Source organism: Paraburkholderia fungorum, from assembly GCF_902833645.1.
Lineage (GTDB): Bacteria > Pseudomonadota > Gammaproteobacteria > Burkholderiales > Burkholderiaceae > Paraburkholderia > Paraburkholderia fungorum.
Genome location: NZ_CADFGE010000014.1, coordinates 1 through 57,671, shown reverse-complemented (window position 1 = coordinate 57,671; position 57,671 = coordinate 1). Strand labels below are relative to the sequence as shown.

Annotated in this window: 46 protein-coding genes (1 of these 46 running past the window's edge); 11 read left to right on the top strand and 35 right to left on the bottom strand. The window is 62.9% G+C overall.

The window, feature by feature from the left end:
* The 4 genes from HWX91_RS32890 to HWX91_RS32875 form a co-directional block, all read right to left on the bottom strand.
* Positions 1-928: the 5' portion of a long-chain-fatty-acid--CoA ligase gene (locus HWX91_RS32890; RefSeq protein WP_028198885.1), read on the bottom strand. Its footprint begins 725 nt before the window's first position; 928 of the gene's 1,653 nt are visible here — the first part of the coding sequence; it begins with the start codon at positions 926-928; its stop codon lies off the left edge, out of view.
* 71 nt (positions 929-999) lie between these two features.
* Complete coding sequence (locus HWX91_RS32885; RefSeq protein ID WP_052660804.1) at positions 1,000-2,820, bottom strand: alkyl sulfatase dimerization domain-containing protein; 1,821 nt, start codon at positions 2,818-2,820, stop codon at positions 1,000-1,002.
* Positions 2,821-2,929: 109 nt separating this feature from the next.
* Entirely contained in the window at positions 2,930-3,619 is a 690-nt protein-coding gene (locus HWX91_RS32880) for a TetR/AcrR family transcriptional regulator (RefSeq protein WP_052660805.1), read from the bottom strand.
* Positions 3,620-3,780: 161 nt separating this feature from the next.
* The gene (locus HWX91_RS32875) at positions 3,781-4,737 is read right to left on the bottom strand and encodes a LysR family transcriptional regulator (protein ID WP_042276263.1); all 957 of its coding nucleotides are present in this window, start codon (positions 4,735-4,737) and stop codon (positions 3,781-3,783) included.
* A gap of 102 nt (positions 4,738-4,839) precedes the next feature.
* On the opposite strand from HWX91_RS32875, the gene HWX91_RS32870 reads away from it, so the two are divergent.
* Positions 4,840-6,186: an MFS transporter gene (locus tag HWX91_RS32870; protein WP_052660806.1), complete on the top strand. Its 1,347-nt coding sequence runs from the start codon at positions 4,840-4,842 to the stop codon at positions 6,184-6,186.
* A 9-nt stretch (positions 6,187-6,195) separates the two neighbouring features.
* Here HWX91_RS32870 and HWX91_RS32865 read toward each other — a convergent pair whose 3' ends face one another.
* Positions 6,196-7,305, bottom strand: coding sequence for a porin (locus HWX91_RS32865; RefSeq protein WP_028198887.1), 1,110 nt, complete (start codon positions 7,303-7,305; stop codon positions 6,196-6,198).
* A gap of 355 nt (positions 7,306-7,660) precedes the next feature.
* On the opposite strand from HWX91_RS32865, the gene HWX91_RS32860 reads away from it, so the two are divergent.
* The gene (locus HWX91_RS32860; protein ID WP_028198888.1) at positions 7,661-8,596 is read left to right on the top strand and encodes a DMT family transporter; all 936 of its coding nucleotides are present in this window, start codon (positions 7,661-7,663) and stop codon (positions 8,594-8,596) included.
* Positions 8,597-8,677: 81 nt separating this feature from the next.
* Here HWX91_RS32860 and rsmA read toward each other — a convergent pair whose 3' ends face one another.
* From rsmA to HWX91_RS32840, 4 genes are all read right to left on the bottom strand, one after another.
* The gene (gene rsmA / locus HWX91_RS32855; protein WP_028198889.1) at positions 8,678-9,550 is read right to left on the bottom strand and encodes a 16S rRNA (adenine(1518)-N(6)/adenine(1519)-N(6))-dimethyltransferase RsmA; all 873 of its coding nucleotides are present in this window, start codon (positions 9,548-9,550) and stop codon (positions 8,678-8,680) included.
* Between the two features lie 162 nt (positions 9,551-9,712).
* Positions 9,713-10,723, bottom strand: a complete 1,011-nt coding sequence (pdxA, locus tag HWX91_RS32850) for a 4-hydroxythreonine-4-phosphate dehydrogenase PdxA (protein WP_028198890.1) — start codon at positions 10,721-10,723, stop codon at positions 9,713-9,715.
* 5 nt (positions 10,724-10,728) lie between these two features.
* Positions 10,729-12,093 (bottom strand): peptidylprolyl isomerase, encoded by a 1,365-nt coding sequence (locus HWX91_RS32845; RefSeq protein ID WP_028198891.1) that lies wholly within the window; start codon positions 12,091-12,093, stop codon positions 10,729-10,731.
* A 67-nt stretch (positions 12,094-12,160) separates the two neighbouring features.
* Positions 12,161-14,527 (bottom strand): LPS-assembly protein LptD, encoded by a 2,367-nt coding sequence (locus HWX91_RS32840; RefSeq protein ID WP_028198892.1) that lies wholly within the window; start codon positions 14,525-14,527, stop codon positions 12,161-12,163.
* 222 nt (positions 14,528-14,749) lie between these two features.
* Here HWX91_RS32840 and HWX91_RS32835 point away from each other — a divergent pair, with 222 nt between their 5' ends.
* Both HWX91_RS32835 and murU read left to right on the top strand, forming a co-directional pair.
* Positions 14,750-15,841, top strand: coding sequence for an aminoglycoside phosphotransferase family protein (locus HWX91_RS32835; protein ID WP_028198893.1), 1,092 nt, complete (start codon positions 14,750-14,752; stop codon positions 15,839-15,841).
* Between the two features lie 3 nt (positions 15,842-15,844).
* A complete protein-coding gene (gene murU / locus HWX91_RS32830) occupies positions 15,845-16,558 on the top strand; it encodes an N-acetylmuramate alpha-1-phosphate uridylyltransferase MurU (protein ID WP_028198894.1) in 714 nt (237 codons plus the stop codon).
* 100 nt (positions 16,559-16,658) lie between these two features.
* Here murU and HWX91_RS32825 read toward each other — a convergent pair whose 3' ends face one another.
* Complete coding sequence (locus HWX91_RS32825; protein ID WP_028198895.1) at positions 16,659-18,548, bottom strand: ABCB family ABC transporter ATP-binding protein/permease; 1,890 nt, start codon at positions 18,546-18,548, stop codon at positions 16,659-16,661.
* Positions 18,549-18,851: 303 nt separating this feature from the next.
* Between HWX91_RS32825 and HWX91_RS32820 the strand changes: the two genes are divergently transcribed.
* Positions 18,852-19,247, top strand: a complete 396-nt coding sequence (locus HWX91_RS32820; RefSeq protein ID WP_028198896.1) for an acyl-CoA thioesterase — start codon at positions 18,852-18,854, stop codon at positions 19,245-19,247.
* A gap of 157 nt (positions 19,248-19,404) precedes the next feature.
* On the opposite strand, the gene HWX91_RS32815 is transcribed toward HWX91_RS32820, so the two are convergent.
* Together HWX91_RS32815 and HWX91_RS32810 are read right to left on the bottom strand one after the other, a co-directional pair.
* A complete protein-coding gene (locus tag HWX91_RS32815; RefSeq protein ID WP_030102082.1) occupies positions 19,405-19,731 on the bottom strand; it encodes a DUF4148 domain-containing protein in 327 nt (108 codons plus the stop codon).
* 213 nt (positions 19,732-19,944) lie between these two features.
* Positions 19,945-20,850: a LysR substrate-binding domain-containing protein gene (locus HWX91_RS32810; RefSeq protein WP_028198898.1), complete on the bottom strand. Its 906-nt coding sequence runs from the start codon at positions 20,848-20,850 to the stop codon at positions 19,945-19,947.
* Positions 20,851-21,009: 159 nt separating this feature from the next.
* Here HWX91_RS32810 and HWX91_RS32805 point away from each other — a divergent pair, with 159 nt between their 5' ends.
* Positions 21,010-21,624, top strand: a complete 615-nt coding sequence (locus tag HWX91_RS32805) for a glutathione S-transferase family protein (RefSeq protein ID WP_028198899.1) — start codon at positions 21,010-21,012, stop codon at positions 21,622-21,624.
* Positions 21,625-21,702: 78 nt separating this feature from the next.
* Here HWX91_RS32805 and HWX91_RS32800 read toward each other — a convergent pair whose 3' ends face one another.
* A complete protein-coding gene (locus HWX91_RS32800) occupies positions 21,703-22,983 on the bottom strand; it encodes an MFS transporter (protein ID WP_208459053.1) in 1,281 nt (426 codons plus the stop codon).
* Positions 22,984-23,000: 17 nt separating this feature from the next.
* A complete protein-coding gene (locus HWX91_RS32795; RefSeq protein WP_028198900.1) occupies positions 23,001-24,212 on the bottom strand; it encodes a serine hydrolase domain-containing protein in 1,212 nt (403 codons plus the stop codon).
* A gap of 110 nt (positions 24,213-24,322) precedes the next feature.
* Here HWX91_RS32795 and HWX91_RS32790 point away from each other — a divergent pair, with 110 nt between their 5' ends.
* Complete coding sequence (locus tag HWX91_RS32790; RefSeq protein WP_028198901.1) at positions 24,323-25,219, top strand: LysR family transcriptional regulator; 897 nt, start codon at positions 24,323-24,325, stop codon at positions 25,217-25,219.
* Between the two features lie 45 nt (positions 25,220-25,264).
* Here the strand turns inward: HWX91_RS32790 and HWX91_RS32785 are convergent, their stop codons facing one another.
* Both HWX91_RS32785 and HWX91_RS32780 read right to left on the bottom strand, forming a co-directional pair.
* On the bottom strand, positions 25,265-28,375 hold the full coding sequence (locus HWX91_RS32785; RefSeq protein ID WP_028198902.1) for a sensor domain-containing protein: 3,111 nt from the start codon (positions 28,373-28,375) through the stop codon (positions 25,265-25,267).
* A 263-nt stretch (positions 28,376-28,638) separates the two neighbouring features.
* Complete coding sequence (locus HWX91_RS32780) at positions 28,639-29,115, bottom strand: nitrate reductase associated protein (protein WP_028198903.1); 477 nt, start codon at positions 29,113-29,115, stop codon at positions 28,639-28,641.
* Between the two features lie 158 nt (positions 29,116-29,273).
* Between HWX91_RS32780 and fdhD the strand changes: the two genes are divergently transcribed.
* Entirely contained in the window at positions 29,274-30,113 is an 840-nt protein-coding gene (gene fdhD, locus HWX91_RS32775) for a formate dehydrogenase accessory sulfurtransferase FdhD (RefSeq protein WP_028198904.1), read from the top strand.
* A gap of 48 nt (positions 30,114-30,161) precedes the next feature.
* Here the strand turns inward: fdhD and HWX91_RS32770 are convergent, their stop codons facing one another.
* The 19 genes from HWX91_RS32770 to HWX91_RS32685 form a co-directional block, all read right to left on the bottom strand.
* Positions 30,162-30,932, bottom strand: coding sequence for an enoyl-CoA hydratase (locus tag HWX91_RS32770; RefSeq protein WP_028198905.1), 771 nt, complete (start codon positions 30,930-30,932; stop codon positions 30,162-30,164).
* Between the two features lie 150 nt (positions 30,933-31,082).
* Positions 31,083-32,282 carry an acetyl-CoA C-acyltransferase gene (locus HWX91_RS32765; RefSeq protein ID WP_028198906.1) on the bottom strand — a complete coding sequence of 400 codons (1,200 nt, stop codon included), beginning with the start codon at positions 32,280-32,282 and terminating at the stop codon, positions 31,083-31,085.
* A 184-nt stretch (positions 32,283-32,466) separates the two neighbouring features.
* Positions 32,467-34,902 carry a 3-hydroxyacyl-CoA dehydrogenase/enoyl-CoA hydratase family protein gene (locus HWX91_RS32760; RefSeq protein WP_028198907.1) on the bottom strand — a complete coding sequence of 812 codons (2,436 nt, stop codon included), beginning with the start codon at positions 34,900-34,902 and terminating at the stop codon, positions 32,467-32,469.
* A 123-nt stretch (positions 34,903-35,025) separates the two neighbouring features.
* The gene (locus HWX91_RS32755; RefSeq protein WP_028198908.1) at positions 35,026-36,813 is read right to left on the bottom strand and encodes an acyl-CoA dehydrogenase C-terminal domain-containing protein; all 1,788 of its coding nucleotides are present in this window, start codon (positions 36,811-36,813) and stop codon (positions 35,026-35,028) included.
* A gap of 96 nt (positions 36,814-36,909) precedes the next feature.
* Complete coding sequence (locus HWX91_RS32750; protein WP_028198909.1) at positions 36,910-37,509, bottom strand: TetR/AcrR family transcriptional regulator; 600 nt, start codon at positions 37,507-37,509, stop codon at positions 36,910-36,912.
* A 323-nt stretch (positions 37,510-37,832) separates the two neighbouring features.
* Complete coding sequence (locus tag HWX91_RS41175) at positions 37,833-37,964, bottom strand: hypothetical protein (protein WP_255246809.1); 132 nt, start codon at positions 37,962-37,964, stop codon at positions 37,833-37,835.
* Between the two features lie 133 nt (positions 37,965-38,097).
* Complete coding sequence (clsB, locus tag HWX91_RS32745) at positions 38,098-39,357, bottom strand: cardiolipin synthase ClsB (RefSeq protein WP_028198910.1); 1,260 nt, start codon at positions 39,355-39,357, stop codon at positions 38,098-38,100.
* On the bottom strand, positions 39,354-39,854 hold the full coding sequence (gene nudB, locus HWX91_RS32740) for a dihydroneopterin triphosphate diphosphatase (RefSeq protein WP_028198911.1): 501 nt from the start codon (positions 39,852-39,854) through the stop codon (positions 39,354-39,356). Before nudB ends, clsB begins: the two co-directional genes overlap by 4 nt.
* 192 nt (positions 39,855-40,046) lie before the next feature.
* Complete coding sequence (aspS, locus tag HWX91_RS32735; RefSeq protein ID WP_028198912.1) at positions 40,047-41,846, bottom strand: aspartate--tRNA ligase; 1,800 nt, start codon at positions 41,844-41,846, stop codon at positions 40,047-40,049.
* Positions 41,847-41,923: 77 nt separating this feature from the next.
* Positions 41,924-42,577 (bottom strand): DUF502 domain-containing protein, encoded by a 654-nt coding sequence (locus tag HWX91_RS32730; RefSeq protein WP_028198913.1) that lies wholly within the window; start codon positions 42,575-42,577, stop codon positions 41,924-41,926.
* A gap of 75 nt (positions 42,578-42,652) precedes the next feature.
* Positions 42,653-43,057 carry an FmdB family zinc ribbon protein gene (locus tag HWX91_RS32725; protein WP_028198914.1) on the bottom strand — a complete coding sequence of 135 codons (405 nt, stop codon included), beginning with the start codon at positions 43,055-43,057 and terminating at the stop codon, positions 42,653-42,655.
* A 170-nt stretch (positions 43,058-43,227) separates the two neighbouring features.
* Entirely contained in the window at positions 43,228-43,851 is a 624-nt protein-coding gene (locus tag HWX91_RS32720; protein WP_028198915.1) for a class I SAM-dependent methyltransferase, read from the bottom strand.
* A 29-nt stretch (positions 43,852-43,880) separates the two neighbouring features.
* Positions 43,881-45,458 (bottom strand): ubiquinone biosynthesis regulatory protein kinase UbiB, encoded by a 1,578-nt coding sequence (gene ubiB / locus HWX91_RS32715; RefSeq protein WP_028198916.1) that lies wholly within the window; start codon positions 45,456-45,458, stop codon positions 43,881-43,883.
* A gap of 15 nt (positions 45,459-45,473) precedes the next feature.
* The gene (locus HWX91_RS32710; RefSeq protein ID WP_028198917.1) at positions 45,474-46,118 is read right to left on the bottom strand and encodes a ubiquinone biosynthesis accessory factor UbiJ; all 645 of its coding nucleotides are present in this window, start codon (positions 46,116-46,118) and stop codon (positions 45,474-45,476) included.
* A gap of 153 nt (positions 46,119-46,271) precedes the next feature.
* Entirely contained in the window at positions 46,272-47,264 is a 993-nt protein-coding gene (locus HWX91_RS32705) for a Tim44 domain-containing protein (RefSeq protein WP_028198918.1), read from the bottom strand.
* 38 nt (positions 47,265-47,302) lie between these two features.
* A complete protein-coding gene (gene ubiE / locus HWX91_RS32700) occupies positions 47,303-48,034 on the bottom strand; it encodes a bifunctional demethylmenaquinone methyltransferase/2-methoxy-6-polyprenyl-1,4-benzoquinol methylase UbiE (RefSeq protein ID WP_028198919.1) in 732 nt (243 codons plus the stop codon).
* 69 nt (positions 48,035-48,103) lie between these two features.
* Positions 48,104-48,517, bottom strand: a complete 414-nt coding sequence (locus HWX91_RS32695; RefSeq protein ID WP_028198920.1) for a gamma-butyrobetaine hydroxylase family protein — start codon at positions 48,515-48,517, stop codon at positions 48,104-48,106.
* A gap of 86 nt (positions 48,518-48,603) precedes the next feature.
* Positions 48,604-49,032 carry an HIT family protein gene (locus HWX91_RS32690; RefSeq protein WP_028198921.1) on the bottom strand — a complete coding sequence of 143 codons (429 nt, stop codon included), beginning with the start codon at positions 49,030-49,032 and terminating at the stop codon, positions 48,604-48,606.
* 34 nt (positions 49,033-49,066) lie between these two features.
* Positions 49,067-53,161: a DUF3683 domain-containing protein gene (locus HWX91_RS32685; RefSeq protein WP_028198922.1), complete on the bottom strand. Its 4,095-nt coding sequence runs from the start codon at positions 53,159-53,161 to the stop codon at positions 49,067-49,069.
* A gap of 513 nt (positions 53,162-53,674) precedes the next feature.
* On the opposite strand from HWX91_RS32685, the gene ilvA reads away from it, so the two are divergent.
* The 3 genes from ilvA to queF are packed head-to-tail and all read left to right on the top strand — an operon-like array spanning position 53,675 to position 56,945.
* Positions 53,675-55,198 carry a threonine ammonia-lyase, biosynthetic gene (gene ilvA, locus HWX91_RS32680; protein ID WP_028198923.1) on the top strand — a complete coding sequence of 508 codons (1,524 nt, stop codon included), beginning with the start codon at positions 53,675-53,677 and terminating at the stop codon, positions 55,196-55,198.
* A 23-nt stretch (positions 55,199-55,221) separates the two neighbouring features.
* On the top strand, positions 55,222-56,124 hold the full coding sequence (locus HWX91_RS32675) for a 5'-nucleotidase (protein ID WP_028198924.1): 903 nt from the start codon (positions 55,222-55,224) through the stop codon (positions 56,122-56,124).
* Positions 56,121-56,945 carry an NADPH-dependent 7-cyano-7-deazaguanine reductase QueF gene (gene queF, locus HWX91_RS32670; RefSeq protein ID WP_028198925.1) on the top strand — a complete coding sequence of 275 codons (825 nt, stop codon included), beginning with the start codon at positions 56,121-56,123 and terminating at the stop codon, positions 56,943-56,945. The genes HWX91_RS32675 and queF overlap by 4 nt, the downstream gene beginning before the upstream one ends.
* The last annotated feature ends 726 nt before the right edge of the window (positions 56,946-57,671 follow it).

The following is a 57,671-nucleotide window of genomic DNA, read 5'->3' as shown; positions in this document are numbered from 1 at the left end:
CAGGTTCGTTCAGCAGCGCGTTGTACATCGTGTTCACGCCGGGGAACGAGTTGAGCGCGAAGCCTTGCAAGGCTTTGATCATCCCGGGCAGATCGCGCGGATTCGGAATCAGGATGCCCAGGCCGCCGCAACGCATCGTCAGCAAACCGCAGATCGTCAGCCCGAAGATGTGATAAAGCGGCAGCGCGACGACCGTGATGTACTGCTTGATATCGCTGCGCTCGCGATAAACCGGCTCGCGCCACAACGCCGATTGCAGCACGTTGGCGATCAGATTGCCATGCAGCAACGTGGCGCCTTTCGAAACGCCGGTCGTGCCGCCGGTATATTGGAGCACGGCCACATCGTTTTGCGTGAGCGCGACCGGCGTGAAGCCCGCCTCCGCACCACGGGCAATTGCATCGTCCAGCGCGATACACGAAGCTGGCGGCACATCGCCCGCAATCACGGGGCTCCCCGCACCGAGCATCTCGCCGATCGAAGTCAGCACAACATGCCTGACCGACGTACGCGCCTGCACCGCCTCAAGCGTCTTCGCGAACGTATCGAGCAGCACGATTGCCTGCGCGCCGCTATCGATCAACTGATGCTCCAGCTCTCGCGGCGTATACAGCGGATTGACGTTCACCACCACGTAGCCCGCGCGCAGAATGGCTGCCATGGCCACCGGATACTGCAGCACGTTCGGCAGCATCACAGCGATACGCGCGCCCCGCGCAAGACCCAGCCGTTGAAACCACGCAGCAAGATCACGCGACTTCGCATCCAGTTCGCCGTAGGTCAGCTCGCGCCCCATGCAGACGAACGCGCGCGCGGCCGCGTGCGCCGCGAAACTCTGCTCCAGCATGTCGCCAACGGAGCTGAACTGTGTAGCGTCGATCTCCGCCGGGACGCCCGGCGGGTAGGACTTCAACCATATCTTTTCCAAGTCTCCTCCGTGTGTTTCGTATCGCGATGCGCCAATGCACGATGTGGCGCGACGCCGTTTCTATCCTGACTCTATCGCGTGGTCAGTGCGGGCATCCGCCGCGCCGGCCTATCGAAGCAGTCGAAAAACGCGTGCAACTGCGCAGCCGTGCCGCGCTCCAGGGTTACTGTGCCGCTCTCCAGACACTTCGGCAACTGCGCCGCCATGTCGCGAAGCGCACTGTACAAAGTGGCGGTTTGCAGCGCGAGTTGGACGTCGATCGCCGCAGGCGCGCACTCGTGAATCTGCAACACGCCACGCCGCAATTCGAGCGCGTAGGTTTCATCGCGATCCGTCACGCGGAATGCGAGCGTCATCTGCACATTGGCGCAACGTTGCGGATCGACGTTTACACTGAAGCGCTGGAACACATTGCGCAACGGTTGAGCGCGCAACACATCCGCCGAGGCGAAGCTCGAACTGCCGCCAAACGGCAATTCGTCGAAGGCGTGTTCGAGCTCGCGTGCTGCGCTCAGATACCAGTTGCGCCAGTTGGTGTTCACCGTGCGATAGCCCAATTCGCGCAGCGCGCTCGCCTTGAGCTTGCGCGCCTCGCTGTCGGTTTTGTCGAGACGCACCAGCAGCGTGGCCAGCTCCGCGGCCCAGCGCCAGTCCGAATCGTCCAACGCCGCGCGCACGGCGGCGCGCACCGCTTCTGCGCCGCCCATCATCTGCACCATGCGCCGCGAACGCTCAACACGCGGCAACGGATCGAGCGACGCCGGATCGCCGTCGAACCAGCCGAGTTGACCGCTATATACCTGTCGCACCGAATGCTTGACGGTGCCGTAGTACTCGCCGAGCCATGCATGTTCCGCGAGATGAGGCGGCAGCGCGGGAACCGCCTCGGCGAGTTCATCCGGACTCAGACCGAGGTTCATCTGGCGGATGGTCTGGTCGTGGATGAACTGGATAGCGTCGCGGTACACGCACAACACCTCGGCAACGTATTGCGCGCCCGATACCGGGCGGCCATGCGCAGGCACCATATGCGCCGCATTGAAACCGCGCATCATGTCGATCGTCTGATACCAGCGCACCGGATCGCGATAACGCGTGCCGCGCAGCGTATGCACGTTCGCGAGACACTCTCCCTGGATCACTTCCGCCGACAGCAGCACATCGAGATCCGGCAGCCACATGACGATTTCGTCGTCGGCTTCGGAAGGCGCATAGCGGAACTCGAAATGCACGCCTGCCAGCACGATGTCGAGCCTGTCGTCGAACACGCGGGTCGGCGCGAAGAAACTCGCCGGCTCGGCGATCAGAACCGGCCCAATGCCCGCGTTGACCTTGCCGGTCGCGCCCTCCGGCAGCAGGGTGCCGAAGCTGTACGCCGAACGCGTGGCAAGAATCGGCGCCACGAGATTCGCGTTGTTAATCACGGTTTCCATCAACGAGCGGTGCGCGATGATCTCGATGCTGCCGGCCTCGAGCGCGGTTTCGTCGACAAAAGCACGCACGCCGCCCGTATGATCCGTGTGGTTGTGCGTGTAGACCACGGCCTTGACCGGCAGCTTTGCGTGCCGCGGATCGATCGCGCAGAAATCCTCATAGATGCGTTTCGCTGCCGACACCGCTTCGGTCGTGTCGATGACCACGATGCCCTCGTCGCCCACCACGAAGATAATGTTCGCGATTGCATAGCCGACCGCGCAATACACGCGCTCGGCGACGCGATAGATCCGCTGCGCCATGCGTCGCGAGTGCTCGGTGAGGCGCGGCGGCACGGTCGGCGCAGCAATCGTGAATGCGAGATTCACGCCGGCGTCGAACGCGACATCGAGCGGTTCGCCGATATGCGGCGCATCGAAGGCGGGATTGCGGCCCCGTTCCGGGCAACATGAACTCATGCAGTGTCTCCTTGAAGGCTCGACGGCGCGCAGTGGAAATCGTGCGGCATCCGGATAGTTTTCTGGCGTACAGAACCGGAATTCCGATTCCGTTTTTTGGGCAAAAAAATCAGTGGTCCGGGAGGCCGAGGCAACGGCGCAGCCGGATCTGCAACCACGAGCGCAACTGGCGGCTGGACAGCGACAAAGGACCGGGATCGTTCAGCACGCTGTTGACCAGCATGCCAAGAATCATCTGCAAAGTGGCGCGCACTTCGAATTCGAGCGCCTGGGTGGTGTCGTGATCCGCCTTGATGCCGCGCGACCGCGCCAATGCGGTGACGAGACGCGGCACCATCATTGCCAGAACTTCGTGATTGGCCGACTTCACGACATCCCAACTGGCTTTGCGTTGCGACGCCCGCAGCAGCGACGCGTGATACAACCCGCGATTGCGCCGGAACGTCACGACGTAAAACGAAATGACCGCATCGGCAAGCGTGCCCGCATCGTTCGAACGCCAGGCAGGGTCACGCTCGACGGCCTCGCGTACGTGCTCGAGCCCCGCTTCCATCGCCGCATCCTGGAGGACATCGAAGAAGGCGTCCTTGTTGTCGAAGCGCCGATAGAACGCGCCGATCGACGTACCCGCGCGCTCGACGATGTCGTTGATCGACAGATCGTCGAGATTGCCGCTCGCTTCGATCAACTCGCGCCCGGCCTGCAGCATGCGAACGAGCCCCTGCTGACTGCGCGTCTGACGCGGCGCCGCGATGGCGCCTGGCTGCATTTCGCGGCCGCGCGGTGAAGTCGTCGTCATGCGCTGCTCAGTCTCGGTTCGCTGCTTCGAATAAAGGGAGATTCACGTAAAACCGGAATCTGGATTCCGGATCGTCCGCGATTGGAGCCGTTGTGTCAACCGCCTCCAGGGTAATCACCGGGACGCTCATCGAATCGCACCGCCGGCCATCCATCCGCCCGCTACGCCGTCGGCGCGCCGGAGTGCAGCAGGCCCTGCGCAGCGCGGTTGGCGTCCTCCATCACCTGCTCGGCAAGCCCCAACGCGGAATACGCGGCGGGCGAAGGCGTGCGTTCGGCCAGATACACGAGCGCGAATTCCAGTGCGAGACGCGGGGGATTGACGAGCGGAATGCGCGCGAGCCGCCGCATTTCCAGATCCCGCCGCACCGCTGACGCCGTGGAGAACAGCACCGCGTCCGTCTGCGCGGCGACGTCCTTCAGTACCGCCACGTCGTTGCATTCGATCTGCAATGGAATCTGCTCGTGAGCACGATACTTGAGCAGGCGATGCAAGGCGTCTTTCATGAACGCGGGCAAGCTCACCGAGACCAGCGGGAACTCGCGCAACGCCGCCAACTGCACGGTGCCGCGTGCAAACAGCGGATGGTCCGGCCGCGCGAACCAGCCGCCCTCGTGACGCGGCAGGCGCTGCAACGTGACATCGGGCGTGACGGGCGGCACCCGGCGGTCGGTGACCAGAAAATCGATCTGTTCGCCCCGCAGCTTGGCAAGCAGCCCATCGCCTTCGCCGAGTTCGATCGACACCTTGATCTTCGGAAAGCGCCGCGCGAACTCCACCAGCAAGTCCGGCAGTAGCACGACGGCCGCATAGGGACCGAGGCCGATACGCACTTCGCCGAGTTCGTGCGCCTTCAGCAGTTCGACGTCGCGGAACAGGCAACGCGTTTCGAACAGCACACGCCGGGCGCGCTCGACCAGCAGCCGCCCGGCCGCTGTCATCGCGACGCCGCGGGCGGCACGATCGAACAGCTTCATGCCGACTTCCTCTTCCAGCGCCTGGATGCTGCGGCTCAACGCCGGCTGGCTCAAATGAACCCGCTCGGCGGCGCGCGCAAAACTGCCTTCCTCCGCCAGCGCGATCAGATGGCCAAGGCGGCGGGAATTGACCTCATGCATGATTTGCAAGCTCCCGATAACGAGAATGCACTTGAACAATTCACTTATACCACCTCAAATGGGCGAAAACCCAGCGCCTCGCGCCAGAAACGGAGACACGCCTTGCCCACTATTCTCAGCAGCACGAAGCGCTGCACGGCGCTCGCCGCCGATACGGCGCCGCTTCAGGCCGCCCACACACGCGAGGCCGCGCCGAGCCGCCGCTGGGTCATCGTCGCCTCGCTGTTCCTGTTCATGCTGATCAATTTCGCCGACAAGGCCGTGCTCGGACTGGTCGCGATCCCGATGATGCATGACATGCAATTGACGCATGGTCAGTTCGGTTTCGTCGGCAGCGCGTTTTTTCTGCTGTTCTCGCTCTCGGGCATTGCCATTGGCCTGATTGCCGACCGCGTCAATATGAAATGGCTGCTTGCCGCGCTCGCGCTGACCTGGGCGGTCGCGCAGTTGCCGCTCGCGTGGCCGACCAGCTTTGCCGTGTTGCTGCTATGCCGCGTCCTGCTGGGTGCGGGCGAAGGACCGGCCTCGTCGCTCGCGTTGCATGTGGTCTATAGCTGGTTCGACGACCGTGAGCGCAGTCTTCCCACCGTCATCGTGCAGCAGGGGGCAACGGCGGGCGTCATCATCGCCGGGCCCGCGCTCACCTATATCTCGCAGCGGTGGCACTGGCACGCAACGTTTCTCACGCTTGGCGCGGTCGGCATTGGCTGGACGATCCTGTGGCTGTGTCTGGGCAAGACGGGGAATCGTCAGCACAACGCCTCACCCGCGCTTGCCGTTGCAGGGGCGGTCCCTCGCGCGGCGTCGTTGCGCTTGCGGCACATGCTGAGCGACCGCACGGTCATCGGCGTGATGCTGCAATGCTTTGTCGCCTATGCGGTAATCGCGATCGGTTTCACCTGGGTGCCCGCGTATTTCCGGCTCGGCCTCGGCTTCGCGGCAACCCAGGCCGGCTGGCTGTTCGCGCTGCAAGTCGCGGCGCAGATTCCGATCGGCATCGCGCTCGCGATGGTCTCGCATCGCATGCTCAAGCGTGGCGTGTCGTCGAAGGCAGCTCGCGGCAAGTTGATCAGCGCGGTATGCGTGGTGAGCGGACTGGCGTACTGCGCATTGCTGTTCGGCGCGCCGCCGCTCGTCAAGGTCGCCTTGATGGGGCTCGCCAGCGCGTTGGCGCTTCAGACGTTCACCTTCGGTCCGATGCTGGTCGCGGAAGTCGCGCCCGTGGCGCGGCGCGGGGCCTTGCTCGCGATCACCAACTCGATCTTCACCACGGCCGGACTGATCGGCCCCGTCGCGATGGGCAAGCTGCTCGGCGCGGCAGGCGACGCGCGTGGCTACGAGATCGGCTTCGCGGTAACGGGCGTGCTGCTGCTGATCGTCGGCACAACAGGGTTCACGCTGATCGACCCGCAACGGTCGAAGCGGCGCATGGAAGGCGCGCCGGCGTAAATCGGGCGTTCAGAACTGATGCCGCATACCGGCCATCAGGCCAATCTGGCTCCCCTTCTGCGCCAGCCCGACACCGTTGACGCCTTGCAACTGCGCGCCGATCAAACCGCCCCGGTACAGCGAGTAGTCGCCTTCCAGATAGACATCGGTGCGCAACGAAAGGTTGTAGTCGGCGACCAGTTGGTACTGCCACGCTGAACCGTTCTGCGCAGCGGTTTTACCGTCCTGCAGGGTGCGCCACACGTTCGCTGCGAAGTGCCAGGCGTTACCGACCTGCTGCGTGATGCCGCCCATGATCATGCGACGCCGCGAAAAATCGGTGTACTTGAGCGCGGCCAGCGCAGGCGCGGTAAACGGCCCGTTGGCAAAATTCGAAAATCCGGCGTCATTCTGGTCGACGATATAGCCGGCGGAAAACCGGGTCATGTTCCACGTGTACGACCCGCCGAAGGTCCACGCCTTCGCCGCGGCGCCATTGACTGAATCTTTCGACTCCTGATACGCGCCGCCGAACGTGAACGGACCACCCGGTGCGTAAGCGGCCGCCACGCCCACCTGGCTGCCGTATGAATTGCCCGCGTTGCCGCCGAATGCGTAGCCGGCGGCGAGATGGAAACCCGCATATTTCGCCTGATACTGCACCTGGTTGCTGGTCCAGATGCCGCCGGTCATCGTCACTTCCGGCTGAAAGCTGAAATCGTATGGAATCCAGAGATTGCTGCCATAACCGCCAATGGTCACGCCCTCGATCATCACGTTGTACTGACGGCCGAAGATCACCTGACCAAAGGAATCCGAGCGCACGCCCACCTGTGCCTCATTGAAGAATGGCAAAGTGGGATCGCTTTGGCCGCTATTCATGTAGAAACGGTTTTCGAGCTTGAAGAACGTCGACCAGCCGCCGCCCAGATCCTCGGTGCCCCTGATGCCCCAGCGGCTCTCCGTCATGCCGCCATTGCCGAGTCCGAGCGATGAATCACCGGCCCGATTTGCATGAGTCAGGTAGCGCACGCTCTCGTCGATCACGCCGTAAAGCGTCACGCTCGATTGGGCGTGCGCCATGTGGCACGCCAACGCGGCGGGCACGGCTGCCATCGCCCACCTGCTTACGTTCTTCATGTCGTCTCCTCGTACAGGTTCCCGCTTTTTGCGGATTTTTGACGCCGCCGCACCCGACGCGACGCGCCGCCACGCTGCTCATCTGAGGCCGCACAATCGACGGGAAGATGCCGCCCGGGTCCGCGTAGGAGCTCCCGTGAAGGCCCGTACAAGCCACTTGAATGAGCTGACGAAATGCGCGTGGATGAACCTTAGCGCGAAATCGGGGCAGTAAGAAAATAGACAGACATAAGTGTTGTTCTCTCATCGAAACGCTTGCAGATTGTAAGAAGCACGCGTAGGCGGTGGGGTCATCGCATGGCGGGAGGGACGGATTTGATATCGTACGATCTATAACGACAACGCCACGAGACCCATGAGCGCCACCGCCCTGCCCGCCCGCCGCACCCTGGACAGCTTCGCCATCCTTCTGATGATTGGCTTGTGCGCGATCTGGGGACTGCAGCAAGTCGCGATCAAGAGCGCCAACACCGCATTGCCACCGATATTCCAGGCGGGTTTGCGCTCGGCGATCGCCGCGGTGCTGGTCTGGGGTTGGGCGCGCTCGCGCGGCACCCCGTTGTTTCGCGACGACGGCACGTTGGGCGCCGGCTTGCTCGCGGGCGTGCTGTTCGCCGGCGAATTCGTGTGCATTTTTCTCGGCCTGACGCTAACCAGCGCTTCGCGCATGGCGGTGTTTCTGTACACCGCACCCTGCTTCACAGCGCTCGGCCTGCACTGGTTCGCCGATGGCGAGCGGATGCGGCGCACCCAGTGGCTCGGCATCCTGGTGGCGTTCGTGGGCATGGCGCTAGCGTTCGCGGACGGTTTCCTGCACGACCACGCGGCACAGGGCTCAACCCTGCAGGGCGTCGCCGGCGACGCGCTCGGCGTGCTGGCCGGCATCTTGTGGGCCGCGACCACCGTGGTGGTCCGCGCCACGCGGCTTGCCCACACGAGCGCCAGCAAGACGCTGTTCTATCAATTAATGGTGTCGGCTGTAGTGCTGCTCGCGCTCGCGCTGGGGCTCGGCCAGGCACGCGTGGAAACCGTCACGCCGCTCGCGGTGATGAGCGTTGCGTATCAGGCGGTGATCGTCGCGTTCGTCAGCTATCTGGTGTGGTTCTGGCTGTTGACCCGTTACGTCGCGTCGCGCCTGTCGGTGTTTTCGTTCCTGACACCGCTGTTTGGCGTGACCTTCGGCGTACTGCTGCTCGGCGAGTCGTTCAGTCTGCGCTTTCTGATGGCGGCGGCGCTCGTGCTCGTCGGCATTGCGCTGGTCAATGCGCCCGTGAAGCGGGCTGCTGCGTAGCGGTTGGAGTGCGCGCGGCGCGTTTCGCACGCGCTGCAGGACGCCGCGCGCTTACTTCGGTTCCGGACCGTACGACGCGACTCAGGCGTCGTCGGTCTCAACGTCCGCGGCTGCGGTGCCGCGCGTCGGCGAAGCGGCCACGATCTGCGCCACACGCACATATTCGGCCACCGGCACATCTTCGGCGCGACGTTGCAGATCGAAACCCAGCGCTTCGAAATCCACCAGATCGCGGAACGCGGCCAACGTGTTGCGCAGCATCTTGCGCCGCTGCGAGAAGGCCGCCGTGACCACCTCGCCGAGCACGCGCTCGTCCACGGCCGGCAATTCATGCAGTTCGTACGGGATCATCCGCACGATCGCCGAGTCGACCTTCGGCGGCGGCTGGAATGCCTCGGGCGGCACGTCGAGTTGCTTATCGATCACGTAGCGATATTGCAGCATGACCGACAGGCGGCTGAACGCCTTGGTGCCCGGCTCCGCCACCATGCGCTCGACCACTTCGTTCTGCAGCATGAAATGCTGATCGATCACGCGGTCCGCGAAGGCGGTCAGATGAAACAGCAAGGGGCTCGAAATGTTGTACGGCAGATTGCCGACAATGCGCAGCGACGCCTTCTCACCCGGCGCTGCGAGCGTGCCGAAGTCAAACGCAAGCGCGTCGCCCGCATGCAACTCGAGCAACGCGCCGAATTTGCTCTTGAGACGGCCAATCAGATCGCGATCCAGCTCGACCGCGTGCAACGGCGCCTCCGGCGTTGCCAGGCGCTCGATCAGCGGTTCGGTGAGCGCGCCAAGCCCTGGCCCGATCTCGACCATGCGCTCGCCCCGCTGCGGCCGGATCACGTCGACGATCGAATCGATCACGCCCATGTCGACCAGAAAATTCTGCCCGAAACGCTTGCGCGCGATATGGCCCTGGTGGCGGCCCTGTTGCTGTCTGCTGGTGGACATCGAAGAAACGCTTTGAAAGAGAACTGCTTAAGAATAGGAGCACCCGGGAACAAGCGGGAGCAACCGGGAACAACCCGGCAACAAACCAGCGCCACGCGCGCCACGAACACGAAAACAGCAAACGCCGGGGAGCGCGTACGCCCCGTCTGCGCGGCTGCCGGATCAGCCCGCGCGGCGGTGCTGCGCCATCGAAACCGCCGCATCGATCGCGGCGATCATACTGCCCGCGTCGGCTCGGCCGGTGCCGGCCAGATCGAGCGCGGTGCCGTGATCGACCGAGGTGCGAATGATCGGCAGGCCGAGCGTGATGTTGATGCCTTCGCCAAAGGTCGCGTACTTCAACACCGGCAGACCCTGATCGTGGAACATCGCCAGTACGCAGTCGGCCTGCTCCAGATAACGCGGCTGGAACAAGGTGTCCGCCGGATAGGGGCCAGGAGCGTCGATGCCTTGCTCGTTCGCGAGCTTCAGTGCCGGGGAAATCACCTCGATTTCCTCGCGGCCCAGATAACCGTTTTCGCCCGCATGCGGGTTCAACCCCGTCACGAGGATGCGCGGCGCGGGCAAACCAAAATGATGGCGCAAATCGTGATCGACGATGCGCAGCGTCTCGACGATCCCGTCGACCGTTAGCGCGGCGGAGACATCTTTGAGCGGCAGATGCGTGGTAGCCAGCGCGACGCGCAACGGGCGCTTGCCCGTGCCGGCCAGCATCATCACCACGCGCGGCGTGTGCGTGCGCTCGGCCAGATATTCCGTGTGGCCGGTGAACGGGACGCCGGCGTCGTTGATGGTGCTCTTTTGCAGCGGCGCGGTGACGATCGCGTCGAACGTGCCGGCCACGGCGCCGTCGATCGCGCAGTCGAGCAGATCGAGCACGTAGCGGCCGTTGGCGGCGTCCAGCTTGCCGGCCAGCGAGGGCGCGCCGAGCGGCCTATGCTGCACCCGCACGCGCTTGCCTTGCGCCAGCAACGCGGCCCAATCGACCCCGACCGCGCGCGCGCGGTCGGCCAGCAAATCCGCATCGCCCAGCACGGTGAACTGTGCGTGAGGCCAGTGCGCCGCCGCACCCGCCAGCGCCTGCGCGGTCAGCTCGGGGCCGACGCCGGCGGGCTCGCCGGTCGTGATCGCGATCTGTAACGGAAGGCTGGTAGGCTGCGCGGCGCTTGTCATGATGTTTATTGCATGCTCGACAGATTCGGCTTCACTTCCACGTAAGCGGTGTCGCGCAATTCGCGCAGCCAGTCGGCGTAGGCCTGTTCCGCCTTGCGCTGACCGATCGCCTGACGCGCCAGATCCATCTGCTGCGAAACCGAGCCTTCCGATTCGCGGCGGCCCAGCACCTGAATCAGGTGGTAACCGTATTCGCTGCGCACCGGATCGCTGATCTGGCCGTCCTGCAGGCTGTTCATCGCGCGCTCGAATTCCGGCACCGTCTCGCCCGGGCTGATCCAGCCGAGGTCGCCGCCTTGCGACGACGAACCGTCTTGCGAGTACGTGCGGGCGAACTTCGCGAAGTCGCCGCCGGCGGCGATCTCGTTCTTGATCTCAAGCAGCTTCTGACGCGCTTGCGGCTCGGACATGCCGTCGCCGACGCGCAGCAGAATGTGGCGAACGTGCGTTTGCACGAGCTTCGGTGCATCGGAGCTGGTGCCCTGGCCGGCGCGACGATCGACGAGGCGCAAGATTTCGAAGCCGTCGTTGGTGCGGATCAGGTCCGGGTTGATCTCGCCCGGACGCAGCGTCGAGGCGGCCTTGACGAACTCAGGCGGCAGCTTGGACGGCGGCACGAAACCCGTGTCGCCACCTTTCGAAGCATCCGGTGCCTGCGAATTCGACTTCGCCAGCTTCTCGAAGTTGGCGCCGCCTTTGGCTTCGGCCAGCAGAGCCTGAGCCTTTTTCTGCGCGGTTTCGATATCGGTTTCCGAGGCGTTCAGCGGCGCCTTCAGGAAGATGTGCTGAAGGTGTAGATCGCTCGTCAGCCCGGCGTTCGGGCCGCGCTGGCTGGCAATGTAGTTCGCGACCTCGGCATCCGACACCGTGACCTTGCTGTCCACTTCCTTCTCACGCAGACGCGAGAGCGTCAGCTCGGTGCGTGCGTCTTTCGTGAAGGTGGCCCAGGGCACGCCTTGCGCCTCGATGCGCGAGCGATACATGTCGAGCGACATGTTGTTGGCCTGCGCGAGCCGTTCGAGCGTTTTTTGCACGGCGGCATCGTCGATGTTGATGCCGTCTTCTTTCGCCTTCTGCAACTGGATGCGTTCCAGCACCATCTGGTTGAGCACCTGCTGGCGCAACTGGTCCATCGGCGGGACCGGGGCGTTCTGCTGGTTCAGCCGGTGGGTAATCAGGCCGATGCGATCGTCGAGCTCGCGCCGTGTAATGACACCGTTGTTGACCACTGCGGCGATGGTGTCGACCGTCTGGCCGTTATTGCCGGACGACAGCGCCTGCGCCTGAGCGGGCGCAACCGACAGGAAAGACGCTGCGGCGACCAGACCGGCCGCAAGTGTTGCCAAGCGAAGCTTTTTCATGATTGCCACAGATACTCCAATGATGTCGGGCGCGCCTGGCCCGTCTTTTCGCATGCGATAAATGATCGCGCCAGCGTCATTCGTAATTGGTGAAACGCGATTCCGGCGGCGGCGGCGGCGGCAACGGCGTATAGCCAGCCACGCTGGCGCGGAACGCCGGAATCAGCCCGTTGTCGACGGTCGACAAGCCCTTGAGCGTCAACTGCGCGAGAAACCGCGTGCTCGACTGATTCTGCCCCGACGTATTCAGACCGTTCGCGTAGCGCTGAATCCCGGCGCCGAGCGTCCAGCAGTCGGCGTCGTATTGCAGACCGACCAGACCGTCGACGATCCGATGGCCGCCCAGGTCGTAATTGAATCGCCCTACCCCGTACACCCGATGCGTCAGCGGCCACTGCCCCGAAATCAGCACCTGGTTGATCGGCGTGTTATCCAGCGTGGTGTTCGCGCGCGTGTAGCGATACGCGACATTGATCACCTTGCCGGAGGCCGGGCTGAAGCCAAAGCCGACGCTCGTCTTCACCAACTGGTTGTTGTCGGCATTATATTGGAACGCCGTTTCCGAAGCGAAACCGGCGCCGAGCTTGAGCGACGCCCCGAGGATCAGGTCCGAATGCGTGGCCTGCGTGCTGGTCTGCGTAGGCAGCAGCGTGACGCGCTGATCCTGGAAGTAATACTGCTGCGCGATCACGAAGCGCGCGCGTTCGTCGCCCGTTGCCGGGTTGATGAAGCGCGTGGTGATGGCCGCGGTCAGACGGTTCGCGTCGGCGATCCGGTCGTTGCCGACGAAGGTGTTCGGCGTGAAGATTTCCGCCAGCCCGAAGTCGGAGTCGGCCGTATCGAACAGCGGCGCGGACGCCTGGTTGCGGTACGGCGTATAGACGTAGTAAATCCGCGGCTCGAGCGTCTGGATGTAATCCTGCCCGAAGAGCCGTACCGAACGGTCGAAAATCAGCCCGGTGTCGAAGCTGAGCGTCGGGATCGATTCGGTGAAATTCTTCGGCGTGCCGACCGGTACGTCGTTGCTGATGTTGTTCAGGTTGTACGACGCAAGGTGCCACTGCACCTTCGGCGTAACGAAGTACCCAGGTCCGACCACCGAATACGACACATACGGGTTGAACATGACCCGCTGACCCTGGGTCAGGTCCCCGGTCGTGATGCGGAAATTCGTGTAGTCGGCTTCCGCGCCGTAGTCGAAACCGCCAACGTTGTACTTCGCGTACTTCACATTCAACTGCGGCTCGCGGCCATACGGCGCGATCGAAGGCGTCAGCGTCTGCCAGTGCTGTTCGCGGGCGAGCACCGACCACGGGCCGTTGTTATAGGTCAACCCGGCTTCCTGTTGATACAGAAGCTGGGTGCCGTTCAGGAACTGACTGACCGATGACGACAGATCTTCCGGATACGTGTTATCCGAGACCTTGTTGTAGTAGATATAACCGCCGAACCCGTTGCCGAAGTTCTGGTTGTGCTGGATGTACAGCGCGTAGCGGTTGGTGTGGGTCAGGTGGTCGTCCGGCAGAAACTCACCGGTGATCGAGCCCGAATACGTCGGCGACAGATAACGGAAGGTCGACTGCAGCTGCACGCCGCGTTTCGAGATCAGGCGCGGCGTGACGGTCAGATCGCGATTCGGCGCGATGTTGAAGTAGTACGGCAGCGACAGCTCGAAGCCGTTCGTCGAACTCACCGAGTACGAAGGCGGCAGAATACCGCTGCGCCGGTCGCCCGACAGCGGGAACGACAGCCACGGCGACGCGAATATCGGCACGCCCTGGAAGAACAGCACGCTGTTGTACGCGACACCTTCGTCCGCCCCGGTGTCGAAATCGAACTCGCCGCCTTTGAGGTACCAGGCCGGATTGTCCGAGCACGAGCAAGCCGTGTAGGTACCCTTCGTGAACACCGAACGCTCGGTGTCGAGCAGATCGACGCGCTCCGCGCTGCCGGAGCCGCCGGTCACGTTGAAGTGATACTTCGGCGCCGACATGAAGCCTTCGCTCGAGTCCACCCGCATATGCGCTTCGGGGCCGGAGAAGACGGCGCCGTTGTTGTTCAGGTGAACCTGGCCGTAGGCATCGGCCATGTCCGTGTCCTGATCGTAGTGCAGCGCGTCGGCCTTGATGACGAAGGTATTGCGCCGCACCTCGGCCGAGCCTTTCGCGGCCAGGTCCTGATCGGTGGTGCCGCTCGTCGTGTCGCCGAGCACGAAAGTGGCCGGCTTCTGGCTGGCCTGCAACGGATGGTCTTCGAGCTGCGGGGCGAGCTGCATGCCCCACGGCGCGTCGATAGGTTGCGGCTGCGCCGCTTCCCCCACCAGCTGGGCGTGCGCAAGCGCGGGCATCAGGCCCGGAACGGCGATCAACGCCGCTACGAGCCGCCTTTTGCGCGGCACTACGGCACAAGAGGAAGTCGTTTGGGAAAGCTGTCTAGGCGGCATGTATCGTTTGGCGAATCGGCCCGTCCGTCAGCTTCTGCAGTCACGATCCACCGCCTGCACACCCCGACCGTGACAGTCGGCTGCACATCAATATTTACAATCTGTCGAACGATGAGGCGGGCGGTAAAGCGGAATGCGCGAAAGCCGGCGTGAGTCGCGTCAAAAAAGTCGTGGGGTATTATATGGCAAGACGTTGCCCCCCTGAATTTGCCGCCGGTTTTCATGACGCTGCCCCTCTCCAAAGACTCCACCCAAGCTCCCGCCGACAGCCGCCTCGACCTGCTCAAGGCATGGCTGAACGCCCACGCAGCACGCTATGCGCTCGAACTCGACACGCTCGCCCCGGCCTCGTCCGACGCCAGTTTCCGGCGCTATTTCCGGCTTGCCTGTAAGGCGGCGGAAGGCGGCAGCAGCGGCACCCTGATCGCCGTCGACGCCCCACCGCCCGAAAAGTGCCGCGAATTTGTGCAGGTCACGCATCTGCTCGAGGCCGCCAATGTGCATGTGCCGCGTGTGCTGGAGGTCGATTTCGACGCCGGGTTCATGCTTGTCACCGATCTGGGCACCGCTTCGTACCTCGGTGCGCTGACCGAGGCGCAAGACGGGAATGAGCCCCGCCGCGCCCGCTCGCTGATGCGCGACGCGCTCGATGCGCTGATCCGCTGGCAGCTCACCTCGCGCGAAGGCGTGCTGCCGCCGTTCGACGAAGCCTTCCTGCGCCGCGAGATGGAATTGATGCCGGAGTGGTTCCTCGGCCGCCATCTGAGCCGCGAGGTCGACGAAAAGACCCGCGGGGTGCTCGATCGCACCTTCGCGCTGTTGATCGCCAGCGCCCGGGCACAGCCGCAGGTCTTCATGCTGCGCGACTTCATGCCGCGCAATCTGATGGTCGCGGCCGAGCCCAACCCCGTGAATCCCGGCGTGCTGGACTTTCAGGACGCGGTGTACGGCCCGATCACCTACGATGCCGCCTCGTTGCTGCGCGACGCCTTCCTCGGCTGGGACGAAGAGTTCGAGCTGGATTGCTTCGTGTACTACTGGGAGCGCGCGAAAAAAGCCGGCCTGCCGGTCGATCCGGATTTCGGCGAGTTCTACCGCCAGCTCGAATGGATGGGGCTGCAACGGCACATCAAGGTGCTGGGGCTGTTCTGCCGGATCAACTACCGCGACGGCAAGCCGCACTACATGAAGGATCTGCCGCGCTTCATCGGTTATTCCCGTAAGGTCGCCGAACGGTATGCGCCGCTGCGCCCGTTCGCGAAGCTGCTGGACGATCTCGAAGGCCGCGCGAATGAAGTCGGCTACACGTTCTGACCGATGACGATGTCTCTGAAGAAAGCGATGATTTTCGCCGCCGGGCGCGGCGAGCGCATGCGTCCGTTAACCGACACATGCCCCAAACCTTTGCTGGAAGCCGGCGGCAAGCCGTTGATCGTATGGCAGATCGAACGCCTCGCACGCGCCGGCTTTCAAACTATCGTGATCAACCACGCGTGGCTCGGCGAGCAGATCGAGGCCGCGCTCGGCGACGGTTCGCGCTGGAGCGTGCACTTGCGTTACTCGGCGGAACACGAGGCGTTGGAGACGGCGGGCGGTATCGCGCAAGCGCTGCCGCTGCTGGAGGACGAGGGCAGGAGCGAAGTCTTCGTCGCGGTCAGTGGCGACGTCTACGCGGATTTCGACTACGCGACACTCGACACGCGCGCCAAAGCGCTGAACGCGCTAGCCACGCCCGGCATGCATCTGGTGATGGTGCCGAACCCGGCGTTTCACCCGAACGGCGATTTCGGCCTGGTGGACGGGACGCTGTCGCTCGATGCGCAGCCGCGCTTCACATTCGGCAACATCGGTCTCTACGACACACGGATGTTTCGCGATCTGCCGCGCGGCACGCGGCGCGCGCTCACGCCGTACTATCGCGAGACGATTGCGCGCGGTCTCGCGAGCGGGGAGGTATATGAGGGTCTGTGGGAAAACGTCGGCACGCCGGCACAGCTACAGACTCTGGATCAGCGCCTGAGCGCACGATAAGCGCCGGGCACCCGGCGCAAGAGGTTCGCCCAAGCTCGCCCAGGTTCACGCAAGCTCGCTTAGTCACGCTCCACGCCGCCTTGGGCGCCGACGCAACACCTCACCGTCCGCCCTCTCCCGCGCTCACCGTTTCCGCCGACTCCGGCGTTTCAGCTGCACGTTGCTGCTGCAACGCCCACATCTGCGCGAACAGCCCGTTCGCACTCAACAATTCGGCATGTGTTCCACGCTCGACGATCCGCCCTTTGTCCATCACGATGATCTGCTGCGCGTGCACCACCGTCGAAAGCCGGTGCGCGATGATCAGCGTCGTACGCTCGCGGGCGATCTGATCCAGTTCATGCTGGATCGCACGTTCCGAACGTGAATCGAGCGCCGAGGTCGCTTCGTCGAACAACAGGATCGGCGGATTCTTGAGGATGGTCCGTGCAATCGCGACGCGCTGTTTTTCCCCACCGGACAACTTGAGGCCACGCTCGCCGACCGGCGTTTCATAACCCTTCGGCAGCCCTTCGATGAAGTCGTGAATATGCGCCGCGCGCGCCGCCGCGATCACTTCCTCGCGAGTAGCCGACGGACGGCCATAAGCGATGTTGTAGTAGATCGAATCGTTGAACAGCACCGTATCCTGCGGCACGATGCCGATCGAGGCGCGCAACGAATCCTGCGCGACATCGCGAATATCCTGGCCGTCGATGGTGATCGCGCCGCCCGTCGCACGGTCCAGATCGTAGAAGCGGAACATCAGCCGCGCGAGCGTCGATTTGCCCGAGCCGCTATGGCCGACCACTGCCGTAGTGCTGCCCGCCGGAATCGTGAAGCTCACGTCGTGCAGAATCTGCCGCGCCGGCTCGTACGAGAAGTTCACATGTTCGAAGCGCACCTGCGCACCGCTCACCCGCAACGCGGGCGCGTCCGGCACGTCGGGCACTTCCTGCGTGGCGCCCAGCAGCGTGAACATGCGATCCATATCGGTGAGGCTCTGCTTCAGTTCCCGATATACGACGCCGAGAAAATTCAACGGGATATAGAGTTGCAGCATGAAGGTGTTGATCAGGACCAGGTCGCCGAGCGTGAGGCGCCCGGCCATCACGCCTTCGGTCGCGCGCCATAGAATGAATACGAGACCCGTGCCGATGATCGCCTGCTGCCCGAAGTTCAGCGCCGACAGCGAGCGCTGCGATTTGATCGCGGCCGTGCGATAGCGCTTGAGATTTTCGTCGTAACGGTGTGCTTCCCACTCCTCGTTACCGAAGTACTTCACCGTCTCGTAGTTGAGCAGCGAATCGATCGCGCGCGAATTCGCCTTTGAATCGAGCTCGTTCATCGTGCGGCGAAAATGCGTGCGCCATTCGGTGACCTTCACGGTGAATACGATGTACGCGGCAAGCGCAATGAACGTGACGATCGCGTAATACGCCTCATACTTGACGATGAAAAAGCCGAGCACGAGGCCGACCTCGACCAGGGTCGGCAGAATGCTGTACAGCGAATACGAAATCAGTTGCGTGATGCCGCGCGTGCCGCGTTCGATATCGCGCGACATACCGCCCGTCTGCCGATCGAGATGAAACCGCAGCGACAAAGCATGCAAATGGCGGAACACTTTCAGCGCGAGCTGGCGCACCGCGCTTTCGGTCACCTTCGCGAACAGGATCTCGCGCAGCTCGGTGAAAAGCGAGGTGGACAGCCGCACCACCGCGTAGGCGACCACCATCAAACCGACTCCGCCAAGCAGCACGATGCCAGGCGAATCGTGCGCACGGCCGAGCGCGGTGAGATGCTTCACCGACGCGAGGCCGTCGATGATCCGCTTCATTACGATCGGCACGCCGAGATTCGCGACCTTCGCGCCGATCAGACAACTCAGCGCGAAGCCCACGCGCCATTTATAAGTAGCGAGGTAAGGCAGTAAGGACAGGATCGTTTGCCAGTCGTTGCGCGGCTGGGTCGAGATCGGGGAAGGTTCGGACGAGGGCGTACGGCGCATGGGATCGGCTGGGGAGAGGATGGAAGCGACGGAGTTCGCAGCGGCGCGCCGACCGGCAGCATGCCAACCCGGCACTCTGCTCGATGTCGCGCGACCCGGCTGGGCGCTTTCCCGTACAATTCCTGATCTTTCTATTGTCGCAGAAGCTGGCTGGCGCCGCTTTTCATGGGTTGACCGGCCGCCCGGTTGCAGGTGGACCGCGCCGATGCGGTGTCACTGCGTCGTGCAGTTGCCATGAAATCCCCGCCTGCCGCTCGAGCCGACCGAGCCGACCGAGCCATTACGAATTTCAAGGGTGCCCCGATGACCGATATCCTCCAACTTCCGCAAAAACACTGCGCGCTGCGCGTCGTTCCGCAGCCGTCGGACGCGAACGTCCACGGCGACGTGTTCGGCGGCTGGATCATGGCGCAAGTGGATATCGCCGGATCGATTCCGGCAAGCCGCCGCGCCAACGGCCGGGTCGCGACCATCGCGGTCAATTCGTTCGTCTTCAAGCAGCCGGTGTTCGTCGGCGATCTGCTGAGCTTTTACGCGGACATCGTCAAGACGGGCAACACGTCGGTCACCGTCGAAGTCGAGGTCTACGCGCAGCGTATGAGTCTGACCGAAGACCTCGTGAAGGTCACCGAAGCAACCCTGACCTACGTCGCAACCGACAGCGACCGGCGCCCGCGCGCGCTGCCCGTGCTGGATTAAACGGCAATTGGTGGCATTGAACGAAAACGAGGCGCCTGAGCGCCTCGCTTAACTTCACAGATTGTCCTCACCCGGTTGCGTTTGCAAGGCGGCTTGCGCCCCTGCTACCCGGTCCAAACGCAGCCGAACCCGCAATCGCTGTCCGGCCCGCAGCCGCTTACTGGCTCGCCGCCGCACCAGCAGCCGCCTTCTTCTGCGCGTTCTGCAGATCCGTCGGATAGTTCGGATCGTTACGCGACGGGTTATACCCGTTGCTCTCCAATTGCTTCAACTCTGCGTTCTTCTTGGCACGCGCCTCCTTGCGGGCGGCCTTGCGTTGCGCCTTGGCTGCTGCCTTGGACGCGGCCGACGGCTTGGCGGCATTGGTGGCATCGGCTGCCGGAGCGCTTGCGTCGTTTTGTGCGAACGCCGGTGCAACCGAAGCCACGCTCAGTACAACCGATGTCAACAGCACAGCCCATTTCTTTGCAGGTGAAGACGTCATTTTTCTCTCCAGTCGTATTGGAAGATATTCGACGGCGAAACGCCCTTGACGGAGTGCGAGCAGCGACAGGCGGGCGCAACGCCACGTGAATCGATGCTTCGTGGTTCCCGGGAAGTCTGAGACGGGAATCCCGAATATATACGACTGTCACGCGCCCGCAAACCGGTAATCCCCCTGCAAGCGGCCGCCGCATGTGCCAGGCGGCGCGCACGCTCACGAACCGTGACGCAAATAAGCGTCGACCTGCCCATCGATCCACTGGGCGAAATGCGCCTGTTTCGCGTTCAGGATCTCGCGTTGCTGCCAGACCAGCCAGTACGGATAGCGATACGGCACGCGGATGTCGGTGATCTGCACCAGTTCGCCCCGCGCGAGCGCATGCGCGACGAGGCTGCGCCGCTCGAGCGCGACGCCCTGCCCGAGCAGCACGGCGCCAATCACGATGTTCGAATCGTTCGCCGACAAGACCGTCGCTTCGGCGGCCGGCTCGGCCACCTGCGCCGCCTGACACCAGTCGCTCCAGGGCGCGTCGGGGCTCGAGATCAGCGGACATGCGAGCACGTCCTCGGCCGTGCGAGGAAAACGGCCATGCGGCCCGAACGCGAAATGCGGTGCCGCGACCACGAGCATGTCGTCGTCGAACAGTTTCTGTTGTGCGACGTCGGGCCAATGCCCTTGCCCCATGCGAATGCCGATGTCGCTGGTGCCCTGGCGAAAATCCTCGATCTGCAGATTCGTCATCAGGCGCACGCGATAGTATGGATGCGCCTCACGGAAGCTCGCGAGGCGCGGCACGAGCCAATGCTGCGCGAACGACGGCACGGTTGAGATCACCAGATCGCTTTGATGCGGACGCGCCTGCGCACGGCGGGTCGCCAGGGTGATGTCGCGCAGCGCGGAGCGTATTTCGAGCGCGTACAGCCGGCCGTCGTCGGTAAGGCGCAGGCCACGTGCTTCGCGCACGAACAGCGCGACGCCCATCGACTCCTCCAGCACCTTGATCTGCTGACTGACCGCCGAATGCGTGACATGCAACTCCCGCGCGGCCGGCGTCACGCCGCCGAGCCGGGCGACGGCTTCGAAGCAGCGCAGAGCAGCCAGTGGCGGAATGGGTTTCATGTAAGAAATTCTGACGTAAACCGTCGAATAATGTCGCTTTTTCTGCCATGAAAAGACGGTTAATCTATTGCCTTCACGCTCCGTAGGCACCGCCTGACAGGCAAATCGCCGCCCACCCGCTCGCACGGGCAGCCATATAGATCTTCTAACGGGATTGAGATGAAACTGATCGGAATGCTGGATTCACCCTACGTGCGCCGGGTCGCTATTTGCCTGAAGTTGCTGAAGCTCGACTTCGAGCATCAGTCGATTTCGGTGTTCAGCACTTACGACGCGTTCGCGAAGATCAACCCGGTCGTGAAAGCACCCACGCTGATCCTGGACGACGGCCAGCAGGTGATGGATTCGACCGTGATCCTGCAATACGTCGCCACGCTCGCCGCACCGGATCAACGGATTTTCCCGACCCAGGCGGACCACTGCCTGCGGGCGGCCCGCCTCACCGGTCTCGCGCTGGCCGCTTCTGAAAAGACCGTGCAGATCGTCTATGAACGCAATCTGCGGCCGGCGGAGAAACAGCATGAGCCGTGGATCAAGCGGGTGACCGAGCAATTGCATGCCGCTTATCGTGCGCTCGAAGAGGAACTCGCGGCGGCGCCGCTGCCGGTCGAACCGAACCGTTTCGGTGCGGCGGACGTCGCGGTAGCCGTCGCGTGGAATTTCACGCAGATGTTTTTGCCGGAGATCGTCACCAAGGCAGCGCACCCCCACTTGCAGGCATTTTCCGAAGTGGCGGAACGACTGCCGGTTTTCCTCGACACGCCTGCCGCCTGAGATCCCCGCCGGACAGGAACGGGTATCGATCGTCGATTGCTGCGCGGCACACAGCGACTCAGCCGCCGCCCCTCGCTTTCACTGGCGGCCGCAGAGATCGAGACGCGCAGCGGCAGTGGCCGCCGCGCGGCGTGTACGGCTGTGGCGCTGCGCATTGATGCCCGCCTTGATAACGATGCACAGCAGCGTACCGATCAGCAGCACCGCGGCCGCCCACGGCAGCGAGACCGCGCCGTACCGGTCCATCGCAATGCCGCCGAACGCCCCGCCGCCCGCTATCGCGAGATTCCAGAACGTGACGATCATCGATTGCGCGACATCGGCGCCCTCGCCCGCGGCACGCGCCGAGGCCGTTTGAAAGAGCGTGGCGGCACCACCGAACGCGAGCCCCCATACCCCCACCCCGGCATAGACAACGGCCGGCAGATCGCTCGCCAGACCGAGCGTCACGACGGCCGCACCGAACAGCGCGACACTGATCAGCGTCAGCCGGCGCAGATGCCGGTCCACCAGCACGCCGACGATCGCGATACTCACAAGCGCCATCACCCCAAACACAAGCAGTACGACATCCACGCGCTGCTGCAAATATGCGAGCGCAAGAAACGGCGAGATGTAGGTGTAGAGAATGGTATGCGCGAGCACATAGGTGAACATCACCGCGAGTACGGCCTTGAGACCGGGTGAGGCGAGCACGCCACTCAAGGTCGTGCGCCGTCCGGCCGCCTGCCCGGCGAAATCGGGCACCTGCCAGCGGACCCAGCCGAGCAGCACGACCGTCAGCACGCTCATCGCACCAAACGTATAGCGCCACCCGATTGAAGCGCCCATCAGCGTCCTAAGTGGAATGCCGAGCGATAAGGCCAGCGGCACGCCCGTCATCGCCACCGCAATGGCACGGCCTTGCAGATGCGCAGGCGCCATGCGCGCCGCGTAGCCGGCAAGCAGCGCCCATAGCAGACCCGCCGACACGCCGGCAAAGAAACGCGCGACCAGCGTGAGCGTGTAGTTCGTCGACAGCGTCGTTACCGTATTGACGACGATAAAACCCGCGATCGCCATCAGCAGCAACGGACGACGGCGCCATCCGCGCGTCGCGATTGCAAGCGGAATAGCCGCCAGCAACGACCCCGCCGCGTACACGGTGACGAGCTGCCCGATCAGTGCCGCCGACACCCCGAAGTCGCCGCTCATTTCGCGCAGCAGGCCGGCGGGCAAGGCCTCGGTAAGGATCGTGATAAACCCGCCCGTGGCGAGCGCAAGCAAACCAGATAGCGGCAAGCGGCCGGCAGATTCGGGCGATTGTGCCGAACGTGCCGATCGTGCTGATGGTCCCGGACGCGTCGCGGCGTCAGCCAGATCCTGGTCGAATTCGCTCATGAGCGGCTCGCGCCCTGAACCTTGGCCGCGCTCACGCCATACACCGCATCGCGCAGTTCGTTCACAAACGCCCCCGACATGCCTTCGTACAACGTGTTGGTCAACGCAACGACACTCAGACCGCGGCTACGGTCCACGAACCAGGAATGGCCATACGCGCCACCCCAGCGCCAGGTGCCGGGCGACTCCGGCGAATCGGCGGCGAGCGGATCGCGCAGCACCGAAAAGCCCAGACCGAAACCGTAGCCCGGCTGATCGGGCGGCCCCATCTCGCCCGTCTGATTGCGGCCCATTTCGTCGACGATCGCACGCGGCAGCAAAGCGCCGCCGCCGTCGCGCAGCGTGTCGAGCAAACGCAGCACGTCGTCGGCGCAACCCACCATGCCCGCGCCACCTGACGCAAACGCTTCGGGATCCAACGCACGCGCCGGCTCGAAATCGATACCGACCGCTCCTTCGAACGGTGTCGCGCGTTCCTTGTCGCGCATGCGGTGCGGTCGTGGCACGTCGCTCACGTAGGGGGTCGCGAGACGCTGCGCGTCGAGCGTATAAAAGGCGGTGTCGTTCATCCCAAGCGGCGCGGTGACGAGCTCACGCACCGCGTCGCCCAGCGGCGACTGCGTCACGCGTTCGATCAGCGCGCCCAGCACGTCGATCGACAGCGAATAGGCCCAAGCCGTACCCGGCGCGAACAGCAACGGTACGCCGGCAATCCGGCGCAAGTTCTCAGCGAGCGTAATGCCGGCGCGATCCATCCCATCGGAAACACCTGCGCGGGCATACGGACCGTGCTCATCAGGTTCGAGAAAACGGTAGCCGAGACCCGCCGTATGCGTCAGCAAATACCGCACGGTGAGGTGCACGGCGGCGCCGTCCGCTCCACGCGGCGTGAACTCGGGCAGATAGCGCTCGACTGCGTCGTCGAGCCCCAGGCGCTGCTGACTGACCAGCACCATCGCGGCCGTCGAGACGATCGGCTTCGAAATCGACGCGAGCCGGAACAGCGTATCTTCGCGCATCGGCTGTTCATGCTCGCGGTCGGCTAGACCTGCGGCGCGGCGATACACCGGCTCGCCGTGCTCGGCGATCAGTACGACGCCGCCAACGAGGCGTTGCTCAGCCAGCGCTCTATCGATCACCGCATCGACCCGCAGCGGGAGTGGCGCGGGATCGCGAGCAGAGCGGGACAGCGCGGACAATTCAGTCATGACGGCTCCAATCAGAGGGATGCGGCCATCATACGAATCCGGCAAATGAAGAAAAACTGGGATAGAGTTCCTCAGTCTACGGACATTTATGTCCGGAATCGGAGGCAGCGGTGGAGAGTCTGGGCGGGTTCCTGGTATTCGTGCAGGTGGCGGAGACACGCAGCTTCGTCGCAGCCGGGCGGCTACTCGGCGTGTCGGCGTCGGCAGTGGGCAAGCGCATCGCGCGCCTCGAAGAAAGGCTCGGCGTGCGGCTTTTTCATCGCAGCACGCGCAGCATCACGCTCACCACCGACGGCATGCAGTTTCTCGAACGCAGCCGGCGCATCCTTGCCGAAATCGAAGCAGCGCAACTGGAAATATCGCAAAGCGCCGGCTCGCCGCGCGGCCGCTTGCGTGCGAGTCTGCCGCTGGTCGGTTCGCTGGTGTTGCCGATACTCGCCGATTTCATGCTGGCCTATCCGGAGATTGAACTGGATCTGGACTTCAGCGACCGCGTGGTCGATGTGATCGACGAAGGTTTCGACGTCGTGGTGCGTACCGGCGCGCTGGCGGATTCACGCCTCGCAGCGCGGCAAATCGGTTCATTCGGCGTCGTGCTGGTTGGCGCGCCGGCCTATTTTGCCCGGCACGGCACGCCGCAAAAACCCGCCGATCTCGCGAACCATATCTGTCTGCACTACCGCTACCCGAAGAACGGCAAGCTGGAGATCTGGCCGTTGCGACGCGAAGCCGGTGAGCGCGAGGTGACCTTGCCGATTTCGATGGTTTGCAACAACGTCGAAACGCGCGTGTGCTTCGCCATGCGCGGTTTGGGAATTGCGTGCATGCCGGATTTTTCGGTGCGGCAGGCGCTAAAAGACGGCCTGCTTTGCACGGTGCTCGACGACTACGTCGAGCGGGTGATCGATCTGAGTATCGTCTGGCCGGCCGGACGCAGCGTGCCGCCCCGCTTGCGGGTGTTCATCGATTTCATGGCCGCGCGGATTCTCGCGGACAACGTGCCCTAGCGCTACGCCGGCTACGCCGGAGCGCCGCGTAGCGTCGCCGCCCAGTTACACCGCCACCGGCTCTCGCGTGTCCCCACCCTGGAACAACGCGGAAATCGCATCTGTCGACAACGGCTTCGCAAAGTAAAAACCCTGCATCTCGTCGCACGCGCGCTCCCTCAGGAAATCGAGTTGCGCCGACGTCTCCACACCTTCCGCGATCACCTGCAATTTCAGCGAATGGGCGAGCGCGATGATCGCCGAGGTGATCGTTTCGTCGTCGCCCGACACGCCGATATCCGACACGAACGAGCGGTCGATCTTCAAACGGTCCACCGGAAAGCGCTTCAGATAACTGAGACTCGAGTAGCCGGTGCCGAAGTCGTCGATCGCAAGGCCGATACCGAGCGCATGCAACTCGTTGAGCATCGACACCGCTTCCTCGGCATTGCGCATGATGGTGCTTTCGGTCAACTCGAGTTCGAGGTACTGCGGCTCGAGCCCCGTTTCGGCAAGCACCTGCATGACGAGCTTGGCGATATCGCGCTGCTGGAAAACGCGCGCCGACAGATTCACCGACACCCGCGCGGGCGGCAGCCCTTCGTCCTGCCACGCCTTGTTCTGACGGCACGCCTCGCGCAACACCCATTCCGACAGCGGCCCGATCAAGCCGCTCTCCTCGGCGACCGGAATGAACAGCGACGGCAGCACCAAACCGACTTCCGGATCGTGCCAGCGCACCAGCGCCTCGGTGCCGACGATCTGCCCGCTTTCGATATCCACCTGCGGCTGGTAGTGCAGCAGGAATTCATTGTCGCGCAACGCACGGCGCAAACGCCGTTCGAGATTCAGGCGCGCGCCGGCGCTCGCATTCATCTCCGGCTGGTAAAACTGGAATGTGTTACGGCCCATGTCCTTCGCGCGATACATCGCGAGATCGGCCTTTTTCATCAGCGTTTCCGCGTCGTCGCCGTCTTGCGGGAAGAGGCTCGCACCCATGCTGCAACCGACATACAACTCGGTGCCGTCGAGCCACACCGGCTCGGAAATCGACGCGCGCACCCGCTCCATCCACGCGATCAGCGACTGCTCGTCGACGGTATCGGTCATCACGATCACGAACTCGTCGCCGCCGTGCCGCGCGACCGTGTCGCTGGTTCGCGTGCAGCGCGCGAGCCGCTCGGCCACCACGCCCAGCAAACGGTCGCCAACGCTATGGCCGAGGCTGTCGTTGACGTTCTTGAAGCCGTCCAGATCGATGAACACGACCGCGACGCCCTTGTGATGCCGCTGCGCGACGATCAGCGCATGCTGCAGACGATCGCGCAGCAGGTTGCGATTCGGCAGCCGCGTGAGACTGTCGTAGTTGGCCTGGTATTCGAGCTGCTCCTGATAGCGGATCAGATCGGTTACGTCATTGATCACACCGATGTGATGGGTAATCACCCCCTCCGCGTTCGGCACCGGCGCGATGAACAACTGATTCCAGAATAGCGCGCCGTCCTTGCGATAGTTGCGCACCACGGCGCTCACCTCGCGGTTCGCGGCAAGTGCCTGACGGATCAACGCGACGCCTTCCTGGTCGCGGTCGTCGCGTTGCAGCACACGGCAATCGTGGCCGATCACTTCAGCGGGATCGTAGCCGGTGATACGCATGAACGCGGGGTTCACGTATTCGATCAGATTGCCCAACGGCGACGGCGCGGTGATCAGAATCGCGTTGACGCTGGCATCGAGCGCGCGGCTTTGCAGACGCAAGGCCAGGTCGGCGCGCTTGCGCTCGGTGATGTCCGTGTAGGAACCGAGCACGCCGATCACGCGACCGTCACCGTCGGTGAACGGCAGCTTGCTCGTGACGGTGGTGCGATGCACGCCGTCGATCACCAGGTCAACCTCGAAATTCATTTTCGGCACGCCGGTGGTCACCACCTCCTTGTCGTGCTCGTTCAGCAGACTGGCAAAGGCGCGCCATGGCATGTCGTTGTCGCTCTTGCCGACCACCTGCTCCGGGTAAGAGAGCCCCGCGTCGCGCGCGAACGCCATGTTGCAGCCGAGATAGCGCGCCTCCTTATCCTTCCAGAAAATCCGCTGCGGGATGTTGTCGATCACCGTCTCGAGCATCTGGTTCGAACGCTGCGCCTCGGCTTCGGCGTTGATCTGTTCGGTGACGTCGTCGGCCAGCACGAAGAAGGCGGCGCGGCCCATAAAATTGAGCGCGTGATACGAAATGTCGGCGCTGATCATCGACCCGTCCTTGCGGCGATGGTGCCAGACGCCCGCCATCGTGCGGCCGTGGTGCAGGACGTCGCTGCGTTGCAGGTGCGATTCGAGACGCGAAATCTCGCCATTCGGCCGGATCGCGCGAATCGTCATGCCGAGAAATTCGCTTTCCGAGTAGCCGTATTGCTGGATCGTGGCCGCGTTCACGGCGAGAAAGCGCAGCGTCTCGCGGTCAAAAATGTACATCGGCACCGGATGATCGTCGAACAGTCCGCGAAAACGCTCGTCGTTGCGATTGAGCGCGCGGACCGTGCGCAGTTTCTCGCGCGCGCGGCTTTCGCGAGCGCCGAACGTGAAGATCAGAAGCGCGCTGCCGGCCAGCATCGTCACGATCAGCAGGAACATGGCGCGCTGGGTTTCGTTCGCGGACGCCGCGACCGACGCCTGCAACACGTCATTCTCCTGCTGGCGCAGCGCTGCCAGACTGGTTTCCACACGGCCGAGCCCGAGCCCGAGGTGGGTATAAGTCGACGCCGCCCACGCGCGCGACTCGTTCGGGGTGGCGTGAGCGCTCCTCAGCAGTGCATCGTCAATGTCGCGTTGCAGCGCGTGACTGTCCACACTCAGTTTGGCGAGCGTAGCGAGTAAGGCCGGTTCGCCAGCGAGCTCCTTGTGCAACTCGCGCTCCACGTTGGCCAGCGAACTCGCCATGGCGGCGGCCTCGGTGACGGGCGCAGCCTCACCCGATGCTTCGAAACGGCCGAGCGCGGCCAGTCCGCCGTCCAGCGCCGTATGGTAGGCGTCGAGATTCTGACGCACGTTCGCCGAACGCAGCATGCGCGCGTCAGCGTCGCGCTGGCCGCAAATCTGCGTGTAGGCGACGAAGGCGTTCGCGCCGACCGCCGCGGCGACGACCGCCAGATTGATCAGCAGCCGCTTCGATAAAAAAGGAGTCATGGGTTCCGAACGTCAATCGTTCTGAGGGCGGGAGCGCGGGGTCGCTTTCGATGCGTCGGATCGCACCGGGTCGAGTCTTTTTACGCGCCAACCCATGGATAACGGCCGCGTTCGGAACAGGTTGAGGGGTGGGGGCGAAATAATTAGGGGATTTGGGCGGGGCGTTGGGCTGGAGGCGCCTGTCCGGTCAGGCCTGGCCGGTCACGCCTGACCGGCCGCGCCTAGCCGGCCGCACCTAGCCGGCCGCACCTAGCCGGCAGCGCCTAGCCGGCCGCACCAAATTCCTTCATCGCCGGAACGAAGTCGTGGTTGCCTTCCGGTTTGCGCGACAATTTGGCGAGGACATAGCGCTTGAACGGCGCGAGTTTGGCCCACTGCGCGATACCCGGCACGGGCAGGCCGGCGAGTCCAGCCTGGTGTGCCACACCCTCCGGCACCGCGTCGGTGCGGCGCCAGGCGGGCGCCTCCTCGGGCGTGAACCACTCCGGCTCGACATTCGCGTGCGTGCGCAGCATTTCGAACAGTGCGTGGTCGAAATTCGGCTCGATTTCCGCGTCTTCGTCGACCGGAAACCGCGCCAGCAGCTTGCGGTCTTCGAGCGGCAGCAACTGCCACTGCGCGAGCGTGATGCGCAGCCCGAAGCGATCGAGATTGAAGCGCACCGACATCGGGATGTAGGTGAAATTCTCCGAAGACGCGACTTCGAAGTCGAACAGAAGCGGTGCCTCGTTGAGTCCCATGACAGTATTCCTCTTTGGTGACGGGCAACACGCAAGCCCAGCTTGAGGTATTTTAGAACCTTATTCGCGCGATAGCGGCATGGTCTGGCACCGCTTCGCGCTACTCGGCAAGGCTGCGAACCGCGCAAACGCGCGCGGCATCAAAGGAGTGAAATCGCTTGAACCAACTGGAAACCGCCGGGCAGCCCGGCGCCGTGGAGCGCGAGGTGCACCGGCATCGCGGCGCGGCGGTCGAGACCGTCACCGATCACGTCGGTCAGGAATGGCCGGTGGCGCTTGTCTTCAACGGCATCTCGCACGCGGTCATGATGTGCACGCCGTGCGATCTGGAAGCGTTCGCGGTCGGCTTTGCGATTTCGGAAGGGATCGTGGAGCGCGGCAGTGACATTCAGGACATCGAGGTCGAGTTGCACGACGACGACGAATTGCCGCATGCCGAAGTGCAATTGAAGGTCGTGCAGCAGGCGTTCGTCGCGCTGAAGGAAAAACGCCGTGCGCTCGCCGGGCGGACCGGCTGCGGCGTATGCGGGATCGAAAGCATCGATCTGCTGGATCTGAAGCCGGAGCGCGTGCCCGACACCGGCTTTCTGCAACGGCTTGCGCCGGATGCAATCGCCCGTGCGGCGCGCGAGTTGCCGGAACATCAGGCGCTGACGCGCCTGACCGGCGGCCTGCACGCCGCCGCATGGTGCGACGCCACAGGCGCAATCCGCTACGCGTTCGAAGACGTCGGCCGTCATAACGCGCTCGACAAGCTGATCGGCCAGCTGGTACTCGATCGCGTGGATACCCGTGAAGGGTTTGTGTTTCTGTCGAGCCGCGCCAGCTACGAGCTGGTGCGCAAGGCGGCGCGTGTCGACGTGCCGATGGTCGCGACGATTTCGGCGCCGTCGTCGCTGGCGATTGCGATTGCCCGCAAAGCGGGCGTACGGCTTGTCAGCTTCTGCCGGGAAACCAGCTACGTCGACTACGACACCTTGCAGCCGGCGCAAGCTTGAGCGCTTCAGGCGCCTGAAGTATCGTCAGGCGCCCTGAGCGCAGCCGGTTCAATCGAACTGCCGGAAGTCCGGCTTGCGTTTCTCGAAGAACGCCTTGAACGCCTCGCGCGCTTCCGGCGCGATCAGCATCTTGCCGAAGTGCACCGCCTCCTCGCTCATCTGCGTTTGCAGTTCATGCTGGCTCGCGCGCTTCATCAGACTCTTCGTCACCCGCAACGAAGAAGCCGGCAGCGCCGCCAGTTTGGCCGCCTGCGCGGCGGCGAACGCATCGACTTCAGCCGCGGGCAACACGCGATTCACGAAACCCATGCGGTGCGCTTCGACAGCATCGAAAGCTTCGCCGAGCAGCAGCTTTTCCGCTGCGGCCTGATACCCGGCCACGCGCTGCAACAGCAAACTCGACGCCGCTTCCGGGCACAGCCCCAACGGCGTGAACGGCAGCGAAAAGCTCGCCGTATTCGCTGCGTACACGAGATCGCAGTGCAGCAGGAGCGTTGTGCCAATGCCGACTGCCGGGCCCGCCACCGATGCCACCACCGGCTTCTCCGCCGAACTGATCGCGCGCAGGAACTGGAACACCGGGGCGTCTTCACCGCCCGGCGGCTTCTTCATGAAGTCTTCGAGATCGTTGCCGGCACTGAAAATGCCGGCGCTGCCGCGAATCAGAATCGCCCGGATCGAGGTATCGCCCTGCGCTTCGACCAGTGCGTCGGCCATCGTCTGATACATCGCGGCCGTGATCGCGTTTTTCCTGTCGGGCCGGTTGAAGGCAATCGTCAGCACACCGTCGGCGCGCTCGACCAGAATATCCATTGTCATCTCCTCGTACTCCTGGTTGCTGCTGAATGGAAAAAACGGTTCGCAAGCCCGGTAGGCCTGCGAACCGTTTCCGCGGTCCTTAAGGGGTCACTGCAGGGATCACTGCAGGGGTCACCGCAAGCATCACTGTCATGACCTGGACCGATACGCTTACAGACGTTCGATAATGCCCGCCGCACCCATGCCGGTACCGACGCACATCGTCACCATGCCGTACTTGAAGTTGCGGCGGCGCAGGCCGTGCACCACCGTCGACGCGCGAATCGCGCCCGTTGCGCCCAGCGGGTGGCCGAGTGCGATCGCGCCGCCAAGCGGGTTGATCTTCGACGGATCGAGACCGAGGTCCTGAATCACCGCCAGCGATTGCGCGGCGAATGCTTCGTTCAGTTCGATCCAGTCCATGTCCTCGATCTTCAGACCGGCAGCTTTCAGCGCGGCCGGAATCGCTTCCTTCGGACCGATACCCATGATTTCCGGCGGCACGCCACGCACGGCAAAACTGACGAAACGGGCGAGCGGCGTCAGGTTGAATTCCTTCAGCATCTTTTCCGACACGACGATCAACGCGCCCGCGCCGTCCGACGTCTGCGAACTGTTGCCCGCCGTCACCGAACCCTTGTTTGCGAACACCGCGCGCAGTTTCGCCAGACCTTCCAGCGACGTTTCGGCGCGCGGACCTTCGTCGAGCGAGACTTCGCGCGTCTTCACCTTCACTTCGCCGGTGGTGAGATCGGGGAAACGTTCGGTGATCGTGTACGCGGCGATTTCGTCGTTGAACTCGCCGGCCTGCTGCGCGGCGATGGCACGGCGATGCGACTCGACCGAGAACGCGTCTTGCGCTTCGCGGCTAATCTTCCAGCGCTCGGCGACCTTCTCCGCGGTCAGACCCATACCGTAGGCGATGCCAATGTCTTCGTTGCGATCGAAGATATGCGGCGACATCGACGGCTTGTTGCCCATCATCGGCACCATGCTCATCGATTCGCAGCCGCCCGCGATCATCGCGTCCGATTCGCCGACGCGGATGCGGTCCGCCGCCATGGCCAGCGCGGTCAGGCCCGACGCGCAGAAACGGTTCACCGTGACACCGCCCACCGTGTTCGGCAGGCCCGCCAGCAGCGCGCCCATCCGCGCGACGTTGAGGCCCTGCTCTGCCTCAGGAATGGCGCAGCCGATGATGGCGTCTTCGATTACCTTGGTATCGAGGCCGGGAACTTGTGCCACAGCCGATTTGATCGCGTGCACCAGCAGTTCGTCGGGGCGCGTGTTCTTGAACATCCCGCGCGGCGCCTTGCCGATCGGCGTGCGGCTCGCGGCGACGATGTATGCGTCTTGCAATTGCTTTGTCATTTCAAGCTCCTATGTCGACCAGAGTTAGCGCTTCAGCGCTTACTCTGGTCCCATGCAGTCTTATCGCGGTCGACCAGAGTTAGCGCTTTAGCTGTCGACCAGAGTTCGCACTTCGGTGCGTTACTCTGGTCCCACGCAAAGCACTTACTCCCGTCCCATGCAATTTATTGCGTTCGTTCGTCGCTTAGTTGCGCACCGGCTTGCCGGTTTGCAGCATGCCCATGATCCGTTCCTGCGTCTTTTGCGTGCCGAGCAGATCGACGAACGCTTGACGCTCGAGTTTGAGCAGCCATTCTTCGTCGACGAGGCTGCCGGCTTCCACGTCACCGCCGCACACTGCTTCCGCGATGCGGCTGGCGATCAGGAAATCGTGCTCGCTGATGAAACGGCCGTCGCGCATGTTGACGAGCGATGCCTTGATGGTCGCGATCGCCGAGCGGCCCGCCACCGGCACTTGCGTGACACGCAGCGGCGGACGATAGCCCGCGGCCGACAGCGCGCGCGCTTCCTTCTTCGCGATATCGAGCAGCTCGAACACGTTGAAGACGATCGTGTCGGACGGCTTCAGGTAGCCCATGGCGCGAGCGTCGAGCGCGGAGGCCGAAACCTTCGCCATCGCCGCGTTTTCGAACGACTTCTGCACGAACTTAAGCAGGTCGTTGGTTGCGCCGGCCGCGGTTGCGGCTTCCGCCGCGCGCAGTGCCGCTTCCTTCAGACCGCCGCCCGCCGGCACGAGACCCACGCCGACTTCGACCAGGCCCATATAGCTTTCGATGTGCGCGACACGCTTCGCGCTATGCAGCGCCAGCTCGCAGCCGCCGCCGAGCGCGATGCCCGACACCGCCGAGATGACCGGCACGCTCGCGTACTTCACGCGCAACATGCCCTGCTGGAATTTCTTCACGAACGGTTCGATGCCCTTCGCGCCGCCCATCATGAACGCGGGCATGGCTTCTTCGAGGTTCGCGCCCGCGGAGAACGGCCCGCCCGGCGTACCGAGTTTCAGCGACGTCGGCTGCCACACGACCAGGCCCTTGTAGTCCTTCTCGGCCAGTTCGATGGCTTGCGTCAGGCCGTCGATCACCGACGGTCCGATCGTGTTCATCTTGCTCTTGAACGACACGATCAGCACGTCGTTCTCACCCGCGCGGTCGTCGACCCAGGCACGCACGGCGTCGGTTTCGAACAGCGTCTTGCCGTACGTCTTCGGATCAGCCGACGTTTCGCCGACCAGCGGTGCGCGGAACACCTGTTTGTCGTAGACCGACAGCGAGGAACGCGGCACAAAAGTCTTCGAAGCCGGCGACCACGAACCTTCGTTCGTATGCACACCACCCTTCTCGGCAACCGGACCTTCCAGCACCCACGACGGCAGCGGCACGTTCGACAGCGCCTTGCCCGCCGCGATGTCTTCCTGCACCCATTCGGCGACCTGCTTCCAGCCGGCCGTCTGCCAGCCTTCGAACGGGCCTTCGTTCCAGCCGAAGCCCCAACGAATCGCCAGGTCGACGTCACGCGCGTTATCAGCGATCGATTCAAGATGCACGCCGATGTAGTGGTACACGTCGCGGAAAATCGACCACAGGAATTGCGCCTGCGGATGATCCGATTCGCGCAGCAGCTTTAGACGTTCTGCAGGCGGACGCTTCAGAATGCGGCCGACCAGTTCGTCGGCTTTCGCGCCGCCGTCGACGTACGTGCCCGTCTTCGGGTCGAGCACCTTGATCGCCTTGCCTTCCTTCTTGTAGAAGCCGCCGCCGGTCTTCTGACCCAGCGCGCCCTTCTTCACGAGTTCGGCCAGCACGGCCGGCGTTTCGTAGACCGGGAAGAACGGATCGTCCTTCAGCGTGTCCTGCATCGTCTTGATGACGTGCGCCATGGTGTCGAGACCGACCACGTCCGCGGTACGGAACGTTGCCGATTTCGCGCGGCCCAGACGCGAGCCCGTCAGGTCGTCCACTTCGTCGAAACGCAGGCCGAATTTCGCGGCTTCGGTAATGACGGCGAGGATCGAGAAAATACCGACGCGGTTAGCGATGAAGTTCGGCGTATCTTTTGCCCGCACGACACCCTTGCCGACCACGCTCGTCAGGAACGATTCGAGCTGGTCGAGAATTTCCGGACGCGTCGTGGCGGTCGGGATCAGTTCGACCAGGTGCATGTAGCGCGGCGGATTGAAGAAGTGCACGCCGCAGAAGCGTGCCTTCAGTTCATCCGCGAAACCGTTCGACAGTTCGGTGATCGACAGACCCGACGTGTTGGTCGCGAAAATCGCATTCGGTGCGATGTGCGGCGAAACCTTCTTGTACAAATCGTGCTTCCAGTCCATGCGTTCGGCGATCGCTTCGATCACGAGGTCGCACTCGGCGAGCTTCTCGATGTCGTCGTCGTAATTCGCGGGCTGGATGTATTGCGCGTCGTCCTTCAAGCCGAAAGGCGCGGGCGACAGCTTCTTCAGATTCTCGATCGCCTTCAGCGCGATCGCGTTCTTCGGGCCTTCCTTCGCGGGAAGGTCGAACAGCAGCACGGGCACCTTGGCGTTGATCAGGTGCGCTGCGATCTGCGCGCCCATCACGCCGGCGCCGAGCACGGCTACCTTGCGAATGTTCAGATTGCTCACGTCGTTCCTCCGGGGAGTTATGCGGTGTCGCGAATGTGTCTCTTACATTTCGCGATGTATGACTTGTGGCGGTGGAAGACGCCGCGCCTTATGAAGGCGCGGCGTTTGCCGTAAAGGTGCGCGTTAGAACAGCGACTCTTCGACGTCCATCATCGGCTTCGAACCGGCGCGCGCCTGACGAATCGTCATCGCCGTTTCCGGCAGCAGCTTCGCGAAGTAGAAGCGCGCGGTAGCCAGCTTCGCCTTGTAGAACGGATCGCCGGATGCTTCGTTGTCGAGCGCGATACGCGCCATGCGTGCCCAGAAGTACGAGAACACGAGATGGCCGACGGTGCGCAGATACGGCACGGCGGCGGCGCCGACTTCGTCCGGGTTCTGCATCGCCTTCATGCCGATTTCCATCGTCAACTTCTGCACCTTTTCGCCGATGTCGGCGAGCGGGTTAATGAACTCCTGCATCTCCGGCTTCACGCCTTCGGCTTCGACGAAATCCGACACCAGCTTGCCGAACTTCTTCATCTTCGCGCCCATGTCGCCGAGAATCTTGCGGCCGAGCAGGTCGAGCGCCTGAATCGCGTTGGTGCCTTCGTAGATCATGTTGATACGCGCGTCGCGCACGTATTGCTCCATGCCCCATTCGGCGATGAAACCGTGGCCGCCGTAGATCTGCATCGCGTGATTGGTGCTCTCGAACGCGTTGTCCGAGAGGAAGGCCTTCAGGATCGGCGTGAGCAGCGCAACCAGATCCGCAGCCTCTTTACGCACCGATTCGTCGGCGTGCGACAGTTCCTTGTCGATGTGCAGCGCGGACCAGTACGAGAACGCACGCGCGCCTTCAGCGTAGGCCTTCTGCGTGAGCAGCATGCGGCGCACGTCCGGGTGCACGATGATCGGGTCGGCGGCTTTTTCCGGTGCTTTCGGACCGGTCAGCGAGCGCATTTGCAGACGCTCTTTCGCGTAGGTGAGCGAGTTCTGATAACCGATTTCCGTCAGACCCAGGCTCTGCATGCCAACGCCCAGACGCGCGGCGTTCATCATCACGAACATCGCGTTCAAGCCCTTGTTCGGCTCACCGACCAGCCAGCCCTTCGCGTTGTCGAGATTGATCACGCAGGTCGCGTTGCCGTGAATGCCCATCTTGTGTTCGATGGAGCCGCACTTCACGCCGTTGCGCTCGCCCGGTTCGCCGGCTTCGTTCGGGATGAACTTCGGCACGATGAAAAGGGAAATGCCCTTGGTGCCCTTGGGCGCATCCGGCAGACGTGCCAGCACCAGGTGAACGATATTCTCCGCGAGATCGTGTTCGCCGCTGGAGATGAAAATCTTCGTGCCGCTGATCGCGTACGAGCCGTCGCTGTTCGGTTCGGCTTTCGTGCGCAGAATGCCGAGATCGGTGCCGCAATGCGGTTCGGTCAGACACATCGTGCCGGTCCAGACGCCCGCAACCAGCTTCGGCAGATAACGTTGCTGCAGTTCCGGCGTGCCGTGCGCATGCAGACATTCGTACGCGCCGTGCGACAGACCCGGGTACATCGTCCACGCCTGATTCGCTGAATTCAGCATTTCATACAGTGCGTTATTGACGAATGCGGGCAGGCCCTGGCCACCGTATTCCGGATCGCATCCGAGTGCCGGCCAGCCGGCTTCCACATATTGCTTGTAGGCTTCCTTGAAGCCCTTCGGCGTGGTTACGACGCCGTCGCCGACGTACGTGCAGCCTTCCTGGTCGCCGCTGTGATTGAGCGGGAACAGCACTTCGGAGCAGAACTTGCCGGCCTCTTCGAGCACGGCGTTGATCGTGTCCGCGTCGAGATCCGCGTGCTTCGGCATCTGCTTGATCTCGGCTTCGACGTTAAGCAGCTCGTGCAACACGAATTGCATGTCGCGCAGCGGCGCGGCGTACTGTCCCATGACTCTCTCCAAAGTTTGACAAGGAGCCAGGCTGTTAGCTCATCCGAGGAAACGGACTTTCAACGCCGCTGAATCTGTTCAAGTTCGACGGCCTTGCTAACGGCTTTCGCTCTGATACGAAACAATCAATTTTTCCAGCGCGGCCCACGTGAGAGGCACTGCATCCGGCAAGTGCAGGAAGCGCGCATCGTGATGCAGACCGAGCGTGAAGCTGTACAGTTCGAACAGCATCAGCTGCGGATCAGTATCGGCGCGCAGATGCCCTTCTTCCATCGCCTGCGAAATGGCACGAGTGAGCGCCGCACGCCAGATCGTCACGCTCGACACCAGTTGCTCGCGCACCGGGTTATCCCCACGGTCGTCATACTCGACCGCGCCGCTGATGTAGATGCACCCAGTAGTGACTTCCTGAATGCGCTTCTCAATCCAGCGCGAGATCATCGCGCGCAAGCGCGGCAAGCCACGAGGCTCGCGCAAGCTCGGGAAAAACACCTCGTCTTCAAAACGACGGTGGTATTCGCGCACGACTTCGACCTGCAGATCCTCGCGCGACCCGAAATGCGCGAACACACCGCTTTTGCTCATCTGCATGCGCTCGGCCAGCAGCCCAATCGTCAGACCTTCCAGTCCGTCGCGGCTTGCCAGATCAAGTGCTGCTTCGAGAATCGCGACTCGTGTTTGTTCGCCTTTTCGCATAGCTTTTTTACCGTTCTAATGTGACCGAAAGAAAATCGAACGGCCGTACTATTATTGAGTGCTGCCGTCCGCGAAACAAGGACTTTATTAGAAACCGGTTTCTAACCTGGTTTCAATTCTGCGGCATCCGTCAATCAGACGAAGGAGATTTTTTAGAGGCGTTTGCCTTCTTTTTTTGCCTTGCCTTGCGCAAGGACGACATGATGCAGCAAGCGGGGGGACGTCGGGAAGAGTTTAAGAACGGTTTGACGGCCGTATGCGACCGCCAGGTGCCGCGTAGCGGCGATGCGTGGAGATGAACCGAACCCTCATCATCTACTGAATCATCGGGCCTGTCGCACGACCTCCTCCTGCAAAGCGGTGACGACACGTGCCAGCACGTCGTCCCACTTACCGCGCTCGGACTGCGTGAAGAGACGCAAGCCGGGATACCAGGGACTCTTTGTCCCGTTCATCCAGCGCCAGCAGCCGGGAGTCTGCAGCGGGGTCAAAGATTCGAGTGAGGGAGCGTCATCGGGTCAGGGGACTGGAGAATCGGCCGGCGAGTGAAGCTTTTCGCGCAATAGCCTAAGCAAACGCCTGGAATGACTAATCGTAACCACCCACCGTCAACAGCTTCATCGCCGCCCGATAAGCCGTGTAGGCCAGCCAGTTGAGCAGCCGCTCGCCGGCCGGACGGGCCTCGTAGTGCGCCTCGTCGATCCGGCGTGACTCCTTGAACGCAGCGAGGATCGCTTCGCGTAGCTTGTCGATTGCCGGATCGTTCACCAGCACCACGTTGGCTTCGTTGTTGAGCATCAGGCTCAACGCGTCGAGGTTCGACGAACCGACCGTCCCCCAGTTCGAATCCACTACCGCGACCTTGCCGTGCAGCATGGTTTTCTCGTACTCGGCGATCTGCACGCCGGCCTTGAGCAGCGCGCGGTACAGGAACGGCACGGCGTAATCGAGCGCCTTGAACTCCTTGCGCCCGATGATGAGCTTTACATCGACGCCGCGCCGCGCCGCGAACACCAGCGCACGCCGCAGCTTGCGGCCCGGCATGAAGTACGGGTTGGCCAGCAGCACTTCACTGCGGGCCTGGCCGATCGCAGTCAGATACGCCTTTTCGATGGCGCGGCGGTTGATCAGGTTGTCGCGCGCGACGAAGGCCACGCAAGGTTGACCGCCGGCCCAGAGCGCCTCGTTGCGATTGCGGCGCCGGCGACGCAGTGTGCCGAGCGACGCCACGGTCTTCGGTCCGAGATCGGGCTGCAGAGACTCCAGAGGCCGATGCCCGAGGCGAATCCGCCGCCATTGCACCTCGAACGCCTCGCGGATATCGGCGACCACGGGCCCTTGCAGTTCCACCGCGAAATCCCAGCGCCGGTAAGGCAGCCTCTCGCCGTTGTTCTCGTAATCGTCGACGATATTGATGCCGCCGCAGTAGCCGAATTGATCGTCCACCACCGCGATCTTGCGATGCGTGCGCGAAAAGCCGAAGCGGCCGAACAGATGCGGGTTATAGATGCGGTGGTCGATGCCGGCGAGCGGCCATTGGTTGAACATCGGCAAGCGCGCGGTGCCGATGCCGTCGGTAATCACCCGCACCTTCACGCCGCGCGAGGCCGCACGCAGCAAAGCCGCGCTGACGGCCTCACCCGCGCTGTCGTCACAGAAAATATAGGTTTCCAGAACCACGTCGCGCTGCGCCGCATCGATACGCTCGATCAGCGCGGCGAAAAACTCGTCGCCGGAACGTAGCAGCTTGACTTCGTTACCGCTGGTGAAGCGGTAGCGCTGCCAGTAGCGGCGGCCGAGCAGCGATTGCCGAAGGCGGGCAAAACGGCGCGCGCCGCCGACGCTCACCGGGCACGCTCCTCGAGCTGGCCATTCAGGCGCCCCGCAAGCCGCTTCGGCAATTGCAGGATCGCGTCGGCATTCGACGACGAGAAGCAGCGCGAGGCCGCCTCTTCATAAGGCAGCCACAGAAACGCCGTGTGCTCGCGAGGGGCGAGCGTTACCTCCAGTTGCTCCGGCACTTCCAGGCTGAACCAATGCTCGGTGTTATGGATCACGCCTTCGGCGTAGCGATGCCGGAACTGCGGGTAAATCTCGTATTCGATCGAATACTGCCAGTCGAACAGCGCGCTCGGCGGCACCAGCTTGCTGCCGACCACGATGCCGGTTTCCTCGGCCACTTCGCGGGCCGCGGTCTCCCCGAGGGGTTCGTCGATCTGATCTTTTGAACCGGTCACCGATTGCCAGAAATCCGCGTGATCGGCGCGCCGGATCAACAGCACGTCGAGCGCAGGCGTATGGATGACAACGAGTACGGATTGCGGGATCTTCGGCGGTTTCGGCATGGCGTAAAAACTGGGCGCAAAACTGGCGCGGTACATGTCGGTGGTCGGTTCGGCTGGCGGTCCGGTGATCGGTCGGGCCCGGTTGCTTCGACTGTAACGCAAAAAACGAAAAAGGCGCATCACGCGCCTTTTTCGTTTGCTTCTCCGTGTACCTCATGCGGCCATATTCAGGCCGCTTCGGTTTGCTCCGGCTTAGACCTTCGGTTCCGGCTGACGCAGACGGATGTGCAACTCGCGCAACTGGCGCTCGTCCACTTCGCTCGGCGCCTGCGTGAGCAGACACTGCGCGCGTTGCGTCTTCGGGAACGCGATCACGTCGCGAATCGAATCGGCGCCGGCCATCATCGTGATGATGCGGTCCAGACCGAAGGCGATACCGCCGTGCGGCGGCGCGCCGTATTGCAGCGCGTCGAGCAGGAAGCCGAACTTGGCCTGCGCTTCTTCCGCACCGATCTTCAGCGCGCGGAACACCTTGCTCTGCACTTCTTCACGGTGGATACGCACCGAACCGCCGCCGATTTCCCAGCCGTTCAACACCATGTCGTAAGCCTTGGCGAGACAGCGCGCCGGATCCGTTTCCAGATACTCGAGGTGCTCGTCTTTCGGGCTCGTGAACGGGTGATGCGCGGCGACGTAACGGTTGTCTTCCTCGTCGTACTCGAACATCGGGAAGTCGATCACCCACAGCGGCTTCCAGCCGGATTCCACCAGACCGTTGGCCTTGCCGAATTCCGAATGGCCGATCTTCAGACGCAGTGCGCCCAAGCTGTCGTTCACCACTTTCGCGCGATCCGCCGCGAAGAAGATGATGTCGCCGTCTTGCGCGCCGGTGCGCTCGATGATCGCCTTGACCGCTTCGTCGTGCAGGTTCTTGACGATCGGGCTCTGCAGACCATCACGGCCCTTTGCCACTTCGTTGACCTTGATCCACGCGAGACCCTTCGCGCCGTAGATACGCACGAATTCCGTGTAGCTGTCGATGTCGCCACGCGAGAGTTCGCCGCCCTTCGGCACGCGAATCGCCGCGACGCGGCCGTCTTTCGTGTTGGCCGGCGTGCTGAACACCTTGAAGTCGACGTCTTTGACCGCATCCGTCAAGTCGGTGAATTCGAGCTTAACGCGCAGGTCCGGCTTGTCCGAACCGAAACGGCGCATGGCTTCCGAGTACTCCATGACCGGGAATTTCTCGTCCAGTTCGACGCCGATCGTTTCCTTGAAAACGTGACGAATCATCGCTTCGAACAGATCGCGAATTTCCTGTTCCGACAGGAACGAGGTTTCGCAGTCGATCTGCGTGAATTCCGGCTGGCGGTCGGCACGCAGGTCTTCGTCGCGGAAGCACTTGACGATCTGGTAGTAGCGATCGAAGTTCGCCACCATCAGCAGCTGCTTGAACAGTTGCGGCGACTGCGGCAGCGCGAAGAACTGGCCCGGGTTGGTGCGCGACGGCACGAGGTAGTCGCGCGCGCCTTCCGGCGTGCTCTTGGTGAGCATCGGCGTTTCGATGTCGATAAAACCCAGCGAGTCGAGGTACTTGCGCACTTCGATCGCGACGCGGTAACGCAGACGCAGGTTGTGCTGCATCTGCGGACGGCGCAGGTCGAGCACACGGTGCGTGAGGCGCGTGGTTTCCGACAGGTTGTCGTCGTCGAGCTGGAACGGCGGCGTGATCGACGGGTTCAGCACGATCAGCTCGTGGCACAGCACTTCGATCTTGCCGCTCTTGAGCGAAGCGTTCGTGGTGCCTTCCGGACGAGCACGGACCACGCCCTTGATCTGCAGGCAGAACTCGTTGCGCACGCCTTCGGCCGTCTTGAACATTTCCGCGCGATCCGGATCGCAGACGACCTGGACCAGGCCTTCGCGGTCGCGCAGGTCGATGAAGATGACGCCGCCATGGTCGCGGCGGCGGCTTACCCAGCCGCACAGCGAGACAGATTGGCCCAGCAGTTCTTCGGTCACCAGACCGCAGTATTCAGATCTCATCGACATGATGTTTGTCTTTCGTTTTGCATTAGTTGAACGGGCGCGCAGCAATCAAACACGGTTTGAAGCGCTACGCACCGGCATTACAGCGGAGGCTCGACTGTCGTGCGGCGCACCGGCGCCGGTGGCGCGGACGGCGCCACCACGCCCATCGAGACGATGTACTTGAGCGCGGCGTCGACTGTCATGTCGAGTTCGATCACTTCGCTTCTGGGCACCATCAGGAAGAAGCCGGACGTTGGGTTCGGCGTAGTCGGCACATACACGCTGACGTGATCTTCTTTCAGGTGGTTGAGCACGTCGCCGCCCGGAATACCGGTCAGAAACGCGATCGTATAGGAGCCGCGGCGCGGATACTCGATCAGGAGCGCCTTGCGAAACGCATTGCCGCTGCTCGACAACAAAGTGTCCGACACCTGCTTCACGCTGGTGTAGATCGGGCCGACCACCGGAATGTGTGCGACCACGACTTCCCACCACTTCACGAGCTTCTGGCCGATGAAGTTTTGGGTCAACAGGCCGACGACAAAGATGAATGCCAGCGTCAGCACCGCGCCGAGACCCGGCAAACGGAAGCCGAACAGGCGCTCCGGTTGCCATGCGCTCGGCAGCAACAGCAGCGTCTGGTCCATCGTGCCGATGATCAGGCCGAGCACCCACAGTGTGATAGCCAGAGGCACCAGCACCAGCAGGCCAGTCAGGAACACCGATTTGAGCGTCGTTTTTTTCGTCGTCATGTGTACCGCCAGAAAGCCGCGTAAGCCGGTATCCGGCGCGCGGCGTGTGCGCCGCCCGCGAGGGCGGCAGACCTACTAGGCGCTGCCGGAACCGCTCGAACTCGTCGATGCGGCGGATGCGGCAGCAGGTGCGGCAGGCGTTGCGGCTGCGCCCGATGAAGCGGCGGCGGCCGTGCCGTTGGCCGAAGCCGTGTCGGATTTCGCGGCGCCGTCACTGCCGGCTGCGGCGTTTTCGCCCGAATTCGCATTCGAGCCGCCATTCGCGTCGGGCTTGGCCGGCGCGCTCGCGCCGCCGTTACCACCGCGGAAATCGGTTACATACCAGCCGGAGCCCTTCAACTGGAAACCGGCTGCGGTCACCTGCTTGCGGAACGTGTCTTTTCCGCACTCGGGGCACTGCGTCAACTGGGGGTCGCTCATCTTCTGAAGCACGTCCTTCCCGAAGCCGCATGACTCACAACGATAAGCGTAGATCGGCATGAACTTTTCCCTACTGAAATCTTGTAAACGCTTGCAAAGCCTTGAATTATAGCCGCATATGGCTAGTCCCCCATGAATTTCAGGGACGAACACCGGACGCAGCCGCCGCCGACCTAAATGGGGGTGGCCGCCATCGAATCAAGTGCGCCTCGAACACAGCGCCGCCGCATTCAGCCACGGCGGCGCCAGGTCATCCAGCGCTCGCGGCCGGCAAACACGGCAATCGACTCGCTCACGGCCTCATCTTCGATCAGATCGAAATGCGGCGTGAGCAACGCATCGAGCTCGGCACGTTCGATGCCGAACGGCGGCCCTTTCGGCGTCGCACCCATGAAATAGAAACCTGCCAGCAACGCGCCCCCCGGCAACAATTCCGCCATCCGTTGCGCGTAGTCTGCTCGGCGCGCCAACGGCAACGCGCAAAGGAAGGCGCGCTCATAGATCCATGCCGGCGTGAACGGCGGCTTGTACGTGAAAAAGTCGGCCTGCTCGACCAATTGCGCATGCCGCGCGCCCATTTGCTCGCGCGCCGCAACCACGGCGGCAGGCGAGAAATCGATCGCTCGGACCGGATTGCCGTGCTCGGCCAGCCAGAGCGCCTCGTACGCACTGCCACAGCCGGGAATCAGCACGGCGGCGCCGCTGTGCCGGCTAGCGAATGATTGGAACGCCGGCGGCACGCCGGCCTGATCCCACGGCATGAACTGGCGTTCGAAGCGCTCGTCCCAGAACTCGGGCGAGTTGGGATCGCGGCTCGCGAAATCGGGTGCGGAGGGCTGGGTGGGATCGCTCATGGGAGGCCTCGTCAGGTTCTGGATCGGAATTACGCGCCGTAGGCGAAGGCCAGAAACACCCGCGCCGCCACCGCGCCGACGCCAACCGCCACGCCGAACAGCAGCAGCCCTTGCAGCAACCGGTTGGTGCGCTTCTGCTCCAGCAGTATCTGGCGAATCATCTCGTCGTTGGCGCCCCGCGTGTTGTCGTGACGCTCGGCCAGCGCGTGATGGATCAGGCGCGGCAACTGCGGCAGCGTCTTGCTCCACTGCGGCGCCTCGATCTTCAGCCGCTCGTACCAGCCGCGCAGACCGATCTGCTCGTTCATCCAGCGTTCGAGATAGGGCTTGGCCGTCTTCCACAAGTCCAGTTCAGGATCAAGCGAGCGGCCGAGCCCTTCCACGTTCAGCATGGTTTTTTGCAGCAGCACCAGTTGCGGCTGGATTTCCACATTGAAGCGGCGCGAGGTCGAGAACAGGCGCATCAACACCTGGCCGAGCGAAATATCCTTCAACGCGCGATCGAAATAGGGCTCGCAAACCGCGCGAATCGCACTTTCCAGCTCTTCGACCCGAGTAGTAGGCGGCACCCAGCCGGACTCCAGATGCAACGTGGCCACGCGGTGGTAGTCTCGCTTGAAGAAGGCGAGGAAATTCTGCGCGAGATAGTTTTTATCGAAGTCCGACAGCGCGCCGATGATGCCGAAGTCGAGCGCAATATAGCGGCCGAAGTGCGCCGGATCGAGGCTCACCTGAATGTTGCCCGGATGCATGTCGGCGTGGAAGAAGCCGTCGCGGAACACCTGGGTGAAGAAAATTTCGACGCCTTCGCGCGCCAGTTTCGGAATATCGACACCCGCGGCGCGCAGCGTCTCCACCTGGCTGATCGGCACGCCGACCATGCGTTCCATCACCAGCACCGTGGGCGTGCAGAATTCCCAGTACATCTCCGGGACCAGCAGCAGATCGAGGCCGGCAAAGTTGCGGCGCAACTGGCTGCCGTTCGCAGCTTCGCGCATCAGATCGAGTTCGTCGTGCAGATACTTGTCGAATTCGGCCACCACCTCGCGCGGCTTGAGGCGCTTGCCGTCGGCCCACAGACGCTCAGCCCACACCGCGATGTCGCGCAGCAAGGCCAGATCGGAGTCGATCACCGGCAGCATGTTCGGCCGCAGCACTTTCACGGCGACCGCCTTGCCGGCGTGCTGCCCCGCTTTCACCTTCGCGAAGTGAACCTGGGCGATCGACGCGCTCGCCACCGGCACCCGCTCGAAATCGTCGAATAGCACGTCGACCGGCGCGCCGAGCGACTTCTCGACCAGCCCGATCGCCACCGCCGAATCGAACGGCGGGACCTGATCCTGCAGCTTGGCCAGTTCATTAGCGATATCGACCGGCAGCAGATCGCGCCGCGTGGACAGCACCTGGCCGAACTTGACGAAGATCGGCCCGAGGCTTTCGAGCGCGAGCCGTAAACGCACGCCCGGCGGCGCGTCGAACTTGCGGCCGATGGTAGTGATACGCAGCAATAGACGTACACGCCGGTCGTTGACGCGGCTAAGCATCATCTCATCGAGACCGAATCGGATGACCGTGAAGAAAATCTTGAGGAAACGCAGAAAACGCATAGTTATGCCCAGTGACTAGCGCGTGCCGCGCGACGTGGCGGCGCCGCCCGGCGCATTGGCGCCGTGGGCTTCGACCTTCTGTTCGAGACGCTCGATGCGCTTTTCCACTCGCGCCAAAGCATCGCGGGCGCGGGCCAGTTCGGCGTTGAATTCTTCCAGTGCGACGCGCCGTACCAGTTGCGGATTTTCGTCGAGAAGATATTCGGCGGCGGTGTCGAGCAGGTTGCGCCCGGTACGCCGCGCGTGTTCGCCAACCGTACGCACGACCGACGCGACCCGCCATGCCGGACCGTCGCCGATCAGTTTCGCCAGATCCTCTTCCGGCTCCCAGCGCAGATGCTCGGCGAGCCTGGCAATCACAGTCGCGAATTCAGCGTCGCCTTCGATCTTCACGTGCTTCATCACCGCTGCCTGGCCGCCTTGCAGGAAGGCCGGCAGCGCATCAGGCGGCACCGAAATGGTGACGTCGAACTGTTGCGTATCGGTTTCGCCGATCGCGCCCAGATAGCCGTCCGGTTGCACCAGCAGCATCAGCGTAACCGGCGGACAGGACAGTCTGGCGGTCTTGCCCGCGTACGGGGCGAGGCGCTCTCGAGCCCACGATTCGCGGGCGAGCAGGTGATTGACAGCGGCAGCGAAGGGCTTGGCGGCGAGGGTCATTGAGAGTGGCAAGAAAAAACCCGCGCGGGCGAGGTGCCCGCGCGGGTTCCTATTGTAACGTCCGTTCGCTTCGCGGCCTGCTATGCCGAACGGCCAATGCTGTGAGCGAAGTCAGGGCTCGCGGCGCTGCCCCGGCTCTGTTTCGCGGCAACTTCAGTGCTGCACCACTTGCTGAATACCGGCCAGCAGCCAGCCCTCACCGGGGCGGTTCGACTTCGTCAGGTTCCACACTTCGACGAACGGCTCGGCCGCCGCGCCCGCCGATTCACGGATCAGGCCTGAGAAGCGCACGCTGGCGAAGTACTCGGTCGCACGTTCCTCAACGCCCAGCAATTCCGCATTCAGTTGCACCACATCCGTCTGATTGGACTCGGCGCCGCGCGACGATAGATCGACCTTGACCTCGGCGAACATTTCCGGGGTGGTGAATTCGCGGATGTCTTCCGTGTTGCCGACGTCCCACGCGGCTTGCAGACGGACGAAGTACACCTTGGCGTTGCGCAGGAACGCTTCCGAATCAAAGCCTGCCGGTACTACCGGGGCGGTGTTGATGGACGGCGTGCTCAGCGGATTGCCTTGCGGTTCGAGGTAGGAGCCCGTGGGCGGAGCGGTATAACGCGGTTCCTGCGTATAGCCGGTACCACCCGCATTCAACGACGGCGAGCCGCCGGCGTAGGCCGGTTGAGCCGTGTCGCGTTTGCGGCCCATGAAGCGGCGGACCAGCCAGATGCCAATCATCGCGAGCACCGCGATCACAATGATGTTGGCCATGGCGCCGGCGAATGCGCCGCCCAGACCGAAGTGAGACAACAGCGCCGCGATACCGAGACCAGCCGCAAGACCGGCGATCGGCCCGAGCCAGCGCGAGCGGTTGGGCGCCGCGGCAGGCGTCGGCGCAGGAGCCGGCGCCGGCTGCGCGCGCTGCTGCATCGCCTGATTGCTTTGGGAAGGTTGCGATGGGGTCGACTGCTGCTGAACCGTGTTCGACTGACGGCCAATACTACGGCCACCGCCCATGCGGCGAGCTTCCGCATCGAGCGAGGCGAGAGAGCCGGCCATGATCAGACCGACCATCGCGATCAGTCCGATTCTTCTCACCAACGACTGCTTAACCTTACGGGGAGATAACACACCTGAATCGGACATTTTCGTACTTTCCTTTAAAAATCGATGGGTTAGAGACCCTAGTATTTGGTCCCCACATGTAAAGCTACCACGCCAGCTGACAAATTGTAATATTTGACGCCGTCCAGGCCCGCTTGTTCCATCATTGTTTTTAAAGTTTCCTGGTCCGGATGCATCCGGATCGATTCCGCCAGGTAGCGGTAGCTCTCGGCGTCCTTCGCAAAGCGCTCGCCGAGCCACGGCAACACCTTGAACGAATAGACGTCGTAGACCTTTTTAAGCGGATCCCATACTTTCGAGAACTCCAGCACCAGCAGACGGCCTGCCGGTTTCAACACGCGGCGCATCTCGGCTAACGCCACGTCCTTATGAGTCATGTTACGCAAGCCGAAGGCCACCGTCACCACATCGAAGTAATTGTCGGGAAAGGGGATTTTTTCGGCGTCGCAAAGCAGTGCCGGCGTAATCACACCCTTGTCCAGCAAGCGGTCGCGGCCCACGCGCAGCATCGATTCGTTGATGTCGGTGTGCCAGACTTCGCCGGTTTCGCCCGCCTGTTTTGCGAACGCCTTCGACAGATCGCCCGTGCCGCCCGCGATATCGAGCACCTTGAAGCCCGGCCGGACGTTGGCCTGGGCGATCGTGAACATCTTCCACGCCCGGTGCAACCCGCCCGACATCAGGTCGTTCATCAAGTCGTAGTTGGAGGCGACCGAGTGGAACACGCCCGCCACCTTCTGCGCTTTTTCCTGTTCGTCGACCGATTGAAAGCCGAAGTGGGTTTTGCTCATCGCGCTCGTCCTTTCGCGTATTCTGAAATATGTTGCGCCGCATCAGTGCGGCGATCAGGGCGAATCGTATCAGTGACAGTGCCCGTGCGCAGCACCGGCTGGGGTCATTGGCGTATCACGGTCAACGCCGGCCGCTGCCAGTTTGGCGAGATATTCGCGCCAGAGTTCATCCTGACGGACGGCCATGTCGTGCAGCAGGTCCCACGAATAGATGCCGGTGGAGTGCCCATCGGAGAAAGTCGGCTGTATCGCATAGTTGCCGACGCCTTCGATCATCTTGATCGTGACCTCGCGCTTGCCGGTTTGCAGCGTCTCCTGGCCGGGCCCGTGGCCCATCACTTCCGCCGATGGCGAATACACGCGCAGTAACTCGAACGGCAGGCGATAGGTTTCGCCATTTGCGTATTGCAGTTCGAGCACGCGCGATCTGGAATGCACGACCACGCCGGTCGGCACGGGAGTATTGGGAGTCAGTCCACTCATGTTGACCTCATATAGAAAACGCCAGGCCGTCCCGAGTTTCCGAACCCCTCGGCACATCTGGCGCGCAACGCCAGACTCAGGGACGTTCAGCCAAAAACCTGTTCGATTTCCTGCCGCACCGCTTCGCGCAGCAGGGTAGCTTGCGCGCGGCGCGACGACAGCATGGCTTCGGACACCGTACGTTGGCGCGGCGCCCAGATCGGCAGGGGGAAGTGAGCGTCGTTCGAAAAACGCGGAATCACGTGCCAATGCACGTGCGGCACCTGGTTGCCAAGGCTCGCCAGGTTGACCTTCACAGGCTGAAGAATGCGCCGCATTGCCCGCTCGACCGCATACACGGCCTGCATTACGCGATCCCGGTCGGTTGCGGCGAGATCGGAAAATTCGGCGACGTGTGTATTCCAGATCACCCGGCAAAAGCCCGGGTAATCGTGTTCGTCGGCGAGGACGACACGCAGCGTGTCGTCCTGCCACAGCACGTCACCGCCATCTTCACGGCAAAAAACGCATTCCATCGTCGTCCTCAGGCAAAAATCGTCAGTCGTGCCATTAAACCAGCACGCGCTCGATTCCGCCATTGTTCGCCCGCTGGACATAGTCCGACATCCAGTCTTCACCGAGCACGTGACGTGCCATCTCGACGACGATGTAGTCCGCCTCGGTGCCGGCGTCTTCGTTGTAGCGCGACAGCCCTTGCAGGCAGGACGGGCAGCTCGTCAGGATCTTGACGTCGGTGGCGCCGTTCGGTTGCGGGCCGCTACCGGCCTTGAGCACCGAGCCCTCCGGCGCCCCCGCCGCGCCGGCCGACGCATTCGCCGCATTGATCCCGTTCGCGCCGGCTTCGGCGACCAACGGAATGCCCCGCAATTTCGCCGCGCCCTTACGCATTTCCTCTTCCTTGCGGAAGCGGACTTGCGTCGAAATGTCCGGGCGCGTCACTGCGAGTGTGCCGGATTCGCCACAGCAGCGATCGTTCTTCTCGATCTTGTAGCCGTCCTTCTCCGAACCCATCAACGAATTGACGAGCTTGACTGGGTCCATCGTCTTGATCGGCGAGTGGCACGGGTCGTGATACATGTAGCGCACGCCGTTCACGCCCTCGAGCTTGATGCCCTTCTCCAGCAGAAACTCGTGGATATCGATGATCCGGCAGCCCGGGAAGATCTTGTCGAATTCGTAGCCGGCCAACTGGTCGTAACACGTGCCGCACGACACCACCACCGTCTTGATGTCGAGATAGTTCAGCGTATTGGCGACGCGGTGGAACAGCACACGGTTATCCGTGACGATCTGTTCGGCCTTGTCGAACTGGCCCGAGCCGCGCTGCGGATAACCGCAGCACAGGTAGCCCGGCGGCAGCACGGTTTGCACGCCCGCTTCCCACAGCATGGCTTGCGTCGCCAGACCGACTTGCGAGAACAGCCGCTCCGAGCCGCAGCCCGGGAAGTAGAACACCGCTTCCGTATCGGCCGTGGTCGTCTTCGGGTTGCGGATGATCGGGACGATCTTGTTGTCCTCGATATCCAACAACGCGCGGGCGGTTTTCTTCGGCAGGTTGCCCGGCATCTTCTTGTTCATGAAGTGGATCACCTGTTGCGTGACCGGCGGCTTGCCGACGGTAGCCGGCGGGTGCGCTGCCTGCTTCTTCGCGAACTTCTTGAGCACATCGTTGCCGAGACGCTGCGCCTTGTAGCCGATCCCCATCATCGCCGTGCGCGCGAGGTTGATGGTCTGCGGGTTGGTGGCGTTCAGGAAGAACATGCCGGCCGCGTTGCCCGGATTGAATTTCTTCTTGCCCATCTTGCGCAGCAGGTTGCGCATGTTCATCGTCACGTCGCCGAAATCGATCTTCACCGGGCACGGCGTCACGCACTTGTGACAGACGGTGCAGTGATCGGCGACGTCGTTGAACTCGTCCCAGTGTTTGATCGACACGCCGCGGCGGGTCTGCTCTTCGTACAGGAACGCCTCGACCAGCAAGGAAGTGGCGAGAATCTTGTTGCGCGGGCTGTACAGCAGGTTCGCACGCGGCACGTGGGTCGCGCACACCGGCTTGCACTTGCCGCAACGCAAACAGTCCTTGATCGACTCGGAAATCGCGCCGATGTCGGACTGCTGCATGATCAGCGATTCATAGCCCATCAGGCCGAAGCTCGGCGTGTAGGCGTTGCGCAGGTCAGCGCCTTCGAGCAGCTTGCCCGCGTTGAAGCGGCCGTGCGGATCGACGCGCTGCTTGTAGGCACGGAATTCGCCGATTTCTTCTTCGGTCAGGAATTCGAGCTTGGTAATGCCGATGCCGTGCTCGCCGGAAATCACGCCGTCGAGCGAACGCGCCAGCTTCATGATGCGCGCGACCGCCGTGTGGGCGTCCTGCAGCATCTCGTAGTTGTCGGAGTTGACCGGCAGGTTCGTGTGGACGTTGCCGTCGCCCGCATGCATGTGCAGCGCGACGAACACGCGGCCACGCAGCACCGTCTTGTGGATCGCCTGGGCTTCTTCGAGAATCGGCTTGAATTCGCCGCCATTGAAGATCTGCCGCAACTCGGCGCGGATTTCCTGCTTCCACGACACGCGAATCGTGCGGTCCTGGGTGATGTGGAAAACAGTCGCATCCGGCTGCGCGTCCGCGCGGTCGGCAAACTTCTCCGCCAGCCCTTCGTAGCCGAGGCCGACCAGATAGTGCTGCGCCTCGCGCAAAGACAGGTCGAGCTTGTCGCGCAGGAATTCCCAGCGCGTGCGCACCTTCTTCAGCAGATCGAGCGCCTGCTGCACGCGATCTTCGAGCAGCTCCGCGCTCGGAATCTCGTTGGCGTCGTCGCTCTTGCCGAGCGGCAGCTTGCCGCCCTTGAAGAACGTTTCCAACGCGTCAACCAGTTGCAGCTTGTTCTTGATCGACAGCTCGATATTGATGCGCTCGATGCCGTCGGTGTACTCGCCCATCCGGTCGAGCGGAATCACCACGTCTTCGTTGATCTTGAACGCGTTGGTGTGCTTGGCAATCGCCGCGGTCCGGCTGCGGTCGAGCCAGAAGCGCTTGCGCGCCTCGGCGTTGACCGCGACGAAACCTTCGCCGCTCTTGCCGTTGGCCATGCGCACGACTTCCGAGGTGGCTTGTGCGACCGCGTCCGCGTCGTCGCCGACGATGTCGCCGATCAGCACCATCTTCGGAAACGCGTTGCGCTTGCTCTTGGTCGCGTAGCCGACCGCGCGCAGATAGCGCTCGTCCAGATGCTCGAGGCCGGCGAGAATCGCGCCGCCCTGCTTCGACGTTTCGAACAGATAATCCTTGATCTCGACAATGCTCGGAATCGCTTCGCGGGCCTGACCGAAGAATTCGAGGCAGACCGTGCGCGTATGCGCCGGCATCTTGTGCAGCACCCAGCGCGCCGACGTGATCAGGCCGTCGCAGCCTTCTTTCTGCACGCCCGGCAGACCCGCCAGGAATTTGTCGGTCACGTCCTTGCCGAGGCCTTCCTTGCGGAACACGCGGCCCTTGATGTCGAGCGCTTGCGTGCGCAGCAGCTTTTCTCCCGGCGCGTGGCTGCCGTCAAACCACTTCAGCTCGAAGCGCGCGACTTCGATGTCGTGAATCTTGCCGAGGTTGTGATCCAGACGCGTGACTTCCAGCCAGTTCCCTTCCGGGTCGACCATGCGCCACCAGGCGAGGTTGTCGAGCGCCGTGCCCCACAGCACCGCTTTCTTGCCGCCCGCGTTCATCGCGACGTTGCCGCCGACGCAGGACGCATCCAGCGAGGTCGGATCCACCGCGAACACATAGCCGGCCTGTTCCGCGGCTTCGGTCACGCGGCGCGTCACGACACCGGCGCCGGAGAAAATCGTCGGCACCTTGCGGTCGACGCCCGGCAGTTCGGTCAGCTCGACCGCGCCAAGCTGTTCGAGCTTTTCCGTATTGATGACAGCGGAAAACGGCGTGAGCGGCACCGCGCCGCCCGTGTAACCCGTGCCGCCGCCACGCGGAATCACGGTCAACCCCAATTCGAAACACGCCTTGATCATGCCGGCGATTTCGGCCTCGGTATCCGGAGTCAGTACGACAAACGGGTATTCCACACGCCAGTCGGTTGCGTCGGTCACGTGCGAGACACGGGACAGGCCGTCGAACTTGATGTTGTCTTTTTCCGTGACGCGACCCAGCACCTTGTTCGCGCGACGGCGCAGATCGAAGGTTTTCTGGAATTCGCTCTCGAAATCGTCGACGGCACGACGTGCCGCCGCCACCAGCGTCTCAACGCGAGCCGCCCGATCAATCCCTGCTTCGTCGCCATGCGCGACCAGATCGGCGCGACGGCGCTTTTCGATCTCGCTCAGACGGTGGTGCAGCGCCTCGATCAGCATGGCCCGGCGCTTCGGATTGTCGAGCAGGTCGTCTTGCAGGTAAGGATTGCGGCGCACGACCCAGATGTCGCCGAGCACTTCGTACAGCATGCGTGCCGAGCGGCCGGTGCGGCGTTCAGCGCGCAGTTCGGCCAGAGCCGCCCAGGCATCGTCGCCTAGCAGGCGGATAACGATTTCGCGGTCGGAGAACGACGTGTAGTTATAGGGAATTTCGCGCAGACGCGCTTCGGGATCGGCGGCCACCGCTGCGGCGGCCCCGTGCGGATCGAAAACTTGAGGTGCGTTCATGTTCGGACGACTCGGTGGGTCAACCGGGCGCGCTCACGGGTGAGGCGTCGGCGGACGGTGCGCGTGGGGCGCAATGCTGGAAATCTTCTAGGGGAGCGAAGCGCAACCGACGGCTTACCCACATCGGTCGCTTCACGGCGCTCAGAGACAGCTACACGATCGTGCCTGACGGACGTGACGCTCCGCCGCGGGGCAAGACTCACGCGGGACGGGCATCAAATGGGCGATCCGAGGCTGCCAGTGCATCTTCCGATCCTTATTCCAAAATGGAATTCTACCTTATGATTCCGCCGCGCGTTGACGCCCGAAATCGGAGTGGCGGCGGGGTTTTGCGCGGTTTTAGGTGAAACGGCGCCCATCGATGCCTACAGCGAATTCTCCGACCAAACGGTCGGGCGGCCGCTTGCCGACGGCGCTCAGGCGCGCGCCGAGGGTTCGGCGACGGCCAGAGCGCCCACCGTTGGCGCTATCATTGACCCTTTCCCGTCTCACAAAGCGCACCGCGCCACCCGCATGGCTTCCCACGACTACCTGAAGAAAATCCTGACCGCGCGCGTCTACGACGTGGCCCGCGAGACCGAACTCGAACGCGCGCCGAACCTGTCGGCCCGCCTGTCCAATCCGGTTTATCTGAAGCGCGAGGACAACCAGCCGGTGTTCTCCTTCAAGGTGCGCGGCGCCTACAACAAGATGGCGCATATCCCGGCGGACGCGCTCGAGCGCGGCGTGATTACCGCATCGGCGGGCAATCATGCGCAGGGCGTGGCGCTGTCGGCGGCCCGCATGGGCGTGAAGGCGATCATCGTGGTGCCGGTGACCACCCCGCAGGTAAAGGTCGACGCCGTGCGTGCGCATGGCGGCGCGACGGTCGAAGTCGTGCAGTTCGGCGAGTCCTATAGCGACGCGTACGGGCATGCAGTGAAGCTGCAGGAGGAGCGCGGCCTGACCTTCGTTCACCCGTTCGACGATCCGTATGTGATCGCCGGCCAGGGCACGGTCGCGATGGAGATTCTCGGCCAGCATCAGGGCCCGATCCACGCGATCTTCGTGCCGATCGGCGGCGGCGGACTCGCGGCAGGCGTCGCGGCATACGTGAAATCGGTGCGCCCGGAGATCAAGGTGATCGGCGTGCAGACCGACGACTCGTGCGCGATGGCCGCCTCGCTGAAAGCTGGGGAACGGGTCACATTGAACGAAGTCGGGCTGTTCTCGGACGGCACGGCCGTCAAGCTGGTGGGCGACGAGACCTTCCGCCTGTGCCGCGATTATCTCGACGACGTGCTGCTTGTGAATACCGATGCGCTGTGCGCGGCGATCAAGGACGTGTTCCAGGACACCCGCAGCGTGCTGGAACCGGCCGGCGCGCTGGCCGTGGCGGGCGCCAAACAGTACGCCGAGCGCGCGGGCCTTGAAAACCAGACGCTGATCGCGATCACGTCAGGCGCGAACATGAACTTCGACCGCATGCGTTTCGTGGCCGAGCGCGCCGAAGTCGGCGAGGCGCGCGAGGCGGTGTTCGCGGTGACGATTCCCGAAGAGCGCGGCAGCTTCCGCCGCTTCTGCGAGCTGGTGGGCACCCGCAGCGTCACCGAGTTCAATTACCGGATTGCGGATGCCAACTCCGCCCATATCTTTGTCGGCGTACAGATCCGCAACCGCAGCGAGTCGGCGCAGATCGCCGGCGCGTTCGAAGCGCATGGTTTTGCCACCGTCGATCTGACCTTCGACGAACTGTCCAAGCAGCACATCCGCTACATGGTCGGCGGCCGCTCGCCGCTTGCGCATGACGAACGCCTGTTCCGCTTCGAATTTCCGGAGCGGCCGGGCGCGCTGATGAAGTTCCTGTCGTCGATGGCGCCGAACTGGAATATCAGCCTGTTCCACTATCGTAATCAGGGCGCGGACTACAGTTCGATCCTGGTCGGCATCCAGGTGCCGGAAAGCGAGAACCGCGAGTTCGACCGCTTTCTCGCGACACTGGGTTATCCGTACTGGGAAGAAACGCAGAACCCCGTGTACCGCTTGTTCCTCGCATGATCTTTTTGGATTGAAACGCGCAGATGGCTCTTTCGCTCGTCGACAAACTGGTGGTGGCAATCTCGTCGCGCGCGCTGTTCGACTTCGAGGAAGAGAACCGCGTGTACGAGGCGGGCGACCTGCGAGCGTATGAGGCCTTGCAGCGCGAACGGCTGGCCGTGCCTGCCAAACCGGGCGTCGCGTTCCCGCTGATCCGCAAGCTGCTGGCCTTGAATGCCGGTGGCCATCGGGTCGAAGTCGTGATCCTGTCGCGCAGCGATCCGATCAGCGGCTTGCGCGCGTTTCATTCGTGCCGGGAATATGGACTCGCGATCGAGCGTGGCGTGTTTACACGTGGGCGCGCGCCGTTCGGCTATCTGAAGCCGTTGAACGCCGCGCTGTTTTTGTCCGCGAATCAGGATGACGTACGCGACGCATTGGCCGCCGGATTTCCGGCTGCGCGCGTCTTGCCCGAATCGGCGAGAATGGCGAGTACGTATCCGGACGAGATCCGGATTGCCTTTGACGGCGACGCCGTGCTGTTTTCCGACGAAGCCGAGCGCGTGTTCCAGAAGGATGGCCTGCGCGCGTTCGTCGGCCATGAGATTCACAACAAGGATTTGCCGCTGGCCGATGGCCCTTTGAAGCCGTTGCTCGAAGCGCTGCACCGGCTGCAAAAACTCGCGGACGAAGCCGCTCCGATGCATATTCGTACGGCATTGGTGACGGCGCGCTCGGCGCCGGCGCATGAGCGCGCGATCCGCACATTGATGGCGTGGAACATCGAAATCGACGAAGCGATGTTCCTTGGCGGCCTCGACAAAAGCGCGTTTTTGCGTGAATTCGAGCCGGACTTTTTCTTCGACGACCAAATTGGCCATTGCGAATCGGCCCGCGTCGTGACGGCGACGGGGCACGTGCTGAGTGGCATCGTGAACGCATCATGACACCTGAACAGTCACCGCTGGGTAAGGCTTCCACTTACACCGAACAATATGACGCCTCGTTGCTTTTTCCGATTGCCAGGAAGAACGCCCGTGAGGCGATTGGGATAGGCGCGCAGTTGCCGTTTTTCGGCACGGACATCTGGAATGCTTACGAGTTGTCCTGGCTGAATGCGCGCGGCAAGCCGCAGATTGCTGTGGCGACTTTCTTTGTGCCGGCTGATTCGCCGAATATTGTCGAGTCGAAGTCGTTCAAGCTTTATCTTGGGTCATTTGCGCAGACGGCGTTCGAGTCGATGGACGTGGTGCGTGAGACGATCAAGCGGGACGTGTCCGCTTCTTGCGGCGCGACGGTTTCTGTCCATTTGGCCGCGCCGTATGAGTTTGGCAAGTTGCAGATGGAAGAGTTTGAAGGCTTGTCGCTGGATCGACTGGATCTGGATACGGATGTTTATCAGCCGGATGCATCGTTGCTGAAGGCTGCGCTTGATGAAGCGCCGGTTGAGGAGACCTTGTTCTCCAACTTGCTGAAGTCGAATTGTCCGGTGACCGGGCAGCCTGACTGGGGTAGCGTGCAGATTCATTATGTCGGGCCGCAGATTGATCATGCGGGTTTGCTGCGGTACATCATCTCCTATCGGAATCACACCGGGTTTCATGAGCAGTGTGTCGAGAGGATTTTTATCGATGTTCTCAAGGCCTGCCGGCCGGTGAAGCTCGCTGTCTATGCGCGGTATACGCGGCGCGGGGGGCTCGATATTAATCCGTTCCGGACGAATTACAATTTGCCGATGCCGGATAATATGCGGTTGGCGCGGCAGTAAAAGTGTGATTTTTTGCCTCGTCGGCGGTTTTCTTGTTGATCTGGATCTTTGGCCTTTCCTTGAATTGTTAGTGGTCTATTGGCGTTGCCCCTGTGCGGGGCGGCACCTACTTTTCTTTGCCTGCCGCAAAGAAAAGTAGGCAAAAGAAAGCGGCTCACACCGCTAATTTTTAAGCGGGTCCCCCGCGCAGTAGCGGTAGTGGTGCATCTGGAATCTGTCGCCTCGCACATTCCGCTTTAGTGACAAGGCAGTCATACCTCCGGCGGCGCTGCGCGCGCCGATACCCAGTTTATAAAACCGGCCGCCGGATTTTCGCTTTCGCGGTTTGGTCCGTTCCCAGCTCGCCGTTGCGTCGCTGCCACCGGGCTGCGATTTCATTCTCCCGTTAGTCCCCGTTCCCCGATTCGCCGTTGCCTCGCTGCTCGCTCGATGCCGTTTCGCTCTCGCGCGTTTGCCCCCGTTTCCTGACTCGCCGTTGCCTCGCTGCTGCAAGCACAACCGCGGCAACGATCGCGATTGCACCGCGAATGCGACGCACCGACATCTTCTTTGAACTGGGTGTCGCCGATCATGGCGGGAGCGCCGCGCCGAGGCGAAGCCGAAGACTCCCGCTACGCGAAGCGAAGCCGCTGGTTTCCCAGGCAGACCCGTCCGCGACGCACGCAGTGCGGAGTGGGAGCTGATGAGCGCCTTGTCGCTAACGCGGAGTGCGCGGGAACACAGATT

Excerpts from the sequence above, each read along its gene's own strand:
- HWX91_RS32820 (WP_028198896.1), top strand. The coding sequence starts at position 18,852 with ATGACCGATATCCTCCAACTTCCGCAAAAACACTGCGCGCTGCGCGTC.
- HWX91_RS32755 (WP_028198908.1), bottom strand. The coding sequence starts at position 36,813 with ATGGGACAGTACGCCGCGCCGCTGCGCGACATGCAATTCGTGTTGCAC.
- HWX91_RS32880 (WP_052660805.1), bottom strand. The coding sequence starts at position 3,619 with ATGACGACGACTTCACCGCGCGGCCGCGAAATGCAGCCAGGCGCCATC.
- HWX91_RS32675 (WP_028198924.1), top strand. The coding sequence starts at position 55,222 with ATGGCTCTTTCGCTCGTCGACAAACTGGTGGTGGCAATCTCGTCGCGC.
- HWX91_RS32840 (WP_028198892.1), bottom strand. The coding sequence starts at position 14,527 with ATGCCGCCTAGACAGCTTTCCCAAACGACTTCCTCTTGTGCCGTAGTG.
- HWX91_RS32685 (WP_028198922.1), bottom strand. The coding sequence starts at position 53,161 with ATGAACGCACCTCAAGTTTTCGATCCGCACGGGGCCGCCGCAGCGGTG.
- HWX91_RS32750 (WP_028198909.1), bottom strand. The coding sequence starts at position 37,509 with ATGCGAAAAGGCGAACAAACACGAGTCGCGATTCTCGAAGCAGCACTT.
- HWX91_RS32730 (WP_028198913.1), bottom strand. The coding sequence starts at position 42,577 with ATGACGACGAAAAAAACGACGCTCAAATCGGTGTTCCTGACTGGCCTG.
- queF (WP_028198925.1), top strand. The coding sequence starts at position 56,121 with ATGACACCTGAACAGTCACCGCTGGGTAAGGCTTCCACTTACACCGAA.
- nudB (WP_028198911.1), bottom strand. The coding sequence starts at position 39,854 with ATGCCGAAACCGCCGAAGATCCCGCAATCCGTACTCGTTGTCATCCAT.
- ilvA (WP_028198923.1), top strand. The coding sequence starts at position 53,675 with ATGGCTTCCCACGACTACCTGAAGAAAATCCTGACCGCGCGCGTCTAC.
- HWX91_RS32815 (WP_030102082.1), bottom strand. The coding sequence starts at position 19,731 with ATGACGTCTTCACCTGCAAAGAAATGGGCTGTGCTGTTGACATCGGTT.
- HWX91_RS32875 (WP_042276263.1), bottom strand. The coding sequence starts at position 4,737 with ATGCATGAGGTCAATTCCCGCCGCCTTGGCCATCTGATCGCGCTGGCG.
- pdxA (WP_028198890.1), bottom strand. The coding sequence starts at position 10,723 with ATGACAAGCGCCGCGCAGCCTACCAGCCTTCCGTTACAGATCGCGATC.
- aspS (WP_028198912.1), bottom strand. The coding sequence starts at position 41,846 with ATGTCGATGAGATCTGAATACTGCGGTCTGGTGACCGAAGAACTGCTG.
- HWX91_RS32710 (WP_028198917.1), bottom strand. The coding sequence starts at position 46,118 with ATGACCCTCGCCGCCAAGCCCTTCGCTGCCGCTGTCAATCACCTGCTC.
- HWX91_RS32805 (WP_028198899.1), top strand. The coding sequence starts at position 21,010 with ATGAAACTGATCGGAATGCTGGATTCACCCTACGTGCGCCGGGTCGCT.
- ubiB (WP_028198916.1), bottom strand. The coding sequence starts at position 45,458 with ATGCGTTTTCTGCGTTTCCTCAAGATTTTCTTCACGGTCATCCGATTC.
- HWX91_RS32690 (WP_028198921.1), bottom strand. The coding sequence starts at position 49,032 with ATGGAATGCGTTTTTTGCCGTGAAGATGGCGGTGACGTGCTGTGGCAG.
- HWX91_RS32885 (WP_052660804.1), bottom strand. The coding sequence starts at position 2,820 with ATGAGTTCATGTTGCCCGGAACGGGGCCGCAATCCCGCCTTCGATGCG.
- rsmA (WP_028198889.1), bottom strand. The coding sequence starts at position 9,550 with ATGTCCACCAGCAGACAGCAACAGGGCCGCCACCAGGGCCATATCGCG.
- HWX91_RS32810 (WP_028198898.1), bottom strand. The coding sequence starts at position 20,850 with ATGAAACCCATTCCGCCACTGGCTGCTCTGCGCTGCTTCGAAGCCGTC.
- ubiE (WP_028198919.1), bottom strand. The coding sequence starts at position 48,034 with ATGAGCAAAACCCACTTCGGCTTTCAATCGGTCGACGAACAGGAAAAA.
- HWX91_RS32695 (WP_028198920.1), bottom strand. The coding sequence starts at position 48,517 with ATGAGTGGACTGACTCCCAATACTCCCGTGCCGACCGGCGTGGTCGTG.
- HWX91_RS41175 (WP_255246809.1), bottom strand. The coding sequence starts at position 37,964 with ATGAACGGGACAAAGAGTCCCTGGTATCCCGGCTTGCGTCTCTTCACG.
- HWX91_RS32865 (WP_028198887.1), bottom strand. The coding sequence starts at position 7,305 with ATGAAGAACGTAAGCAGGTGGGCGATGGCAGCCGTGCCCGCCGCGTTG.
- HWX91_RS32860 (WP_028198888.1), top strand. The coding sequence starts at position 7,661 with ATGAGCGCCACCGCCCTGCCCGCCCGCCGCACCCTGGACAGCTTCGCC.
- HWX91_RS32705 (WP_028198918.1), bottom strand. The coding sequence starts at position 47,264 with ATGTCCGATTCAGGTGTGTTATCTCCCCGTAAGGTTAAGCAGTCGTTG.
- HWX91_RS32765 (WP_028198906.1), bottom strand. The coding sequence starts at position 32,282 with ATGACAAAGCAATTGCAAGACGCATACATCGTCGCCGCGAGCCGCACG.
- HWX91_RS32835 (WP_028198893.1), top strand. The coding sequence starts at position 14,750 with ATGACGCTGCCCCTCTCCAAAGACTCCACCCAAGCTCCCGCCGACAGC.
- HWX91_RS32825 (WP_028198895.1), bottom strand. The coding sequence starts at position 18,548 with ATGCGCCGTACGCCCTCGTCCGAACCTTCCCCGATCTCGACCCAGCCG.
- HWX91_RS32770 (WP_028198905.1), bottom strand. The coding sequence starts at position 30,932 with ATGACAATGGATATTCTGGTCGAGCGCGCCGACGGTGTGCTGACGATT.
- HWX91_RS32725 (WP_028198914.1), bottom strand. The coding sequence starts at position 43,057 with ATGCCGATCTACGCTTATCGTTGTGAGTCATGCGGCTTCGGGAAGGAC.
- HWX91_RS32780 (WP_028198903.1), bottom strand. The coding sequence starts at position 29,115 with ATGGGACTCAACGAGGCACCGCTTCTGTTCGACTTCGAAGTCGCGTCT.
- HWX91_RS32720 (WP_028198915.1), bottom strand. The coding sequence starts at position 43,851 with ATGAGCGATCCCACCCAGCCCTCCGCACCCGATTTCGCGAGCCGCGAT.
- murU (WP_028198894.1), top strand. The coding sequence starts at position 15,845 with ATGACGATGTCTCTGAAGAAAGCGATGATTTTCGCCGCCGGGCGCGGC.
- HWX91_RS32795 (WP_028198900.1), bottom strand. The coding sequence starts at position 24,212 with ATGACTGAATTGTCCGCGCTGTCCCGCTCTGCTCGCGATCCCGCGCCA.
- HWX91_RS32785 (WP_028198902.1), bottom strand. The coding sequence starts at position 28,375 with ATGACTCCTTTTTTATCGAAGCGGCTGCTGATCAATCTGGCGGTCGTC.